The organism is Aeribacillus pallidus (assembly GCF_050478865.1).
Lineage (GTDB): Bacteria > Bacillota > Bacilli > Bacillales > JACDOC01 > JACDOC01.
This window is the reverse complement of the sequence record NZ_JBCNBW010000060.1, coordinates 1-57,671: the sequence shown is the minus strand read 5'-3', so window position 1 is coordinate 57,671 and position 57,671 is coordinate 1. Positions and strand designations below refer to the sequence as shown.

The following is a 57,671-nucleotide window of genomic DNA, read 5'->3' as shown; positions in this document are numbered from 1 at the left end:
ATCATGAGTGGTTAATAGAATGGTAGTTTTGTATTTTTCATTCATCTCTTTTAAAAACTGGCGTATCTTTAATTTGACCAAAACGTCTAAACCGATCGTTGGTTCGTCTAAAAAGAGGAGTGGCGGATTATGAATGAGCGCGGCAGCTAATTCACAACGCATCCGTTGACCAAGGGATAATTTTCGCACAGGTTTGTCCAATAGCGGACCAATATCTAACGTCTCAATGACGTGGTCCATATGTTCACGATAATCTTTGTCTGAGACTTGATACACTTTTTTTAACAACCGAAACGACTCTTGAACAGCAATGTCCCACCAAAGTTGAGACCGTTGGCCAAAAACGACCCCAATCGTTCGCACAAATTTTTCCCGCTCTTTATGCGGATTCATTCCATTTACGAGCACTTTTCCCGATGTCGGTGTTAAAATTCCTGTCAACATTTTAATGGTTGTCGATTTCCCAGCTCCGTTTTCACCGATATAACCGACCATTTCTCCTTGCTTAACCGAAAATGATATATCATTGACCGCTCGAATCGTCTTATAATTTCGCGTAAACAAATCGCGAAAGGCACCTTTTAACCCAGAGCGGCTAGAATAACTTTTAAATTCTTTTCGCAAATTTTCAACTTCGATGACGTTCATGTTTTCCCCTCCAAGTTTGGAAATCACAACGAATAGTTTATAAAAAAATGAGGACCATGACAAACGGGTTGCATGGTCATTTTTTTAATATGAATGATCTGCTGGTCAAGATTCGGGCACGGAAAGTAAAATTGCCTTAACAGAAAGTAATTTTACTTGAACGGAAAATAATTTCATCATAATAGAAAGTTATTTTTTTAACGGAAAGTAATTTCATTTAAACGGAAAGTATTATCTCCTGAACGGAAAGTAATCTACTACAGTAATATGTAAATTTCCATTACATAGCATATATTTCAGAACCAATTGGTATGAACATATGTAAAACCCGTCCCTTTTCATATAGGACGGGCCTTTATCTTTACATCATATCCTGTTTCTTCTTTAAACTCACGTATGACACACTGTTCGAATGTTTCGTGCTCCGGTTTTCCTTGTAACACCATAAACAATTGACCATTTTCATTGATACATACCCCTGCTGTCCCACGCCACATGTAAAACACTATCCTAAAGAGATTCATGGATTAAGAGTTTTGAGAAATCAAGGTAATAACTCCTTCGTACATTTCCTCAAGGGCGTTTTGTTCACTCATATATTTGTTTAAACGTACTCCCATGTCTTTTCGTGTGCCATCAGGAAGCAAAACAAATCCTTGAATATACGGTAAATGTTCATTTTTATATCCGTTTTCCAAAGTCGTTTGCTCTTCTAAAAAAATCGAATAGTGATACGGTGCAATTCCAATAAAAAAGATCGGTTTCGTAAGCTGCTGAAATTGGGATGCATAAGTCGGTTCCGACGCTTCTTCAAACCATTCTTCGGTCACGATCCAACCATCAACGTTCGTGTCGTTTGTTACCATCGTCTCTAGCGAATAAGTCTTCCATTCAATCAAATCATTTTCAATGGGCGGAATGGTACCGATGACACCAATCGTTAATGGACGTCCCTCATATTTCACATCCAATGCGGATGAGCAAGCAGTTAATAAAAAAACAATAAGAATGAATCCTATTTTTTTCAAAACCTCTCCCCCTATTCTTCCTCTAATGCAATTCTTTCTTATTTCTTCCATTTTATCATTAATCATCCAAGACAAGCATCAAAAAAAACGAACCCTTTAGCTTAAAGGATTCGTTTTCACATCGTGTTATTATTCGTGAGTATGGTGAAGTGCGCAACGGTTAGGACCGATTTCTAACTCTTGTTGTTCATCCAATGTGGCTTCGCGCTCTCCTCGGTTAATGGCCACGATGTCTTCAAAGTTTGGAGGTGTTTCGTTATTCGTTTGAGCCGCTACTAGTTCAACGAATTCTTCCTTTTCTTTATTTTGCATCATGTCATTTCTCTCACGAATACGACCGAGCGTATCTCCGATAAATCCTTTTTCATTAAGTTCATCATCAAGACTTGCATAATGCCCTGGTAAAACCATGACATCATCGGCAATTGCTGCTACTTTTTCATACACCGTATCGTATAAATCGTTCGCCCATTCTCTTGCTTTTCCTCCTAAGTCTGGTCGGCCTAACCCCCCGACAAAAATCGTATCACCTGAGAACAGCAACTGATCGTTCACAAAGAAAGATACACTGCCAGGGGTATGACCAGGTGTTTTCACTGCAAGCACTTGAAGCTTTACATTCTCAAACGTAATCTCCTCGTGCTGCTCCAGCGGTTCAAAGTCAAACACCGCTCCTTCACTTTTCATTAAATAGTACGGTGCCCCGGTTTGTTCGGCGAGCTTTTTCCCTCCAGAAATATGGTCAGCATGCAGATGGGAATCGACAATGTGCGTAATTTTTACCCCTTCTTCGTCCGCTACTTGTTGATAAACATCAATAAAACGAGAAGGGTCAACGACTAATGCTTCGTTTCCAGAAATGACCATATAGGATATACAGCCTTTTCCCACACGGATAAATTGATACACTTTACTGTTCTCATCTTCATGTACGTTCACTTTGTACAATTCTTCACTCCATTTTTTCATTCCGCCTTGTAAAAAAGCGACATTTGTCATACCAGCTTCCGCTAACATTTCCGCAACCATTTTAGATGATCCTTCTTTTGCACAAACAACTAACACTTGCTCGTCTTTTGGCAAACGGTCTAAAATACCTTCCACCCCATCTAATAGGTCAAAATACGGAACATTAATGGAAGTAACTTGTTCTCCTTCAATTTTCCAATCGTTGTAATCACTCTCGTTTCGAACGTCTAAAATGAACATTTTTTCTTTATTCATAAGTCGTTTCGCTACTTCTGCTGCTGTAATCATTTGAATACTCATATAAAATTCCTCCTTTTATTTTTACCTATGGGGGTATTTCGGTTTAAAAAAATTTAATCTACTGGGCCATCCCAAGCTTGCATACCGCCTACCATGTTCGTTGCATCGAATCCATAGGATGTTAGTAATTGAACCGCCAGTCCGCTACGGTTCCCTGATCGACAAACAACAATGTACGGTATGTTTCGGTCAAGTTCATGCATTCGAAATTCCAATAAACTTAATGGAATGTGCACGGCATTCGGGATTTTTCCTAGCTGAACTTCCTCTGCTTCCCGAACATCGATGATATGCAGTTGTTCGTTATTTAAAAGCTTTTCTTTTACTTCATTGGCTGAAATAGATTTCAATGTGTTTCCCCTCCAATTGATGGTTATAACAATCCTCAATTCATACTATATACCCCTTATGGTATTTTGTCAACGATCTAATCTTCTTTTCCTTTTTTCACGATAAAATTAAAAAAGGCATTGCTTTTCTTAACAATGCCTTGTTCAACTATAGCAGCCGTTAGTTGAGTAACATTATCTTATTTTTTACCATGTCTGCCAATGAAGTATCCTATCAAACAAAATAAATAAGTGATGGCTATACTCAAATTAATGAAAAGAATATCTGAAGGTACTCCTAACAAATACCTCGTTCCATATAAGGGACCAGCAAAAACAAGAGCAGCGGGAATAAAGATGATGGCTAAATTAGCAAAGTAACCTAAAATACATAACAAAGCACCTATCATCCAATACAGAGTTGCAAATTTTATAAAATAACGTCTCTTTTTATTGCCCATAAAAAAACCGTATATGAACCATAAAATTATGAAAAGGATGGAAGCAATTGCTTGTGTTATACTTGGTGAGTTCCCCATAAGATAAGCATTAAAGTTTATCAAACTAAAAGGCACAGAAGCTATTAAAACGAGTAATAAGCTTTTATACATATATTTCCCCTTTTCCAATCGGATCAGAGTCCATCACTACACGCGACTTCACTATCTCATACTCTAAACCGAACCCATTAATAATTTCCTGGCATTTTATTCTTCACCTAGTTTTTCTAATAATGCATCCCCATTTTCGCTTACACGGACATAGGCGTATCGAGCGTTCTGCTGGATTTCAATACCGGTGCCTTCGGGGACAAAATACGATTCAATCCCGTAGATAACCGTGTCTCCGTACATTTTACCATTGATAAGGACATCCCCTTTTTGTAGGGCGTACCCCTCTTTTACCTCCCCGTTAATGGAGTAAAAGCCAGCGAATCGGTGAATGCCTTGAGCATCTTTACGTAATATTACTTTTACTTTTCCGCGAGCTTCCCATGTACCAACATCTGAAATTTCGTATCGAAGGCGAACGTAATCGCCTTGCAATAAGGAGCGCGGATCGATAGGAGCAAGCTCTAACTTTACCACGTCTCCATTTTGTAAATGATCTTCTTTTTCATACACAAGATAACCGATAAACAGTGTTTGAAGGACAACGATGGCTAAGAGAGATAAAGCTTTTTTTCGAAGCCAACTTGGCTGTTCCTTTATACGAGTTGCTCGTGTTTTTTCAAAAAGGGCTGTTCCAACTAGAAACACCATGCCTGTAATTAAGAAGCTCATCGATTTATCTAACAAATCCCAAGCGAATTCATAGTACTTTAATACAAGAAATAGCCACCAATATAGCCAGGTAATGAACATTCCGCCTCGTTCATGTTTGTAAAAAATGAAACCGACAACGAGAAGGACAAAGGCAATGTTAGATAATACATACCATAAATCAAGTGTAAATAAATCCATACTCGTCAATGGCAGGAAAGCACTTAATCCGATCACAAGCGCCGCATTCCGTTCCACTTTTTTTATCAATGGTAGGAAATAAAAAACAGCATTTACCACAACAACGATGATAAGCGCTAACCTCGGTTCGTCAGTCCAATCGAGAATGATCATCAAACTGTATAGCGATATCGCTATGTTCGTTAACACTCGTAACCCAGTTTCTAGTGATTTGACGTAAAAGAAAAGTAAGACCAACGTGAATATGAATAAAATCGTCATTGAAACTTCATATGAAGTAATGGCAACCAAACCGAAACCGATGGCTGACAACGTGTTTCGAACGACCGAATTCCACCTTTTAGCCAAAAAGGCCGGTAACACAAGGCCGAATACTGCTAGGAAAAATAACAGTTCAAAGGAAAAGTCGTTCGTCAACATGGTAATTAGCCCCATAATACTTGAGATACCAATCACTGAAGCCACAAAGGTGACAATCGCTTGAAACGCGAATAAAAATACGTGACCTTTTGTTTCGTCTTGAGCCATCGTTCGAAGATGCTTAATCAAATATACGCTCCCAATTACAATTAAGGCGACAACGAATAAGCCAGCAATGAAAATTCCTTCATGATAATATTTGGCAACATAGCGGAAATATTGATTAATTAGAAAAACGCCTGCAAACAATCCGGTGATGAGAATGTACGAACGTTGTTTTTTGACACGAAAATAGTACAGAAAGCTACCGATTAAAAGGCCGGCATAGATGTAAGGCCACCACGCAAATTGTCGCTCATACAACCCCACTTGGTAAAGAATAAACAACCAACCTTGCATACTACTGTACGCTAAATACGGAAGGTTCCGTGACCGCGACAGAAGATAGATACCCCCATTGATGAAAGCAAAGGTAATTAATGTCCAAAAAGCTTCCCATTGTCCGCGCTCGATTGCATAGGACGAGGGAAAATAATAAAACCAAAACGTCAGCTGTAACAAGAAGAGACTTAGTATGCGAAAAGGTTCGTAATGGGTAATCCAAGCAAGTACTGCACTTGGAATGAGCCAAATGAAAAATAGCCAAAAGCTATCCGCATGCGAATTATAAATTTGTCCGATTAAGGCTAAGGTAATTCCAAAGGCAATGGTTGCTACAACAAACAGCCATTTGCTCAAAAAATCATGTCGCTTTAACATCAACGTTAAAATAGAACTTGCCACATAGAAAAGCAGCATCAAGCCAACGCTTAACAACACCTTCTCTAAACGATCAAACCCTTGCCAGTTAGAAGCGAAAAAATAAATAATCCCCGTGAGAATTAAAGAAATACCAAGCAAATAACCCGTCCGAATCCAACGTAAAGTCATCTTATCTCCTCCAAACTTTCCAATATTTACATGTATTATAACATATTTCAAATTGGGTGCGAGTGTAAAATTTCACTTTTTGGGTAGATTTTTTAGGGGACAGTCCCGCGTTGCTTTAACGTGTTGAGGGACTGTCCCCACATCTATTAACGCATTACTGTACCGCGGGACTGTCCCTCACTCCTTTAAAGCGCAAAAGAAAACACTTAGAATCCAGTTCTAAGTGTCGGTGAAGATGAGGTCGCTGCTTTTGATGGTCATGAGTTCGTTTTTGTGGTAGGTTTGGTCAAGTAGTAGACGCATGGCTTGGACGCGGATGGCTTTTTCGATGATGTTTCTAATGTATCTTCCGTTGGAGAAGTTGATTGGGTTCGAAGTACTTTTCATAAGGGCGAGGTGTTCGCGCAGTTTGCGTTCGGCATCTGGACTGAATACGTATTCTTTTTCCGTTAGCATGCGCCGTCCGATTTCCATTAATTGATCGATATTGTAATCGGGAAAATGAAACACTAACGGAAATCTTGATTGAAGACCTGGATTTAATGACAAAAAGTAATCCATTTCACGAGAGTATCCCGCCAGAATCAAAATAAAATCGTGCTGTTTGTCTTCCATATGTTTAACAAGGGTATCAATCGCTTCTTTTCCGAAATCTTTTTCCCCTCCCCGACCGAGAGAATACGCCTCATCAATAAATAAAATCCCGCCCATCGCTCTTCTGATTAAATCCCTCGTTTTTTGAGCTGTATGGCCGATATATTCCCCAACTAAATCTGCTCGTTCCGCTTCAATAAGATGTCCTTTCGACAAAACGTTCATCTTATGAAGCAATTTTCCAATCAGTCTTGCCACCGTCGTTTTCCCTGTGCCAGGATTTCCTTTAAACATCATATGCAGCGCTTGTTTTCCCGCCTTTAACCCGACTTCTTCCCGCTTTTTATTGACGTAAATCCAAGCATAAATCTCTTTAATCATTTTTTTCATTTCTTCTAATCCAACGAGTTGATTTAATTCGTCTTCAATTTCCCGTAATGGTTGATGTTCTTGTGGATACGAGGTTGGAACGATCGATTTTGTTCCTTTGTTTTCCACCGGCCATCTTTTCTTTGAATTTAATACAATATTAATTTGTCCATTATTTTTCATACGCATCGGATGGTCCAAAGCGTTCACCTCACATTCAAAGACAGTATACGCTCTACTTCTGTTGAAGGTGACAATGGCCCATTTGCATCAATTCGACAACCTTTTACGTTTCGTCGCCATAAAAATCGTTACTATGACACCATTCACAAATTCAATGAGTATTTTTGATGCACATTGTCAAAAATTGCGCTTTCCCAAGAAATCGAACGCTTCTTATTAATTGTATGCGAGACGATTCTCAAATCATGAACAAAGAAGTTTAGAAAAATTCGGAACAACTCACATTAATCCATGCATATCACCAAATTTTCTTCGTATAACCCCCTATCCCTATTGAAGGAACCGTTAAACAACACAAAAAAATCCCTCCACAACCATGGAGGGAACGCACAAATTAGATTGATTATTTTACATCATATCCTTGGTCTTCAATCGCTTCTTTTAATTGCTCTAAATGAACCTTTGTTTCATCAAACTCAACATCGACAGTTCCTTCTTCCAAATGAACCTCCACACGTTTTACGCCATCTAACTCTTGAAGCGCATTTGTTACGGCCATTTTGCAATGTCCACACGTCATTCCTTGAACTTGTAATGTCGTTGTCATAAAAATTCCTCCTTTATCGTTTCTAAAATGATATTTTCACGCGTTTCAATCGAAGCGCGTTGGTCACTACAGAAACAGAGCTAAACGCCATCGCCGCTCCTGCCACCCAAGGTTCCAATAGTCCAAAAGCAGCCACCGGGATACCAATCGAATTGTAAAATAACGCCCAAAACAAGTTTTGACGGATATTTTTCATCGTTTTTCGGCTTAATTCAATCGCTTTCGGAATATGAGCTAAATCGCCTCCGACTAACGTCACGTCAGCTGTTTCGATGGCCACATCTGTACCTGTACCAATCGCCATACCGATATTTGCTTTCGCTAACGCAGGTGCATCGTTAATTCCATCTCCAACCATCGCTACGTATTTTCCTTTTTGTTGTAATTCCGATACGATCTTTGCTTTTTCTTCCGGAAGAACTTCTGCAAATATTTTGTCTACATTGACTTTTTTCCCGATGGCTTCTGCTGTCCGACGATTGTCTCCGGTTACCATATATACTTCCATACCCATTTGCTTTAATTTTTCAATCGCTTTTTTCGAGCTATCTTTGATCGTATCAGCGACAGCGATAATTCCGACGATCTGATGCTCGATAGCCACCAGCATCGCGGTCTTTCCTTGTTGTTCCAAATGAAGTAAGTCATTTTCGTATGATGAAAAATTGACATTTCGTTCTTTCATAAGTTTCCGTGTACCTATAAGCACTTGCTTTCCTTCGATCGTTGCTTCAATACCATGCCCGGTAATGGCTGTAAATTGATCAACCGATCTCATTAAAGTTCCTTGCTTCTTTCCATATTTGACAATCGCGTGTGCTAACGGGTGTTCCGATACACTTTCAGCTGAAACCGCATATGATAGCATCCCTTTTTGAAACTCTAATACATCCGTTACTTCTGGTGTTCCCTTTGTCACCGTGCCTGTCTTGTCAAGTAAAACCGCATTGATTTTATGAGTTCCTTCGAGGAATTCACCGCCTTTAAATAGGATGCCGTGTTCCGCTCCTTTTCCTGTACCTACCATAATGGATGTTGGTGTCGCCAATCCAAGTGCACATGGACACGCGATAACAAGAACAGCAATCGCCACTTCAAGTGCTTTCGCAAAATCTCCCGGCGTCACTTCAAAATACCAAATAATAAACGTTACTAACGCAATGGAGACAACAATCGGGACAAATATTCCTGAAATGACATCAGCGAGTCGCTGAATCGGCGCTTTCGACCCTTGAGCCTCTTCTACGATTTTTATAATATTGGCAAGCGCCGTATCCTTTCCAACTTTTTCAGCACGAATCGTAAGAACCCCATTTTTATTTATGGTCGCCCCAATGACTGAGTCGCCTTCTTTTTTATCAATCGGAATAGATTCCCCTGTAATCATCGATTCATCGACTGAAGATGTTCCTCGAAGAACGGTACCATCTACCGGTATTTTTTCCCCAGGTTTCACAAGAATGATATCCCCTACCATCACTTGCTCGAGTGGTATATGAACTTCTTCTCCATCTCGAATGACCCGAGCCTCTTTCGCTTGTAAATCCATTAGTTTTGAAATCGCTTCGGTTGTCCGACCTTTCGCCATGGCCTCCAAATATTTTCCTAAAAGAACAAGGGTAATTAACACTGCGCTCGTTTCAAAATACAGATGTGGAGTATATGGACGATTCTCAATTGTTTTTATTGCTTCAAATACACTATAAAAGTAAGCAGCTGAAGTGCCAAGAGAGATTAATACATCCATGTTGGCACTTTTGTTTCTGAGCGCTCGAATAGCCCCCATATAAAAAGTGCCACCAATGTAAAACTGCACGGGTGTTGCTAATAGCAGTTGAATCCATGGATTCATAAAGATGTCGGGCACAGGGATCCCTAAGTCAATAGGCATATGAGCAACCATCGTATAAAGTAGAGGCAAAGATAACAAAATGGATAGGATGAGTCGCCGTTGTTGACGATTTACTTCTTCTTTCCGTTTAGCAGTCGGCTCTTCTTCATGATGAACTTTACCGATGTATCCTAGTTTCTTTATTTTTTCGAGAATGTCTTTTTCAGATGTAATTCCTTCATAATATTCTACCACCGCGTTGTTCATGGCTAAATTCACGTTTGCACTTGCAACGCCTTCCATTCGGGTTAACCCCTTTTCGATCCGCGTCGCACAGGCAGCACATGTCATTCCTTCAATATCGAGTTTTACTTTTTCAACGGCTACCCCGTACCCTAATTTTTCAATTTTTGCTTGAATATTTTCTAGATTTTGTTTTGTTGGATCGTATTGGATGGATGCCTTCTCCATGGCTAAATTCACGTTTGCTTCTACACCATCCATTTTATTCAATACTTTTTCAATCCGGTTGGAACAAGCGGCACACGTCATTCCTGTTACTTTGAGTGTCACCTGCTTTTGTTCACTCATTCATTGTTCCTCCCTTTATTTTGAGAACTGTTTGATGACGTCCATTAATTCACGAAGCGATTCTTCTCCGCTTCCTTCTTTTATCGCTTTTGCCACACAATGATTGGCATGCCTTTCTAATAAATGAAAGCCTACTTTTTTCAGCGCCGCTTGAATCGCCGAAATTTGAACTAAAACATCAATACAATAGCGATTTTCTTCCACCATTTTTTGTACTCCACGAACTTGTCCTTCGATCCGTTTTAAACGTTTCATAATATGGTCTATTTCTTCTTTTGACCGTGGGACCATTTTCGGATTAGTTTGGTTATCCTCACAATGATTCACTACAATCACCTCGTTACATACATTATACCCGTATACGGTATGTAATACAAATAAAAAAGGTTACTATAGAAAAAAGGTACCGCTTAGCCGATACCTTTTTCTACTTCATTAATGAATGTTATTATTGTTCTTCATAATTAATTGGAACGTTTCGCGCTGGGGAAAACGTAGAAATCGCGTGCTTATACACTAATTGCTGTTTTCCTTCTGTTTCAAACAAAACCGTAAAGTTGTCGAAACCTTTTACATGTCCGCGAAGCTGGAACCCATTTAATAAAAATACCGTGACAGGAATCCCTTCTTTTCGAAGATGGTTCAAAAACTGATCTTGAATATTAATGGATTGTTTCATGCTTAGTCCTCCTCTTCTATCTCTACTTTTATTTATTCGATTTGATTTGAAGCTTTCCTGCAATAAAATCGGAAATTTCATTAATTTTTTTCTCGTATAACGCTTCATCTGTGAGATCAAACCAATGAACATCCATTTTGTTGCGGAACCAAGTTAATTGCCTTTTCGCATAGCGACGAGAGTTTTGTTTCAACTGCTCAACCGCTTCTTCCAACGAAAGACGGCCATCCAAATATTCGTACAATTCTTTATATCCAATGGCTTGAATCGACTGAACATCACGGATTTTAGCATCATATAACCGCTTGACCTCATCTAAAAGACCTTGTTCCATCATAAGATCGACTCGCCGATTAATTCGTTCATACAGTTTTTCTCGCTCCATGGTTAAACCAATAATAACGACATCATACAGGAGCTCTTGTTGCTGATTTCGAATATATTCAGTCATCGTTTTCCCTGTAGTGTGAAAAATTTCTAGCGCCCGGATGACACGGCGGACGTTGTTTGGATGAATACTAGTAGCGCTTTCTGGATCAATACGTTTTAATTCTTCATATAACGACAGATTTCCTTCTTTTTTTATCCGTTCCTCCAATTGATTCCGAAAGTTTTCATCCCCGGGTGAATCAGCAAATTGATAATCATAAATAACGGCTTGAATATAAAGACCAGTTCCCCCAACAATCATTGGCAGATGATGACGATTATGTATTTCATTAATTTTAGCTCTTACAAGCGTTTGAAATTCAGCCACTGAAAATGACTCTGTTGGTTCTTTGATATCAATTAAATGATGGGGGATGCCTTCCATTTCCTCCTTTGTTATTTTGGCCGTCCCGATATCCATACCTTTATAAATTTGCATCGAATCCCCACTAATAATTTCACCGTTAAACCGTTTCGCTAACTCAATGCTTAATTTTGTTTTTCCAACAGCCGTTGGCCCAATTAGTACGACAAGCTTTTGTTTCTCCTTCATTTCCTTCACTGCTTTCTAAGTTGTTTTTTCTCTATCGTACCATAATTTCACTTATCTTTAACATCTAGCTATTTTTCCATGTAAATGATGAATTTATACATAAAAGCGAATTAAAATTCTTGATTCTGAAAATCCTTCTTAGCATTTAACCGAAACCGCAAGAACGACCAAATGAACACAGCGGTACTTAAGACGCCAAGCAGGAAACTTGCCACTAAGCTTTCCTGATTAAAATAAAAATAAAATGTAATTTGGCTACCCCCAATAAGTGTCAAAAGCGTAACGAAAAAATAAAATTTTACTCTCTTAGTATATTTCGTTAATGGAACCAACCACCATGGCCGTTTGTTCACTACGAATCTCCTCTCATTTTTTTCCATATACTTGTTTATCTTAAACTAAACAATTTTTATATAAAAAGTCAATAGGTATTGTTTAAATGACATAACCAGGATATATTACTAGAACATCTAGGCCATCATTTATTAAATCATGATAAAAGATGCATTGAACCTTGCTTGAACCATTATGTAACATATAAAGAAGTAAAATGTTGTAGGAGGTATTTACTTGAAAAACAAATTACCGAAACTCAACCAAGCCTTTTTTATCGGAGCACTTATAAGTGTAGTTGGATTTACGACCGCTTGTAATACCGTAGATGATGTTTATTCCAATGATCAAAAGCCACTTGAAAAAACTATCGTTCATGAGGACGAGAAAAAAAGTTCCAACCAATCTAATAAAAAAACAGTATCGTATGATGCATCAAATATTCAGTTACAAGTAGACGTTCATGACGGATACATATTTGATGCCGAAGAACCAAGACGATTTATTTTGGAATACCAAAAAAATGCAGATTATTATGCTCGGATTGAAGTGTTAGATGCCAATGAAAACATTGAAAAAGTAAAAGAACAAGTGTTGGAGTATTTGTCTCACACAGGGGAAGTCCGAGATATTTCTATGAATGAAGCTATCCCGCTATATCAAAATACTAAATTTTCCTTACATGCTTCCAATCAAGAAACCGCCCAAAATGTCATTGTTAAAGAAATAGATGGTGTATTATTAAAAATTACTATTCATTATTTAAATCAAGAAGAATCTGAAGTCATTACTCAGCACATGGTTGAAATGTTACAGACGTTGAAAGTTACTCAATAATCCTCTCCTACCTACACTTCGCCTAGAGGTGGGAGGCTTCTAGGTGAACATGTTAAACGTTTGATATCTGTGTCATCAATCACGAAAGTGTTTACATTTTTATTTTACTAACATAGTTGATTCGATCCTTACAGTCTCAACCAACTTCTTTTATAAAAGCTATGTTAAATAATATTGTTGATTTTTAAAAAAATAGAAGGGACCTTGTCTCGTTGAGGTTCCCTATCTTATTCAACTAAAATCCCCTTTAGTTAAACAAAGGACTTTTCCAGAAGCTGTTGTAAAGCATTATCCATAGAGAAAATAGAACTTTGCTTCAAAGTATCAGCAAATAGTTCTTTTAATTTCTTAGCAGAAGCATCCAGATTTTCGATACTAATTTTTTCTGGATATGTTGAAAGGTATGCATTTATAAAGGTTGGATTTAATGTTTCATAAGCTTTAAACTGATGAAGTTTTTTGTCCTCGTTCAACACTTGTACAATTAAGGTATATTCTCTCATATTCTCAAGCATCTTTAATGCATAGATTAAGTTGTTTCGTCTCAACTCTTTTTCCAATGCCAAAGCACAATAAACAAACTCAAATACAACATCAATATTCACATTATATTTTACAGGTTTGTTTATAAAGCGTTCATTTTCAGTATTCATTTTCTCAGTTACTAGACCAGTTTTATCGACAACAACTTTCCATAAAGGCGATTTAACCGATAATAACTCTCTTGGAACAATGGAAATATTAAATTCCAATATATTCTCCAAGATAGCAATAACAAGAAATATGTCTTTACTAAATTGTTTTTCCTTGATGTAGATTGGATTGAAGCTACCGAGGATTTGATGAACAAGATTTTTTGTTTTTTCTGCATCCTCTACTCTAGAAGTAGCAATCATTAAATCAATATCAGAATGTTCATCTTTATACCCAACCACTCCAGAGCCTAACTGAATAATACCTTCAACCAAATGAGAAGACTCTAATTCCTCAATAGTTTTAACAAAATAAGCGTTTCTTTCTTCGGATCTATACATACTCCACCTCTCCTTCTTTTCTTCCACACAAGGTTTAACTTATTTCGGAAAATTCTGATAACCTAAGTTTATCATATGTGACATCTGTTGAGAACAAACAGCTTTCAACTAGCATTTTACTAACCGTCGCATCATTATTGCGGTGTTTTGGATGTTATCAAGGAATTGAAACCAACACAAATAATGGTCGAGGTATTTTGTAGCAACGCCATTAAATCGATTTATCCAGCCTTTTAGACGACTGTAATAACTATTAACATTTTGAATATGATAAACACCTTTAACACGCTCTTTGCCGTCAGATTTAAACCTATAATGCTCAAGACCTTTTTCATTTGCTTACGTCATAAAAGATCTCCAAGCATCCGTACAAAGCACATTTGATGCTGATAATTTAGAACCAATAGCTTTATCCAATCTTGTTTTCACAATACGACCTTGACCTACTACTTTTGAGTAAGTTGTTTTTTGTCGGTCTCTTGCCACAAGGACACAGACTTGTTCATTACTGATACCACGTTTTTTAGATGCACCACCACGTTTTCTGGCTTTTCGACCTTCGATTTTGCGTTTGCTTTTTTCTGAGTACAAAAAATATGTTTCATCCATTTCTACAATACATTGAAACTTATCAAAATCCATTTTTTTAATAGCAGGTAAGACCTTATGTCTCCAATAGAAAAGTGTTACATAGTGAACACCAAGTAGCTCTGAGGATTTTCGTAAAGAATATCCTTCAATCATACACTGAATGAATTCTATCCACTTATCAGGCAAGTGAGTACGATAAAGCGGTGTATTCGTCACATCTGTAAACGTTTTTCCACAATCCTTACAGCGATAACGTTGGCGTTTTAGTGTTTTAGTTCCCACTTTAACTTCATATTTTCCGAAGCGAACGGCGTTTTTTGAATGGCAATGAGTGCAAGTATAGCCATTTTTATGCTTACGTTCAGATACCTCTTTGAACACAGGCTCACTTGCAGAGTAGGAAGCCAAAGAATTAACAAAAAACTCTTTCAAGCGATATTGGTCCGCTGTACTTAGCTTTCTAATTTCTTCAATAATTTCCTTTAACGCCATCCAAAGCAACTCCCATTTTTTTAGATATTTACCAACATTCGCACTTAGCGAATATCAACAGAGTCGTTTAACATAGCGTTTATAAAAAAAGCCACCCATAAGGGCAGCTTACGACGCACTTTTTTCTAATGGTTGATAATCAGATACTCTAGATTTTCTTACTTGTACCATAAACCAACCAATAACCGCTAAGGTCAAGGTGAGTCCGAAAATCATGGATGGTTGAAATGCTAGATGGAATCCTTCTGGTGCGTAAAAAATATACGTGCATACAACACTTGTCATAAACATTGCTGGAACACTACAGATCCAATGAAACTTCCCATTTTGTAATAAGTACATCGCCGCTGTCCATAGCATGACGGTGGCGACTACTTGGTTCGTCCAGCCGACATAGCGCCATAAAAATGTATAGTCCATTTGCGTAAGGGCAAACGTACTAACAATGACTGGTATGGTTAATAATACGGTTTTCTTATAAGAATCGACTTTGACACCAAATTGCTTTACGATGTCTACAATCATCATTCGCGATGACCGTAAGGCAGTATCACCTGTTGTAATCGGTAAGATAATAACCCCTAAAATCGCTAAAATTCCACCTAATGTTCCTAATAGTGATTTACTAATTTCATCAACGACTGCAGCTGGTCCTCCTTCCGCTAATGCGATTCCCAATCCATCGGTTCCTCCAAAAAATGTCATCCCAGCCGCTGCCCAAATGAGGGCAATGATTCCTTCTAATATCATAGCCCCGTAAAAGATTTTGCGGCCATCGCTTTCTTTTTTCATCGTCCGGGCAATAATTGGACTTTGGGTGCAATGAAAACCGGAAACAGCCCCACATGAAATAGTGATCATTAGTAACGGCCAAATCGGTAATTGGTTTGGATGTAAATTTTCTAACGTCACATTCGGAATCGGATGGTCCATAAAGAATAGTCCAACGCCAATTACGACGGCCATAAATAATAAGACAGCCCCAAATAACGGATAAATTTTTCCGATTAATTTATTGACGGGCAACAATGCCGCTAGAATAAAATAAGCAAATATGATGACGATAGCTACTTGATAGCTTAAAGGAGTTACTTTTGCAATTAATTGTGCTGGTCCAGCTGTAAAAGCTGCTGCCACTAAAATCATTAGTATGATTGATAAAACATTTATAATAGCTTTAATACTTTTTCCTAAATAACGTCCAACTAATGAAGGATATTGTTCTCCTCCGTGTCTTAACGACAGCATTCCTGAAAAATAATCGTGTACCGCACCTGCAAAAATGGAACCGATGACAATCCAAATAAATGCTACTGGACCATAAAGCGCCCCCATAATCGCTCCAAAAATCGGACCAAGTCCAGCAATATTTAACAATTGAATAAGCGTTCCCTTCCACCAACTCATCGGTGTATAATCAAGCCCATCTGTTTTAGAATACGCCGGTGTAACATTTTCATCATTTACTCCGAAAATGCGCTCAACCACCTTTGCATAGACAAAATAACCAAGTACTAATAGAAAAACTGCCGAAACAAATGTTGCCATCTTCTAGACCCCCTGGAAGTTTTCTAAATTTTTAGATATATTGTAATAGTTTCCCAAAATAATTTCAATACTAAATTTTAATATTTTTCTAATATTTTTTATTGCTATTCTAATAAAGCAATCAGGGAGCAAAATTCAGTGCTTTATTAAATGGCTCCGTTAAACCTAATCTTGAATTTCATTAAAAGAAAAAGGACCAGTTTTGGCCCTTCTTTGTTGTCTCGTTAAACTAACGCATTCCTTTAGTTTAACAGTTGATTTATAACAAATAAAAACGATTGGATATACCTCCAAGCGTTTTTTACCATTGCTACTATTATTGAACTAATCCGTTTGTAATCTTCTTTTCATTTTTAATAACGAATTGTATTACCCTTCAACGATTGCAAGGTATTTCAATATTTTTCCTTCGAATTCAACGATTAAAATATCTCCTCTTTCTTTGGTTGAGAAAATCTTTGCACCAACAGGAAGTTTATTTGACATTCCATCTTTAAAATCTGTATTAGCATCAATTCTTGATTTTATTTCACCGATTTGAACATCTTTTGTTAAAGATAATTCTTGTACCCAGTCAATATTCGTTTTGTAAATCACTCCATCATACTGAAAAATATCTGCATCTGGGTCCAATTTTAAGATTTCTTCGGCATCAATACGGTCAATTGTTACTTCGTTTTTTTTTCCTTCATAAGAGCAACCTGTACTCGTAAATAAAACTAATGCAAATAAACCGTAGAATAACCATTGAACTTTCACATTGAAACCCCCTTTATTCAACTAGACGAGAGTTTTTCATAAAAAGTTCCACTAAAATCTTCTTAATAAACTTACACATTTTTAATATCTATATTCGAATATTAACATAAATTCACAATTTACCTTTCCAAAAAAAAGTTCGCTCAATATAAGCGAACTAATTTAGGTAAATTATTTTTTAGGTGAAACACTATGTCAGTTATCCCTCATCGTTGAATGGGTGTAAGTTTGGCTGTTTTATAAGTCTCCCAAAAGAATTTGAAGAAAAATTCCACAGACCAAATTAAAAAAGGTTTTCCCCATCGGATTTAAATAAAAAATTGGGCATAAGCCCAATTTTTCGTTAATTATGTATATAAATAAGGGATCTTTTTACACTCCTTTAAATCGATTTAATAATTGCTGCATTTCCTCTGCCATTTGATTTAACGCTTCTGCAGAGGAGGTCATTTCTTCCATAGAAGCCATTTGTTCTTCTGTTGACGCGGATATATTTAACGATTGTTCTGAAGATTCCTTCACAATGGCCGCCATTTGATCAATGGACATTGCAATACGCTGTGCTCCGAGCGTCATTTGCTGAACGGCTTGTGATACTTCGGCAATTTGTCCAGATACTTCATCCACCGACTGGCGAATTTGCTCAAAGGAATCTCCAGCTAAGTTTACATCTTCAAGTCCTTTGGAAACTTCATCCACAACTGTTTGCATCGATACCATCGCTTCGTTAGTTTCCTTTTGAATATGATGGATTAATTGAGAAATTTGCTGTGCAGAATCTGCGGATTGTTCTGCTAATTTCCGTACTTCATCGGCTACAACAGCAAAACCTTTACCGTGCTCTCCCGCCCTTGCTGCTTCAATAGCGGCATTTAAGGCTAACAAATTCGTTTGTGAAGCAATTGTAGAAATCACTTCGGTAATTTGACCAATTTCTTTCGATCGTTCCCCTAATCCTTTTACAACGTGTCCAAGCGATTCAACATGTTGATGGATAAACCGCATTTGCTCTTCCATTTTGCTAATAACTTCTGAACCTGCATTCGCTTTGGCAAACGTTCCTCCAGCGGCATCAGCAACTTGTTGAGTTTTTGTGGAAACGAGGGATAATCCTTTAGATATTTCATTCATGGACGTCGAAGTTTCTTGAACTGATTTTACTTGTTGTTCGGAACCTGCCGCAATATCTTCCATGGACGAAGAAATTTGCTCCGTCGCTTTTGTCGTCTGTTCGGCGATGTTCGTTAACTGGTCAGAAAAGGAAACGATTTGTTTTGAATGTTGTTTCACCTTTTGAATTAACATTCCCCATGTTTCTAACATTTCGTTAATATTTACCGCAAAAGACTTAAGTTCACCTACTTCATTGGCATTGACTCTTGTAGATAAATCCCCATCTTTAATCGCCTGTAAATGCTTATTCAACACGGCAATGGGCACCACAAACCGCCGGTAATTTAATGTAGCGGATAAAATACCAAGGAGCATTCCGCAAATAACTAAGCTCCCTGTCGTCACCCAGAAATCAGTACCTGTTAGGCCAATAAACATAGACACACCGAACCCAAGTAAAAACGTCCCAGGAACTACAACTAACAATGTGCGAATGATATAGCTCCGTAACGTCATCTCTCTCCCTACCTTCTACTAAAATATGTATCTTACCTTATTATAGCATTGAATGAATATATGGAAATAAGGAAGTGGGACTAATTTCACTTTTTTCTAATTATTTGATTCACTTACAAAAATTAGACCAGCCTCTATCAATGGAGGTTGGTCTTTTCTCCTACTTATTCTGTTCTTCTTTAAAATAAATGTATGATTTCACAAAAACATAAACGGTACCTAATAGGGTAACAGAGATAAATATGACAAATCTCCAACTGCCTTCTAAAAAGATCGTCAATATGCTCATCAACCCAATGATGACAAAAACTTTTCCACCAATACGATGAGTTTTATTCCACACGGTTTCATTCGCTAACGTCCATGGGGTTCGGATACCAACAAAATAATTATGTTTGAATTTTGGCATATAGTTTCCTAGAATGATAAATAAAATGCCAATTCCAACTGGGACAATCAACGAAATATCTGTTGGATAGCCTAAATTATAGGCAAGGGTGCCAACATGAATAAAAAAGAATAATAACACCAAGGCATTCATCATCACGAGGTAACTACCTTTAAATTTTTCATAGTTCGCTTTTTTCGGATCCACTTTAGGTAATAATGTCAACAACAAAAGTAAAAAAGTTAACACGATAGGTCCAAAGAATGCGCCAATCCATTTATTACTATAACCGTCCACTTCCCCTGCTGCATTCCAATGAACCGCTACTTGATCCGGTAAAAATGGGATGGCCACCAAACTAATGACATAAGCCAAAATGACCAAACCGATAAGCAAACGACTGGATTTCATGTTTCCTTCCCTTCCTTTTCTAAAATATCGTAAAACCAACTCAACAAATCTTGAAATACGGTCGTGTTTAATGAGTAATAAATATGTTGTCCTTTACGCTCGTCTTGAACTAAATCAGCTTGTTTTAAAATTTTTAAATGATGCGATACACTCGGTTTTTGCATATCGAAATGGGAAGAAATTTCTCCTGCAGTTAAATCTCCTTTTTTCAGTAAGGATAAAATTTTTCGCCGTGTCGGATCGGCTATCGCTTTAAATGCTTCATTGAAGGACAAGGATGCATCCCCCTTTCATTATTAGATATTTAGACATTTTTCTAATTGTTAATGAAAAAATTTTTTGATCATCAGTTAGATTTTTAGATAAATTTCTAAATATATTGTATGCCAATTATTATCAAAATGTCAAAAAAATAATTGATATAATGATCATCCCCCTACTCATGTATCCCCAAATATTGGGTAAATTATGAACATCTAGACATTTTTAGGGGGAATTAAACAATGAATGAAACAAATACACAACAAAATGAATTACCAATGGATCCAAAACCATATTGGTTAGATTCCGTCCAATTGCCCGCGTTTGAAAAATTAACGAAGGATATCGTTACGGATGTCGCGATTGTCGGTGGTGGAATTTCCGGTGTGACGACAGCGTATTTGCTCACAAAAGCTGGAGTTCGGGTGACGTTAATGGAGGCCGATCGACTGTTCAATGGAACCACTGGTCACACAACCGCTAAAGTCACTGCCCAGCACGGACTTATCTATCACGAGTTAATTCAACACTTTGGGGAAGAAAAAGCAAAACTATATTATGAAGCCAACATCGATGCCATGCAGTGGATAAAAAATACTATTTTCGAACAGAACATCAATTGTGACTGGCAAGAAGAGGATGCCTATGTGTATGCATTTTCTGAAAAAAATGTCCCAAAAATTTCGGATGAATATGACGCCTACTTAAAATTACAAATTCCTGGTCAGTCTGTTGATACCATTCCTATACCTGTTGCGGCTAAAGCAGCCGTTATCATGAAAAATCAGGCAAATTTTCATCCCCTTCGATTTTTAAACCATTTCGTTCAATTCATTACCGAAAATGGTGGAGTTATATACGAGGATACACCCGCTATCGATTTAAAAATAAGCACACAACCAACGATTATCACCCGAGACGGTCATAAAATTTCATGTCAAAAAGTCGTTATTTGCTCACACTTTCCTTATTACGACCGCTCTTTTTATTTTTCCCGAATGTATGCGGAAAGGTCGTACATCATTGCTGCCAAAACCAAAACCCCATTTCCTGGCGGGATGTACATTAGTGCGGATGATCCAGTACGTTCACTTCGTTCTGCCACAATCAACGGAGAAAAATACGTGCTCATTGCTGGAGACAATCATAAAGTGGGTCAAGGGGAACCAATGATCAATCATTATGAAGCCTTGCAAGCATTTGGGGACCATGTTTTCGGTATAGAGAAGATTCCATTCCGTTGGTCAGCACAAGACTTAACCACGTTAGATAAAGTACCGTATGTCGGCCCGTTGAAACAAAGTACTCCTAATGTATTGATCGCAACTGGGTACCGAAAATGGGGAATGACGAACGGAACAGCAGCAGCTTTACTTCTATCAGATTTAGTACTCGAAAAAAGGAATCGTTACGAAAACCTGTATACTCCATCAAGATTTCATGCTGACCCAAGCGTCAAACAGTTTCTATCGATTAATGTCGACGTTGCCAAACATATGCTGGAAGGAAAATTAGAATACGCCCTTCGAAAACCAGAGGACTTAGTCCCAGATGAAGGTGCTGTCGTTTCAGTCAATGGAAAAAGAGCCGGTGCCTATAAAGACCAAAAAGGAAAGCTTCACCTTGTTGACACAACATGTACGCATATGGGCTGTGAAGTTGAATGGAATTGTGGCGAACGAACATGGGATTGCCCTTGTCACGGATCACGCTTTTCCATTGACGGAGAAGTTGTCGAAGGTCCAGCGACCAAACCGTTGAAAAAACTACAGTAATCAAATGACACTATATAAAATCAACGAATCCCCTACTGAATTCAGGTAGGGGATTTTCTTTTTTCTACAAAAATAACACCCTTCCGTATATTCACACCTCACAATTTTTTAGTTCCGTGATGTCTAAAATTTCTTTTTTAGTGTCGTTATATCCTTGATATTCAGTTCACTTGGTCGAGTAATATCGAAGAACACCAAACGTCTCCTAAAAATAGGCATTAAACTAGTACACAGTGGACAATCGCGGAACATAGGATAAGATTGAGTGTTTAATGATTACAGTGTTTTTAAAAAAGAAAGGAAGATAAAATATGAATCAATATCCAACTCATTATCAGATGCCTTCTTATCCATCTCAGCAAATGGGAACATTTCCGCAATATCCGTATTCGGAGATCATGGCCCATCAACAAATCAAACAACCGATGTATCCTCAGCTAAAAGACCGAACATTGAATATGGTGTCTCCTTTAGTTCAATATGGTTTAAGAGAAGCACAGATGACCTCGTATGCACATGCTTTACAAGAAGTAGCCGCTATAGCTTATCTAATGGGGAGAGGATTCGATCCACAAACAGCTTACGCCACTGTAGAATCATGGGAGTTGAATGAAGTCTTTTATTAAAGATACAGACCTAAAACCAAGTGTTAGCCCCCAACCAAATATACCGTATATAAGAAATAAGGATACATGGTGATATGTACATCAGACTACACAAAAAACAAGTTTCCCCTACAGAACTTTTCCTGTAGGGAATTTATTTTCTTAATCGTCTAGCTAATAGAGAGTGTTGCTGTAAAGTCGGTAATGATTCATTGTAATGGTTTTCGTGATGTGACCATAACAATTAAAACAATTGTTGAAACGATTGCAATTATAGAAAAACAACCTCATTCTTCCTTCCCCTATTTTTTGAACATAGAGGATTTGAATAATCAAAGGAAGAACTATATAAAGCAGTTATTTACGAAGGGGAATAGGTATGATCAGATTACCAAAAGTATTCATAAAAAACATCATCAATGTTCATAAAGAAAAAGGCGAAAAATGGTTAAGAGATTTTCAATCGCTCATTCATGAATGTGAGCAGCGTTGGCAATTGAGAATTTTGGACCCTTTTGAGTTATCGTATAATTTTGTTGCTCCTGCCATACGAAAAGACGGGACGCAAATGGTCATTAAGCTTGCCGTACCTGGAGAGGAGTTTCTTACTGAAGTCAAAGCGCTTCAATTATTTAAAGGTAATGGAATGGTTCAAATGTTGGATGTTGATAAAGAAAAAGGGATCTTGATTCTTGAACGGATACGTCCTGGTACGAATCTAGCTTCATTAGAAAATGATGAGGAAGCAACGACTTTTGCTTCCCAAGTGATGAAAAAGTTATGGATCCCTGCGCCAAAATATTCGAACCTTCCAACCATGGTACATAGAGAAAAGCAACTAATCCAGATTCTAAAGAAGCACCCTCAAGGAATCGGTCCTATAACGGGTGAATGGCTTCAAGAAGCGGTTGAGACATTTCATTCTTTGAATGAATTGGGCAATCAACCTTTTTTACTTCATGGGGATTTGCATCATTACAACATTTTGCAGGATCGCCACAAATCTTGGATAGCGATTGATCCGAAAGGGTTAATCGGAGACAGAGAATACGATGTAATTCAATTTATACTTAATAAACTACCTAGTGACCATTTGACAACAGTTATAGAGAGACGGATTGACATTTTGGTCCAAGAACTGAATTTAGACAAAAAAAGAATTTTATTATGGGGATTTGCCCATACGGTTCTTGCAACGTGTTGGTCCATTGAAGATCATGGGGATTATAACGAGACTTTTTTTCAGGCAATCCATGTTTTTAAACATTTAAATCAGTAAAATACGTTTTTTAAATTCTTGTTAAAAACAAGGCTCTGTAAAACCATAATGTTAATATTTTATCAAAAGAAAAAGGAACAGTTGATGTCCCCGTTTGCTTAATAAGATGGTGAATAAATCCTATCTGTATCAGTATCTATAACAAAATCAACCTTTATCTCGTTGTCATAAGGAATTTGTTCAAAATTTTGAAGCCTGCAAAACACATCAGGAAGGTCATTTTTCTCAAAAGTTAATTCTTTTGCTTGAAGATACTTTTGTTTTAATTGTTGTTTAGAACATTTTTTACCCGTAAGCAGAACTTGATGGAAAAAACCGTCCATTTCAATAATCAAAATAACCACGACTGGTTGCTAATCAGTTATATAGCTTAGATTTTTATATTTTTCCTTAGTTTAACATATATGCTTATTAAAACTAACCTGCTCTGTTACTTTAAAAAGAAAAAGGCTGTCGATCAACAGCCTCACTTTCTTAAACTCAAGTCCCCTTAAGTTAACAAAGAAAAGAAGCCAATACTGGCTCCAATTTGAAGATATGCTCGTAGATGGTATTTTACCAACATTTCTACCTATCTTTATCCATATATTTTTTTATCTTTCTTTCTTCCCACTCTGCTCCGAATATACCAAATGTGAATGTTGATACGCCGTGTACGATCAATCCAATTCCCCAGCCTGTAAGTGGGTATAGGAACCACCAATTACCTGTATCAGAAATTAGGTTCATAACCAATAACATGGCATTTACTAAAATATAAACAATTAAATGAATATAAAATGCTTTTAGATTTTCCACTCTTTTTTTCGCTCTTAAATATTTTTCATCTTTTTCGATTTTCAACGCCTCCCTATAATCGTCGTAATCACTTTTAATTTATTACTCTCTATATTCCAGGAACAGTTCCTTCATACAATTTATGCATTCTATTAAGGAAATGTAGCAGTTTGCACTCTTTAGTTATATAGTTATGCGTAATTGAACAATCCTGCTCCGTTACTTGAATAAGAAAATGGATGTCGCAACAGCCTTCCTTTCTTAAACTCAAGCCCCCTTTTGCTTAATAAGGATTTTTGAAATATTACTCCTCCTCAACATCATGGTTTTTATAAAAATCATTAACAATGGGATAAATATCTGGTTCTGTATGATAGTAATCTCCATTTACTTGATTCAATCCAAATCTACTGTACTTCCTCCTACCCGTTGACTACTTGGGGCTGTTTGCTCCTCATGAATTAATTTTCCACTTTCTAGTTGTTTACTACAAGCCATTAGTAAAACAATAAGTAATAGCATCATTAATTTAGTAGCAAATATATTCCCCTCCCTTAAAAAAACAAGTCTTCTTCCACTATCTTCACGATAATAATTTCGCCATATAATATTCATCAACGAACTCACCGTTTATCAGTAACGAATCCTTTTTCGTCCCTTCGATTTGAAACCCCATTTTTTTATAAAGGGCGATGGCGGTTTCATTAGTTGCAACGACGGTAAGTTCTAATCGATGGAGACGTTGTTCTTTGGCCCATCTTTCTAGCGTAGTGAACAATTGAGTCCCGATTCCTTTCCCGCGATATTCTTGTAAAATACCAATGACTAAATAAGCAGTATGCTGATTTCTTCTGGCCCTTCCACCAATTGCAAATAAATAGCCGACTAGTTTTCCTTTTACTTCAGCAACCAACATCGTCGAATTGTTTTGTTCTTTCATTTGTTCAATCCGGTTTCTTTGCTGCTCAGCTGTTATTTTTCGTTCATCCGCTTCAAACAACATAAACTCACTTTCCCGTTCGACTTGTAAAATGAGGTTGGTTAATGGCTCGGCATCTTCTACGTTTGCTTCTCGAATGAATAATTGATCTTTCATTAACGGTTCACCTACTCCATCCATTATTTTCTATCTACTACTTTACAATCAATGAATATTTCCATCTAGTAAAACTTTCCAAGACTGAAAATTAAAATTTTACCTAAAAAAAGGCCTCCTTATGATAAGGAGACCCACAAAGCAATCAGGATAACGAATCCCATGAGGATTTTTAATAACATTGGTATTTGATCTTTTCCTTTTTCATTGATTCGGCATTCTTCCGCTTCGACAGCTTTTCGGTAATGGTTGTTACAACAGCCCATCTTTATGCCGCCTTTTCGAAATCATCATCCACAGAGGCAAGCTCATTTCGTTTATTACGTGCTGCTTTATAAAACGCACCGATGATCCCAATCGTAAAGATGGCTGCAATGACATATGATACATTTAGCGGAAGATTAAAACCGATTTTTGCATTTAAAATATACGTTGTTGTCGCCATCGTCATGAAAATGGCTGGAATCATGGCAATGAAATAGTTTTTCTTCGATAAAATGAGATACATCGCACCGATCCAAAGAGCGATTACCGCTGTGGATTGGTTGGCCCAAGAGAAATAGCGCCATAAAATCGTAAAATCCATTTTCGTTAACGCATAAGACATGACAAATAACGGTAAAGCAATCCATAGACGGTTGGTAATTTTCTTCTGAGCCACTTTAAAATAATCGGCAATAATCATCCGGCAGCTGCGAAAAGCGGTATCTCCTGATGTAATTGGTAATATGATGACACCAATCACTGCCAGCGTACCTCCGATGGCTCCAAGCATACGTACTGCTACTTCATTAACGACGGCCGCCGGACCACCTGCTTGAATAATTTCATTTAATTCATTTCCGCTGAACAAGCTCATTGCTGCGGCTGCCCAAATCATCGCAATGATTCCTTCGGCGATCATCATGCCGTAGAAAATTTTACGACCATTTTGCTCGTTTTGCGTTGTACGAGAGATAATTGGTGATTGGGTTGCATGGAAACCAGAGAGTGCCCCGCACGAAATGGTTAAAAATAATAGCGGGAAAATCGGTACGTTATCTGGATGCATGTTGGTCAAGCTTATTTCTGGAATCGGTGCTCCAGTGACAATTAATCCACCGCCAATACCAATCGCACTAATAAGTAAAAGGACTCCAAATAACGGATACACACGACCAATGACTTTATCGATCGGTAATAATGTCGCGACAATGTAGTAGACGAAAATAGCTCCTAGAATGATAGATAAGGCTACTTTTTGTTCTGCTAAATTATGAATGAGTGCTGCTGGTGCTTGAACAAACACCGTTCCAACTAGTAAAAGTAACAATACAGTAAACGCATTCACCACATGTTTCATTGCTTTTCCTAAAAATTTTCCTGCTAATTCAGGAACATGGGCTCCACGGTTTCGAATAGAAATCATCCCTGTTAAATAGTCATGCACGGCTCCGGCAAAAATTGCCCCAAAAACAATCCATAAAAACGCCACTGGACCGTATAAGGCACCTAAAATCGGTCCAAAAATAGGCCCAACTCCGGCGATATTTAACAATTGAATCATCGAATTTCGTTTAGTTCCCATCGGCAAGTAATCCACACCATCTTGCATCGTGTAAGCTGGTGTTTTCCGTTCTGCTTTTACACCAAATACTTTTTCGACATATTTCCCATAAGTAAAATAGCCGATGATTAAAAGCACAATGGAGACAATAAACGTAATCATCCACTTTTCCCCCTTTGTTTTTGTATCCGCTTTCATTCTAGTGATAGTTTATAAGAATTGAATGAAAATTCGGGGGGATTTTGCGCATGATGTTCATATATGTGAATAAGATGCTCATATCCATGCATCAAATGTCACAAATTGTTCACAATTCTAAAACCTCCCGCAATGCTTTTACATAATTACGGCTCACCGGAATATTTTCATGACAACCCGTTAATGTCACGTGGTATGCTCCATTGAACCACGGAATCAATTGTTCTACTTTCTCTATATTGACGAGATAACTTTTGTGTGTTCGAAAAAAAGGGCTTCCTTTTAATTTTTGTTCAAGCTCTTTTAATGAAACTTTTGTTTGGAATGTTTTATCCGTTGTCACAATTAAAGTATCTCGTTCTTCCCGGCAGCAATACAAAATATCTCTCGGTAACACATAGACAATCCCGTCTTCTACTTCGATCGCTAGTTTTCGAGATGATAGATCGGGATGATTCTCTCGTTTTTCTGAAAGATTTCGTATTAGGCGTATAACGGATTCCTGCACTTGTTCTTCATTAAACGGTTTTAATAAATAATCGATGGCCTCATATCGAAAGGCTTCCACTGCATAATTCGGATACGCTGTCGCAAATACAATATATGGAGGGTTTTTCATTTGTTGAAGCATTTTTGCCACATCTAACCCGGACAACTCGGCCATTTCGATATCTAAAAAAACGACATCTGGCTGAAGCTGAAACACTTTTTCAAAAACCGCCTCACCACAATCCGCTTCTCCGATTACCTCGATTTGAGAATGATGGTTTAACAGATGAATTAACTCTGCACGGCTTAATGGCTCATCATCGACAACTAATACGCGAATCTTCAATGGTGTCTACTCTCCTTTTACCACACTGTTTGGAATTCGTATTATCACTGTCGTCCCTTTTTCAAGCTCAGATACAATGGACATTTGGACATTTTCCCCTAGCAATAATTTCAATCGTTCATTGACATTATAAAGTCCAATTCCTGCCCCTTTCGCTGATGATACGGGTTGTTTTAGTAATGTGGCCACAGTTCTGTCATCCATCCCTTTTCCGTTATCTGAGACCGAAATGTGAACGTGACTTCCAACCGATTGAACCTTTACTTTTATTCGGCTCCCTTTTTTCATTGGTTTTAACCCGTGATTTACCGCATTTTCCACAAGTGGTTGCAGCGTCAATGTCGGTAAAGCTAATTGTTCAAAACCTTCCTCAATCTCATATTCAACTTGCAGCTTGTCTTGGAAACGAGCTTGAACGATTGTTAAATAGGCTTTTACATGCTTTAGCTCTTCATCTAATGTAGATAACAATTCCGTCGAGCTGCCTAAATTTTTGCGAAAATATTGGGCCAATGAAAGGAGCAGTTGACGTGCTTGATTCGGATCGATTCGAATACAAGACACAATCGTATTTAAGGCATTAAATAAAAAATGCGGCTGAACTTGGGCGTGCAACGCTTTAATTTCTGCATCTTTCATTAATTGGTAGTACTTTTCGGCCTCCGCAATTTCCAACTGTAAACTTAATAACGATGACAATCCTTTCACAAATTCAAAAGCAACCGATGATAAATCTGCTTCCGATTGAAAATAAAACTTTAACGTTCCGACGGTTTCGTCTTTCCTTTTTAACGGAGCAATTATAGCTTTTTGTAACGGACAATGTTCGTGGTGACAAACGACGCGTTCACGTACGACAAGCATCTCCCCTGTGTCTATGACGATCCGGGTTGTATCGGTTTGAATCGGCTGGTCAGTAAAATGATGATCAGCCCCTGCACCGACATGAGCCAAAATTCGCTCACGATCGGTCACGGCCACAGCTACGGATGGCACTTCTCTGATAAATAGTTCACAAATAGCTTTCGCTGATGCAGGATTTAATCCATTTCGCAAGTGACTGACGGTTGCTTCCGCTAAACGCATCGCTTTTTCGGCATGCAACGCCCCCACTTTTTCTTCTTCTTGTAACACACTTCGAATGACAAGGATGAAAATAGCGCATCCAATCCCGTTGGCGATTATCATTGGAATACCGATTTTCTCAACCAAGGCCCATGCCTGTTCGAACGGTTTAGCGGTTAATAAGATAACGAGCATTTGTAATCCTTCGGCACTCATACCAATATAGAGAGCGGAAGAAGATGATAACGCAAATGGTTTTTGCCTTCTCTTGGTTACAATTCCGGCCAACAAACCTGCAATCATCGTTGATACTCCACATGCAACTGCGGTAAATCCACCGAGAAACAAGCGGTGTCCCCCAGCAATGATTCCAGCACCTAATCCTACACGCCAACCACCTAAAAGACCCGCAATAACAACACCAATGACGCGAGAATTAGCAATCGCTTCTTCTTCTTGTAAAAATCCAGCTCCTTTAGAAAACTCCGCCGTTTCTGCGTGAATCGTTAATCCCGTGTAGGTCCCAATAATTCCGAACAGACCAAAAATAATCATAAATAGAAATCGTTGTATACTATTTAACTCCTGTTGGAAAATCAGCTTTCGAAAATACGGAAGTCTCGTAAGCAAAAAGGCGATCATTACGATTATCGCTAGTCGTTCAAACAACGAAAGCAGTAACTGCCACACATGTATTCCCTCAACTTTCAGAAATTGTACAAAAAAGATCCCGCAACACATAGTCGTGCCACGGGTTTATTTCTCTTTTTCCAGCTAACGATTCGCTACTTCTATTATATTACTTGTTTGATAGGAGATAAAGAATGAAGTCTTTTTGGAGCTCACGTCATATTTTGGCTAATCTTTATCGGACTTTTTCATGGTGGCAAGTAAAAGAACCGATTAGTCTCATACTTTCATAGTAATCTTTCAATTTTGAAAAATTTGTTTATAATAGTAGTAATTAACAATAAGGAGGTTGAACATGGACATCGAAAAAATTTATGGAAATCTTCCTACTTTAGAAACGGAACGTCTACTTTTACGCAAAATTACGTTAGACGATGTGGAGGCTATGTTTTCGTATGCCTCAAACGATGAAGTGACGAAGTATGTGACTTGGGATACGCATCGCTCCCTTGCGGATACGAAACAATACATCGATTTCGTTTTAAGCCAATACGAAAATAAACAGATTGCACCATGGGGAATTGAATCGAAAGAAACAAAAGAATTCATCGGAACGATAGATTTTGTTTGGTGGCAACCCGCCCATCAAAAAGCGGAAATCGGCTACGTCATTTCCGATAAATACTGGGGAAAAGGAATTGCCACTGAAGCTTCGAAAAAACTCATACAATTTGGCTTTGAAGAAATGGATCTTGTTCGCATTCAAGCAATATGTTTCGTTGAAAATACAGCATCTGCTCGGGTAATGGAAAAAGTAGGAATGACATTTGAAGGCATTTTACGTAAAGCGATGTTTGTGAAAGGGAAGCATCGGGATTTAAAGATGTATTCTATCATTAAAAGCGATATACGTTAATTATTAATAATAATTCGTTCCTTAAACAATTCAAATAACAAGGTAATTAGTCAATACAATTAGCACAAAATAACGATATAAATCGTAACTAAAGAGCTATGGTCTGAACCCTATTTTGTCTGCAGCCTGAAACGCTCAGATTTTCATTCTGAGCGTTTTTAATATCCATTTTACTGTTTCTTGTTTCACTAACGCATCTATTAGCATTAACTGTAATATTTATTTAAGACCGCTTAAATGTTCATGAATTAACTTCCATTCTCCTTTTTCGTTCTTTATGAACACATTAGTGGCTCTTCCACTCCCCGAAACAAATTCTCCGTTATGATAACCTTCATAATGATATGTATAAGTACAAGTTGCAGAATTTTCGTCAACGGTTAACCAATGTACATTGTTTGCAGTATAAACTTCTTCTTTAATGGTGTCCCAAGCATTTTCAAAATATTTTTGGATTTCTTGCATCGTTGTACATGTTTTATCTGTAAACCAAAAAATAGCATTTTCATGTAATACTTTTTTCACATTATTGAAATCATGAGTATTCGTTGCTTCTATGTATTGTTGTAATACTTTTTTATAATCCATTTATTTAAGTCTCCTTAACAACTATTGTTTAAATTTTCATGTTATTCAAATTTCTTCCTGATTAGTAACTAAAGCGTTATTCAATCAAAGTTTTAGACTTTTTATCGGAAATACCTAATCTTTGAACAGAGGTAAGATAATTTCCTCACCAAAATAACAATCATTCTAGCATATAAATTAGCAATCGTTTTGACAAGTTAATTTTTATAAGCACAGTCAAAAAATTTAATCAGACGGTGCTACTAATTCAACCTTAATCCTGTCTGGGTCTTCAAAATAGACAGCGTAATGATTTTCACCTCCAGCATAAGGGTGTTTATCAAGGTATAGAATATTTATTCCTTTTTCTTGTAATTTTTCGGTAATTTCATCAACTTGTTTCTTAGATTTTGCATGAAAAGCTAAATGATTAAGACCTACTCTGCATCGATGATATGGAATATCCAGAAAACGTTCTTCTACTTGAACAAAGACGATATAAGTATTTCTGTATTTCCAACTGATTCCAGATTCCCATTTCTGATATTGCTCATACCCAAGTTCTGTTAACAACCAATTCCAAAATTTTATTGTTTCCGATAGGTTGGACACATAAATTTCAATATGATGTAGCATGTCATGTCCTCTCAATTACAATTTTATGTAATAAATGTTAATATCTTTATTTTAGAACATCAGTTGTGGAATATAAATATAAAAAAATAATTAACAGAACCCATCATCAAGGATTTGAAACCATTTGTACCTTAAAAGTGATTTATGCACCACCTTTTTTCTTCTCCAACCCCCTCTCTCCCTCTCTTCCCAGACGGTGAATCCCTACGATTAAAATGACCTTTTCAAATATAACTCGTCTATTCGGATATTTAATAATCTATGTTATGCTTATAATGGTAAAAATCTAAACAGAAAAGGTGCATAGCAATGAAGTCATTCATCGTCGTTGGAGGCGGAATTTTAGGTGCATCTACCGCTTATCATTTAGTGAAAGAAGGAGCGTCGGTCACCTTAATTGACCGAAACGACAAAGGACAAGCAACGGAGGCCGCAGCAGGCATTGTTTGTCCGTGGCTTTCGCAACGTCGAAATAAAAAATGGTATCGCTTAGTAAAAGGCGGAGCCAAATTTTATCCATCCTTCATTGAGGAGCTTCAATCGTACGGTGCAACCGATACAGGCTATGAACGAGTCGGGGTTCTCTGTCTTCATACTGATGAAGAAAAGCTGCAAAAAATTGAAGAAAGAGCCTACACACGTCGGAAAGATGCCCCAGAAATAGGCGAAATTACGAGATTGTCAGCAGACGAAACAAAAGCGCTATTTCCTGCCTTAGCGGATGAGTATCAATCGATTCACGTTACCGGGGCTGCCCGCGTCAATGGAGGCGCCCTTCGCGATTCGCTTGTAAAAGTCGCTCAACAATTTGGGGCTACTTATATTCAAGGAAGTGCCGGCCTCCTATATGATGGGACTCATGTCACTGGTGTAGAAGTGAACGGAAAACAGATGGAAGCTGATGCGGTCATTGTAACAGCAGGTGCTTGGTCAAAAGAAATTCTACTGCCGCTAGGGATCGAGTTTTTAGTCACACCGCAACGAGCTCAAATTGTTCATCTCGACCGGCCTGAAAAAGATTCGGACCATTGGCCTGTCGTGATGCCACCGAATAACCAATATTTATTGACCTTTCGAGGTGGCCGTGTAGTAGTTGGAGCTACCCATGAAGATGGCGTCGGCTTTGACTATCGCGTAACGGCTGGTGGTTTACATGAGGTCATCCATAAAGCGTTAACGGTAGCTCCAGGATTAGAAAATTGTACGCACGTCGAAACAAAAGTTGGGTTCCGTCCATATACTCCTGGTTTTCTACCAGTATTTGGGCCACTTCCAGGATTTACGGGCATCTATGTCGGGAATGGTCTAGGTGCGACTGGACTTACAGCAGGTCCTTACTTAGGATCTGAGTTAGCGAAACTTGTTCTCGGACAACCGACGGAATTAGATCCAAACGAATATCATGTGGGTGAAGCGATTGCTGCAAAAGATGAGACGGAAGAAAGCTGAGGAATTTTCCTTAACTGGTTCACTTACGAGAGAAAACACGAATCTATTATCAGACCAATTCGTATAGGAATTGGTCTTTTTATTTTTATTAATATTACAGCATTTGTTAAATGGTGGTTATTTTTGTGTGGGATGTGATTTACTTCAGATCAATCACCCTGTTGTCAATATAGGATAATTTTAGAAAATTTCAGAATATAATGATAATATGTTTGTAAAGGTCGCTTAACTAAAAACAATTAAGTTTCACTCTACCACTAAAGGGCCATTTTCTGGAATAAGTAAGAGAATTATTTTCTTAGCTTCTGTAATAATTTACACTTATTAAAAAAGGGCGCACACCAGACTTTGACATTCGCCATATCAGGGCGTCCCCAACAAGAGTGTTGGGGCATGTAAAAGCGTGGGGCATAGTTTTGCATAGCTATCAACTCCTTAAAGCCTCTGAGGAGCCCTAAGAAGCCCTCACAGTTTTTCTATTTCCGCCAAAAAGTTGAACAGTCAGCCTTATCCTTGATTTTAAATTCAATTATCTTCTCTAGCAAATCGTAATTTACCGGCTCATTCCACGGAATTCGAAACAAGCCTTTGGTAGCGCTGTAGCCAGCTTGGGCGATTTCATCGCCAAAATGTACCATTGTCTCTTCTTCGGGTGAAACGCTCAAATGATGCTTCGCTGTGGAGAAGCCGATGATAAATGTGCCGTGATCGGTAAACATTGGCGTATTCCACTTGATTTGCGGTTCCAAATTTGGGAATTTATTAGCAACCCACGCCAATATTTCCTCTGTTCGGTCGCGGTGGTCGGGGTTATCGATACCTGCTAAATATTTTGCAAAAACTTCCATGTCTTCCTCCTTCGATATTATGCTATCTCCGCCAAAAATTCGAATTCTCAGCCTTATCCTTGATATTAAATTCAATTATCTTCTCTAGCAATTCGTAATTAACTGGTTCAGTCCATTGAATTCGGAACAAGCGTGAAGAAGCGCTGTAGCCAGCTTGGGCGATTTCATCGGCAAAATGCACCATTGTCTCTTCTTCGGGTAAAATGCTCAAATGATTCTTTGCTGCGGCAAACATAATGATGTATGTGCCGTGATCGGTAAACGTGGGTTTGTTCCACTTGATTTGCGGTTCCAGGTTTGGAAATTTCTTAGTTACCCAAGTCAAAACTTCTTCCGTTCTGGACCGATGTTGCGGGTTATCAATATGCGCTAAATATTCTGCAAAAACTTCCATATTGTTCCCTCCTAAAATAAAAAATTATGTCGTTCAGAGAAATTCCTCAATTCCATTCGTCGTTAAAACTCCTCACAGAACCGTTCAGACACGTTCTTAAACAACACCTATTTCCAACTATATATTTAGTCAAAATGGCTTAAAACGCAAATTAGAGGCTTTAAAAAGTATCTGACTTGTATCGCCAGCGATAGCTGGTCAGTCTAAAAGTATATTACTACATGTCATCTATAGCTACATAGCATAAATCCTATTTTAAATTTTCAACTTTGCAACGCACTCATCTTTATTTTGTTCCCAAGCAACCCAACTTTCCTTTATTTTCTTCCCTTTAAGACCATCTAACCTTATTTATGGTCATTTATTATTTGAGATGGTTCAGTATAGAATTTAGGATTATAATTTTTTATTCCTAACATATAAATCACCTATTGTTTAAGTTCGTATTAATTAATGATTTTATCATTCAGCACCTGTCCCAACTGCTACTCCAAGTCCTTCTCCACTATATTAAAAATTCAACTGTCCACCTTCATCTTCAGTCATTGTTAAATCAAAAGTTTTATCATATGTACTTCCTGTATAGGGGATTACCATAACCTTCTATTTTATTTGTTTAGATAGTTCATAAATCTCATTTGATACCTTATCAAAGTCAATATCGTTAATTCTATATGCGCCGCTATAAAGTCGGTATTGTCGTAAGGGATTTCTTTTAATTGAACTGTAACTTGACGGTTTTGGTGGACCTCTACTATTCCATATCTAGCATATGGTTGATGATGACACCCTAAGGCACCTGGATTAAGGTAAAGCCGCTTGTTCGTTTGAAAATGATGAACAGGATGATGGTGTCCGAAACAAACGACGTCATATGGTGTGCCGTCGTACATGGTGTCTAGTTTTTCACCAGATGGATCTGGGTCAATACGTTTGATTTGACCATCTGACTTTAAGTGATAATGCACAAAAAGAAAATTTTTCCCGAAAACATCGACTTCTAACATTTGTGGCAGTTCCATAAGTTTTGGGATAAAGCTTTTATCCAATTGGGATGCTACCCATTCATGATGCGACCTGGCGTGCTCATGTCCTGGTAATGGACCTTTTCCTTGAATGATTGATAAAACGGCCTCATCATGATTCCCTTTTACAAAAGCAATATCCCCTCGAGAAAACAACATATCTAATACTTCATTTGTATTTGGACCAATGGCTATTAAGTCTCCTAAGCAATAAAGATGATCCACGCCTTCCCTCTCGATGTCTGCCAAAGCGGCTTGTAAGGCTGGAGCATTCCCATGGATATCCGTAATAATGGCAAGCTTCATCGACATATGGATCTCCTACTCCTTTTCAGAAGCATTGTTCACCTATTTACTTTAGCAAAATTTTCACAAATTGGCATCTATGTTCCTCGGACGATTCGTCAAATGAAAGGACATCTTCTTTTTTCCTTTGATCAGCTGTTTATTTTTCCATTGTGAAAAGAAATAACATCCGATTATGACGATTACAGCCCCCACCAATTGAACATTGGTCATTTGTTCCCCCAAAAATATGTAGGCTAAAAACGAAGTAAATACAGGGTTAAAGTTCATAAAAATGCCTGCAGCTGTTGCGCCTAAGTGTTTGACACCAACGCTCCAGAGCACCATACAAACAACGGTTGAAACCACTCCAGTGTATAAAATCGCACTTACAAATTCCCCGTTTACATTTGTTACTGAAAAGGTTGGGGCATTCAATGGAATCAGTATGATGAGCCCAAAAATTCCCGCGTACAAAGTAGCCAAGAGCGGTGAGACCTTCGTTGTTGCCCACTTGCTGCAAACCGAATAAAGTCCCCATACCCCCACAGCAGCCAACATGATTACATCTCCTTTGTTGAATTGAAAAGATACGAGCATATCGACATTCCCTTTCGTCAACACAAGGAGAACCCCAAAAAAGGAAAACATCATCGCGCTGATTTGAAGAAACATGATCTTTTCTTTTAAAAAAAACGATGAAAAAACAGCTATTGATATCGCATTTAACGTGGTAATCAATCCTACGTTCGTCGCGGTTGTATGTTTTACCGCTAAAAATTGAAATAGGTTAAATAAAACAACCCCTGTTAGTCCCATGAAAAATAACGGTAACCACGCTTCTTTCGGTGGTATCATTTTCTTTTCCTTCCACCAAACGATTGGGATTAAACAAATGACGGCAATGATCCATCGTAAACTCGTTAAGGTCATGGGCGAAGCGTGTTCGACTATTAATTTAGAAACAACGAAATTCCCTGCCCATAAAAAGCTCGTAACCAGCAATAACAGATAATAAACGTAGGTCATGCTCTTCTCCCCTGTTCCCCTCTTCTGATTTATTAATAATATTAACACTGTTCATACTCTTACAAAATATTATTTTGTATCATATAATTACTTTAAAATAATCAAAAGTTAATCTTATCATTTATTAAATTTTCTTCATTATCTAACGTAAAATGAACCATTTTTTGAAATAATCGAAAGAGGAGGGACTATGGGTGAACTCTCACGTTCGAAAAGGATTAGATGAAGTGGATCTACAAATCTTACATGTGTTACAAACAAACGCCCAAATCAGTAATGCCGAGCTGGCACGTCAAGTGAATTTATCTCCTCCAGCGACGCATACACGTGTGAAACGGTTAGAAAACGAAGGGTATATCGATCGCCAAGTCGTTATTTTGAATCAAGAAAAGCTAGGGTTTAACCTACTATGCTTTATTTTTATTAGTACGAACATTCATCAAGCAGAAAAACTCGAAGTATTGGAAAACGCCTTTGCGGCTATGCCAGAAGTGCTTGAGTGTCACTGTTTGACCGGAGAGTATGATTATGTATTAAAAGTCGCCATCAAAGACCGAAACGATTTAGAAGCCTTTATTCGTAAGCTGAATAGCCTGGGGATTACAAGAATTCAAACGAGTCTTTCGTTACGTGAAGTGAAGTATTCCACGGCTTTACCGATTATGGAAGAGGAAGAATAAAATGGTGGAGATTCGACTAACGGGTTCACTTTGGGAAGGGAAAAATGTTAAAAAACACATTTAACCCAACAATAACAATATAAATCGCAAAGAAAAACGCTCGAATTTTTTTCCGAGCGTTACTCTTTCTTCTTATTGGGTTAACGTACTCGATGATGGATTCCTTAAGTTACATTATATTTTCTAGCTTTGGTTATAGATTACATGAAATTAATTTCCGTTCTTAACAAAGAGTAAACGTATGTATCATATGGAACACTATTTTGATACATATAATTTCTCAGAACCCTAAATACTTTGAGCATCTTCTTTCACAATTTCTCTCAATAGCAGTCTTTCAGTTTCTATTATTGGAAACATTCTCTTACTCCCTTTTTGGTAATAAAGTTCAAATGATCCCTAACTTTATTTAATAAACTCACCCTAATAATTGAATATCCATTACAAAAATATTAACATAAAATTCCATATAATTGTGTTATTCTCCTACAAGTAAACCTATTACTGACGGCCACCTTATTTCACGAATGTTTCTTTTGATAAAGGTCATAAAGAGTTTTTGGAATGGCGTCAATGACATCCGATGCGAGGACATCCAGCGGGGAATGGTTAGATTGAACGAGCTCATCCGCTGCTTTCCCGTGCACATATATCGCATTGCAAATCGCTTCATGCACATGTTGATGCTGCATTAAGAACGCTACTATCATCCCGGTTAACACATCCCCACTTCCCCCTTTAGCGAGCGCTGGATTACCGGTTGTGTTCACGAATTGCTCTCCCTCTGGTGTTGTAATAATCGTATAAGGACCTTTTAACACGAGATATACTCCGTATTCAGTTGCAAACCGTTTCGCTATTCCGAACCGATTGTTTTCTACTTCATTTACTGATATGTCCAACATTCTCGCCATTTCGCCAGGATGAGGCGTGAGTACGGTAACGGCCGTTCGATGTTGAACAAGAGACTCATAGTCCTTCCAAAAATATAAGGCATCGGCATCGAGGACGACTGGAATCTCTTGTTCTAGCACAGTTTTTACAATCTGTTTGGTTCCTGCTGTTCTTCCCATGCCTGGACCAATGGCTACAGCATCCAAATCGAAGTTCGATAAATCGATCTCTCCACGGAAGTGACCGTTTTCCGATGGACATGGGTAGTACATGACTTCTGGTACATGCGTAGCCGCCACAGAAGAGATATCATCAGGAATCGCCATCGTCAATAATCCAGCACCGCTCCGTAAAGCGGCTTTTGCAGTCATCGTAATGGCCCCGCTCATGTTCCGAGAACCACCAATAACCATTCCTTTCCCAAACGTCCCCTTATGGGAAAAACGTGGCCTTCTTGGTAATGTTTTCACCACATCGTTTTCTGTCCAACATTTCCTGTACGCTGCCCTTTTATCGATCGCGATGGGAGGAATTCCGATATCAACCGTGATCACTTCTCCATAAAAATCGGCTGTTGGATATAGGTAGGCACTAAGTTTTGGTGACTGAATTGTGATCGTTACGTCCGCTTGAATGGCAGTGTCTACAGCTCCCCCGTCTGCCGGGATTCCACTTGGGATATCGATTGCATATACGGATGGCGTCTCCAGTTTGTTTATCATCTCTATGATTTCTTTATAAGGCGAACGCAATGGACCTTTCACGCCAATTCCGAGCATTGCGTCAATGATGACATCATAGCAACACAATTGTTGATGAAAACGTTCCTCATTTCCAACATAATGATTTACTTCGTACCCCGACCGTTCATAAATGGTTAGCGCTTGTTTTGCGGCACCTTTTAGTTTTTCTTTTGGTGGAATTAACCATAAATCGGTTATGTATCCGAAGCTTTTTAACACGCGGGCCACGACAAATCCGTCGCCCCCATTGTTTCCGATTCCAGCAATAACAGCGATTCGGTGATGATGGGAGAGTTTATGTAACAACACCTTGGCCACTGCTTGTCCGGCGTTTTCCATTAACGATTCTTCGCTTATTCCGATGTGCTCGATCGTATATCGATCAATGGCATACATTTCCTCAGCTGTTACGATACGCATACTATTCACCTCGAAAACTTTTTCTATCCATATTATAGAAAATTTTGGTCCTGTTTTCTTTACTCACCAAAAAAGCTGACCCCATTCGAGCGTCCATCTCATCATCTTTCATAAGATGGAACACTCTTCGGTCAGCTTGATGTCATCTCCCATTCCCTATATTGATAAAGTTCAAAAGTTACGGCAAATGCGTGACACCCATTAAGAAGCGGTCCACTTCTCTTGCGGCTTCCCGGCCTTCATGAATCGCCCAAACGATTAGGCTTTGACCTCGGCGGGCGTCCCCTGCTGCAAACACGCCTTCTACGTTCGTCGTATATGTTCCGTACGGAGCATTGACTTTTTTGTTGACAGTCTCTACACCAAATTGCTTTAGGACAGGCTGCTCAGGACCTTCAAAGCCAATCGCAATAAAAACTAAATCGCATGGCCAAACTTTTTCCGTACCAGGAATTTCGTTGAACACAACATTTCCGTTTGCATCCACCGTCTTTTCCATTTGAATCGTATGCAACTCTTTGACATTGCCATGTTCGTCCCCGACGATTTTTTTCGTTTGAATACAATATTGACGCGGGTCGGTACCGAATTTTGCTTTCGCTTCTTCGTACGCATAATCGAGCGTAAACACAAGTGGGAATAGCGGCCACGGATTGTCTTCGGTCCGCTTTTGTGGCAATGCAGGATGTTTTCCGAATTGAACGACGCTTTTACATTGTTGGCGAAGAGCGGTCGCGACACAGTCCGCCCCAGTATCCCCGCCGCCAATGACAATGACATGCTTACCTTTCGTATCAATCCACTTTTCTTCATCAACAGTAGAACCAAGCATTTTTTTCGTGGAAACCGTTAAATAATCCATAGCAAAATGAACACCTGACAACTCTCTTCCTTCTATGACTAAGTCACGTTGTTTTTGAGCGCCCGTACATAAGACGACCGCATCGTATTGGGACTGAAGCTCCTCTGCGGTAATATCTTTTCCAACTTCCGTATTAGTAATAAAAGTGATGCCTTCCGCTTCTAACAGTCGAACCCGTCGCTCGACGATTTCTTTTTCAAGTTTCATATTAGGAATCCCATACATCAATAACCCACCGATTCGGTCAGCGCGCTCATAAACCGTAACGGAATGCCCCGCCTGATTTAACTGGTCTGCACACGCCAACCCAGCAGGACCAGAGCCGACAATAGCCACCTTTTTTCCAGTGCGCTTTTCAGGAATTCTTGGTTGAATCCAACCTTCCGCAAATCCTTTATCGATAATCGCCCGCTCAATGCTTTTAATGGCGACTGCTGGATCAGAAATCGCGACCGTACACGAACCTTCACAAGGCGCCGGACAAACCCGGCCCGTAAACTCTGGGAAGTTATTCGTTTTTAATAAGCGATCTAATGCTTCTTTCCATCTTCCACGATACACAAGATCATTCCATTCAGGGATTAAATTATGAATCGGACACCCAGATGTAAGTCCATTGATCTCCATTCCCATGTGACAAAAAGGGGTCCCGCAGTCCATACAGCGGGCACCTTGTCGAGCGAGTGTTTCCTCAGAAAATGGGGACGTATATTCGTTCCAATCGTCAAGGCGGGAAAGTGGATGACGTTTTACTTCTTCTTCTCGCATATATTCCATAAACCCGGTCGTTTTTCCCATTTATTCCCCTCCTTTTTCGTGAACAGCCACGCGATGAAGGAACCTGCTTATTTACACGATCGCTTCTTTTTTATGTGACTCGTTCACAACCGACTTTTTTTGTTTTGTAACAGCTTCAAAAGCCGCTAACTGAGCTTGTTCTTTCGATAAACCTGAATGTTCGAGTTGGTCGATCGTTTCCGTCATTAGCTTGTAGTTTCGTGGAATGACTTTGATAAATTTTTTCACATATTTGTCCCATTGGTCTAATAAGTGAGCGGCTTTCGTACTTCCCGTATATTGGTAGTGCTTGGCGAGCATATTGTACACAAGTTCCATTTCCTCTTTTTCTTCAAGCGATTCAAACAATACCAGTTCTCGATTTGCCGTTCGATAGAATTGCTCTTCATGATCGGCTAACACATAAGCAATTCCACCAGACATTCCGGCAGCAAAGTTTTTACCGACAGATCCGATGATCACAACCCGACCGCCTGTCATATATTCACAGCCATGATCACCTACTCCTTCAACAACCGCATGAACACCGCTGTTACGGACGCAAAATCTTTCACCAGCACGACCGCGAATGTATGCTTCACCGGATGTCGCTCCGTAAAAGGCAACGTTCCCGATAATCACATTTTCTCCTGTTGCAAAGGATGCTTCCTCTGGTGGAAGAACGATGATTTTTCCACCGGATAGCCCTTTACCTACATAGTCGTTCGCATCCCCCACAAGGGTCATTGTCATCCCTTTTGGCACAAATGCAGCGAAGCTTTGGCCAGCAGACCCGTAAAAATATAAGTTGATGGTATCTTCCGGCAGCCCTTCTTCTCCAAAGCGTTTAGAAATTTCACTACCTGCGATTGTGCCAACCGTTCGATCAATATTTCTGATATTTAAATGTAGGTCCACTTTTTTCTTAGTCTCTAATGCTGGCGTAAGAGCTGGTAAAATCGACTGAACGTCTAATGTGTTTTCGAGTCCATGATGCTTTTGACGAGCAAATGTCCGTGGTCCGTCTACTTGATAGAGTAAGCGTGATAAGTCAAGATGTTTCGCTTTCCAATGTCGTTTAGCACGTTCACTTACCTTTAAGATGTCAACGCGGCCGACCATTTCGTCCAATGTCCGAAAGCCAAGTTGAGCCATTAATTCGCGAACTTCTTGGGCAACGAAATACATGTAATTGACGACATGTTCTGGTTTTCCCATAAATTTCTCACGAAGCGCTGGATTTTGGGTGGCCACCCCCACTGGACATGTGTCTAAATGACAGACGCGCATCATGACACACCCTAAGACAACGAGTGGTGCGGTCGCAAATCCGAACTCTTCAGCTCCGAACAACGCCGCCATGACAACATCTTTCCCGGTCATTAATTTACCATCTGTCTCTAAAACGACTCGATCACGCAACCCGTTGAGCATTAACGTTTGATGTGTTTCGGCAAGCCCTAGCTCCCACGGTAAGCCGGCATGCTTAATGCTCGTTTTCGGTGAAGCACCGGTTCCTCCGTCATAGCCGCTGATGACAATGACATCGGCCCCGCCTTTGGCGACACCTGCCGCAATCGTCCCAACCCCTGCTTTGGAAACGAGCTTGACACTGACACGAGCGTTGCGATTCGCATTTTTTAAGTCGTAAATGAGCTGGGCTAAATCTTCAATGGAATAAATGTCATGGTGTGGTGGAGGTGAAATGAGTTCGACGCCCGGGGTAGAACCGCGCACCTTTCCGATCCAAGGATATACTTTTTTCCCTGGCAGTTGCCCTCCTTCTCCCGGTTTGGCTCCTTGCGCCATTTTGATTTGTAATTCATCGGCATTTACTAAATAATGACTTTTTACACCGAAGCGACCAGAAGCAATTTGTTTAATGGCACTCTTCCGTAAATCTCCGTTTTCATCCGGAACGTAACGGCGAGGGTCTTCCCCACCTTCTCCGCTATTGCTTTTGCCTCCTATACGGTTCATCGCAATCGCCAGCGCTTCATGAGCTTCCTCACTTAACGATCCATAAGACATCGCTCCTGTTTTGAAACGACGAACAATCGATTCCACCGGTTCCACTTCGTCTAACGGAATCGGTTTTCGATTTGGAACAAATTCAAACAGGTTTCGCAAAAACGTCATCCGCTCTTCATTCGCCATTTTTGAATATTGCTTGTATAATTCGTAATCATTTTTTCGGCACGCCCATTGCAATGTATGAATCGTTTTTGGATTAAACGCATGATGTTCTCCGTTTCTTCGCCATTGAAACTCGCTTCCAGAATCTAATGTGTCATCCTGGTACGCCGTCTGGAATGCCGCTTCGTGACGCATTTTCGCTTCTTTCGCGATTTCTTCTAACCCAATTCCACCAATTTGGGAGGCGGTTCCTGTAAAATATTCGTCGATGACTTCTTTTCCGATGCCGACTGCTTCAAAAATTTGGGCTCCCCGATAGCTTTGCACGGTGGAAATCCCCATTTTGGACATCACCTTCACGACCCCATCGGTTACCGCTTTTTTGTATTGGTAAACAGCCTTTTGATAAGAAAGTGAAAGGGTTCCTGTTTCGGTCATGTGTCGAATCGTTTCAAAAGCTAAATACGGATTAATCGCATCTGCCCCAAAACCGATTAATGCCGCAAAATGATGCACTTCTCGCGCTTCTCCGCATTCAACAATGATACTTACTTTTGTCCGCGTTCCTTGTCGAATTAAATATTGATGGAGCGCACTTACTGCAAGTAAAGGCGGAATCGCTACATGATGCGGACTGACCGCTCGATCGGATAGCACTAATAAAACAGCTCCTTGTTCAAACGCTGTATCCGCTTGTTTGAAAAGCTGTTCCAATGCTTCTTTTAAATCGGAAGTAAACAATGTTGGTAATATTGTTGAGCGAAATTCCGGATATGGATTTTCTTTTAAGCCCGCGAGTTCTTCATTGGAAAGAATCGGTGAATCCAAACGAATGCGGCGCGCAGCCGTTTCATCTGGATGAAGAAGATTTCCTTCTTTTCCAAGGAGCGTCATCGTAGAAGTCACGAGGTATTCGCGAATCGCATCAATCGGTGGATTCGTTACTTGGGCAAACAACTGTTTAAAGTAATTAAACAAACTTTGCGGACGATCAGACAAAACCGCAAGAGGTGTATCGTTCCCCATGGCACCGGTCGGATCTTTTCCATCTTTGATCATCGAAAGCATCATTTTTTCTACGTCTTCATACGTATAACCAAACGCTTTTTGTAATTGAACAAGGTTCGTTACCTTTTCTGTTACGGATGGGATATGGAAATCATCCAGCGTGACTAGTTGATTATTCACCCATTGGCGATACGGTTTTTCATTGGCCACCTCATGTTTGATTTCTTCATCGGAAATAATTCTTCCCTCTTCAAGGTCAATGAGAAGCATTTTTCCAGGACTTAACCGCTCTTTGTACAAAATATTTTCAGGTTCCACATCAATGACGCCTACTTCGGACGAAAAAATGATATAATCGTCTTTAGTAACATAATAACGAGCAGGTCTGAGGCCGTTGCGATCTAAAATCGCGCCAATTTGCTTACCATCTGTAAATGAAATCGCTGTTGGACCATCCCATGGCTCCATTAAACAACTGTGATATTCATAAAACGCTTTTTTGTCATCATCCATTTCACTGTCCCAAAACCATGGCTCAGGAATCAACATCATCGCGGCATGGGCTGGCTTTTTCCCTGCCAGTACCAAAAATTCAAATGCATTATCTAAAATGGATGAATCGCTTCCGTTCATGTCCAAAATCGGCTTGATTTTTTCTAAGTCATCACCAAAATATTCAGAAACAAATTGTTTTTCCCTCGCGTTCATCCAGTTAATATTTCCACGAAGTGTATTGATTTCACCATTATGGATTAAATAGCGATTCGGATGAGCTCGTTCCCAGCTTGGGAAGGTATTCGTACTAAAACGGGAGTGAACAAGCGCAAATGCCGATTGAAAGCGTTCATCTTGTAAATCTAGGTAAAACTCGTCTAATTGATCAGGTGTTAACAATCCTTTGTAGACGATGGTACGACTGGATAGACTGGCGAAATAAAATTCGTTCGACAATACCAGCTTTTCGGCAAGCTTTCGAATCACATACAACTTTCTTTCAAAAGATAGGTCGTCCGTTAGTTTGTCGTTGGCGCCAATAAACACTTGACGAATAAACGGTTTACTTTCTTTTGCTAATTTTCCGAGTTTTTCGACATTTACTGGTACAGTTCGCCATCCTAATACGATTTGTCCTTCTTTTTCGATAATTTCGTTGATTTTTTGTTCATAGGTTGTCCGTTCATCCTCGTTTTCTGGGAAAAAAATCATCCCAACCCCATATCGTCCCGCTTCTGGAAGATCGATATGAGTACACACATTATGAAAAAACTCGTGAGGAATTTGAACCATTATTCCTGCGCCATCCCCAGTTTCCGGGTCGCTTCCTTGTCCCCCACGATGTTCTAATTGCCGTAACATATGAATTCCTTTCTTCACGATATCCTGGGACGGCTTTCCTTTTAGATGAGCATATAACCCAATCCCACAAGCATCATGTTCAAACTCAGAACGGTAGAGACCTTGTGCTTTAGGTAATCCATACCGTTTCGTCATTTATCTCCCCCCATTCGTTTCACCGTTGCGCCTGTAATAATCATTTTAATTTTCAAAATTTATATAAACAATATATAATTCAGATTAAATCAATCTCATTTTGAGATGAATCGTAAGGAGTGTCCGTGATGGAACTAAGACAGCTCATTTATTTTGTGGAAGTAGCGAAAAGAGAACACGTTTCTGAAGCAGCCGATACACTCCACGTGGCCCAGTCCGCGATCAGTCGCCAGATTGCTAATTTAGAGGCCGAGTTAGGGGTCCAATTGTTTGAACGAGAAGGACGAAATGTCAAGCTAACACCAATTGGAAAGTATTTTTTACCCCATGCCGAAGCTGTGTTACGAGCAGTCGAAAACGCCAAGCAGCAAATTGAGGAATATTTAGATCCCGAACATGGGACGATTAAAATTGGATTTCCGTCCAGTTTAGCCAGTCATACGCTGCCAATGGTGATTTCCTCCTTTAAAGAAGAACATCCAAATGTCAAATTCCATTTACGTCAAGGATCGTATCATTTTTTAATCGAAGCGGTGAAAAATCGAGAGCTCGATTTAGCGTTTATTGGCCCCGTTCCAACGGATGAGAAAGAACTAAAAGGAGAAATTTTATTTATGGAGTCCTTTGCTGTACTATTGCCCCTTCACCATCACTTAGCCAAACGAGAGCGTTTAGCCTTAAATGAACTGCGCAATGAACCGTTCGTTACCTTTCCGAAAGGGTATGTACTCCATACCATCGTCATTAATGCTTGCCGACAAGCCGGTTTTTCTCCGATCATCTCCTCGGAAGGAGAAGATTTAGACGCAATCAAAGGACTGGTATCAGCTGGAATTGGGGTAACCCTTCTTCCAGAAAACACATTTTATGACACGATGCCTCGCTACACGGTCAAAATTCCGATTGACATGCCCCAAGTGAAACGAAATGTTGGGGTCATTTATTCTACTCGCCATAACCTCGCTCCGTCTGTTAAAGTGTTTTATGATTTTGTTAAACAATTTTTCTCAAGGTTGCAGCAGTATCAATAAAAAAATACACCCAACATAAAGGGACAGGTTGTACTGTCTCTTCTTAAAGGCTCTACCCTAAAATAACTGTGGATAACTTTTACTGTTATTTCATTCATCGGTGTTCCAATGGCAATTGGCATGAATGTCTGTTAAACGATACTGTTGATATTTATACATTCCGCTTGTGGCGGACGCTTTCCGCGGGCAAGCCGCAAGCCGCTTCCCTCGCTCAAATAAGGGTCTTGCCTGGCTTCTTGTTCCCGCTGGAGTCGCCGCCTTTCGCTTCATGTGTTTAACTTGCTAAAAATCAACTATGACATATAACATAGCCTTCTTAAAAGAAAGAAAAGATAAAAATAAATAGTTTTCTTTACCCGACTACCCCTTTTTTATTTCTCTTATTTATAAAAAAATTTTTCCTTTAAATCACAACCATGTAAGCGTTATCTTGAAAAGGAAATAAAAAACACTTATTGACAATGATTTACTTAGATATTAAGATTGATATCAAATTCAATACGAAAGACCGCTTATCAAGAGAGACCGAGGGAACAGGCCCGATGACGTCCGGCAACCTCCTGATCATAGGAACGGTGCCACATCCTGCAGAATGGCTTCCATTCTGAAAGATAAGTCGTGTACATAGATACCGATGCCTCTTTCTGAATGGAAGAGGCATTTTTTGTTATTTTCGTAGTTATATAAATTTTTTGATTGTTAAAACATCTCAAACCGAATAGGAGTGAGCAATTAGATGATTGCGATTAAAGACTTAGTAAAAGTGTATACGACCAAACATAAACAAGTCGTTGGTGTCGATCACGTTTCGTTAACCATCAACAAAGGAGAAATCTTTGGCATCGTTGGCTATAGCGGTGCAGGAAAAAGTACCCTATTGCGCTGCATAAACCTTTTAGAACGGCCGACGTCGGGAAATGTCATCATCGATGGAGTCGATTTAACGTCTTTAAATGAAAAGGAATTGCGTCAAGCCCGATTAAAAATAGGGATGATTTTTCAGCATTTCCATCTTGTTAGCTCGAAAACAGTATTCGAAAATATCGCCTTTGCCTTAAAAGCGGCGAAAAAATCAAAAAGTGAAATTGAAAAAAGAGTAACGGAACTGTTGGAGATGGTTGGTCTTCTGGATAAACGAGATGCCTATCCTTCCCAATTAAGTGGTGGACAAAAACAGCGTGTCGGTATTGCCCGAGCTTTAGCCAATGAACCATCTGTTCTTTTATGCGATGAAGCCACATCAGCCCTTGATCCAAGTACGACCAAGTCGATTTTGTCCTTGTTAAAAAAGATTAATCGAGAACTTGGCATTACAATCGTGTTAATTACCCATGAGATGGAAGTCGTGAAAGATATTTGCGACCGGATTGCTGTGATGCAGGATGGAAAAGTCATTGAATTAGGCACCGTTTATGAAATTTTCACCAATCCGAAAGAAGAATTAACCAAATCGTTTATCGAAAGTGTGATTCAATTTGACCTTCCGGAACACCTGTTACAAAAACAGACTGGAACGATTGTCAAAATACAGTTTAAAGGGGAGATCGCGGAACAGGCCGTTGTTTCGGATATGCTGCAAACATTTAAGGTGAGAGGAAATATTTTGCACGGGAAAATTGAGTACATTCAAGACTTACCATTAGGGATTTTTATTATGGAACTAACCGGCGATCCTCAAGAAGTTCAAAAAGCCATTGAATATATTTCTCATCGAACAAGTGGATTGGAGGTGATTGGAAGTGCTGCTTGATTCATTGCTAAACTTACTACCTGAATTAAACAAAGCGTTTTTAGAAACTCTTTATATGGTAGCCATTTCTCTTTCCATCGCCTGTTTACTAGGTCTACCATTAGGAATTTTGTTATTTGTCACCGACAGGGGGCTGTTTTTAGAAAATAAGACCATCCAATCAACCCTCGGATTTGTCGTCAATATGGTTCGTTCCATTCCGTTTGTTATTTTACTAGTGGGCCTTTTACCATTAACGAAACTCATCGCCGGAACCACGATTGGACCGACGGCTGCTTCTGTTTCCTTGTCCGTCGCAGCGATTCCGTTTTTTGCGAGAATCGTAGAAACGTCGTTGCGGGAAATTGATAAAGGCGTTATTGAAGCAGCGGTTGCGGTTGGGGCGACGCCATGGATGATTATAAAAGATGTACTCCTACCTGAAGCCCGTCCTGGAATTATGCATGGCCTTACCATTACCACGATCAGTTTAGTAGGATATTCTGCTATGGCTGGTATTGTAGGTGGTGGAGGAATTGGAGACTTAGCCATCCGCTTCGGGTATTACCGCTACGATAATACCGTAATGATTACGACAATTGTCATATTAATTTGTCTTGTTCAACTCATTCAGTTTCTTGGCGACCATATCGCTCGTCTAGTAGATAAGCGATAATAACGCTAAAAAATAAATCTATTGCATTACATATCCTAGGGGGTACAGACATGAAAAAATTTTCGATCATTCTCATTTTACTTTTATCGATTGGACTTCTAGCTGCTTGCGGAAGCAACGAAACTTCGTCGAATGCAGCCGAGAAAAAAGAACTTACCATTGGAGCGACATCCGGTCCTTACAGTGACATGGTTCGTAAAGCGATTCAACCGATTTTGGAAAAGAAAGGCTATAAAGTCAAAGTCGTTGAATTTAGCGACTACATTCAGCCGAACTTAGCGCTTGCAAATGGTGACTTAGACGCGAATCTGTTTCAGCATAAAATTTATATGGAAAAGTTTGCTGAAGAACATCATTTAGACCTATCGGAAGTGATTATCGTTCCGACGGCTCCGATGGGAATTTACTCTCATAAATTTAATTCATTAGACGAAATTGAAGAAGGTAGCGAAATTGCGATTCCGAACGACCCAACAAACTTAGCACGAGCTCTATTAATCTTACAAGATGCCGGACTAATTACTCTTGATTCATCCGTAAACCCATTAACGGTTTCAGAAAAAGACGTAAAAGAAAATGTAAAAAACCTACAATTTAAACCAATTGAAGCTGGCCAGCTGCCTCGGGCTGTAGAAAGTGTGGACTTAGCGGCTGTTCCAGGAAACTACGCGTTAGCGGCTAAAATGAATTTACTTGATGCCCTTGAGTTAGAGAACATGCCAGATGACTACCGAAATCGCGTCGTCGTTAATACGAAAGATTTAGACAAACCATTTGTCAAAGACATTAAAGAAGCCGTTGAATCCGAGGAGTTTGAACAAGTCATCGATAAAGATTTCCAAGGCTTCGGAAAACCGCAATGGATGTTAAATCGAAAATAAACTTCCTTTAGCGAAGCGCCGCATGGTTGCGGTGCTTTCCTTATCTTTATAAACAATTAAGGAGTGATTCGATTGGACCTGTTAGAAGTGCGTGGTGCACCGAATGATTATGTATGTGAAAGCGGAGTGATCCAGCACCTTGAACCATTCCTGAAAAGATATGGTTTTACGAAAGCTTTTGTCATCTGTGGACAGAGATCATGGAACGCCGTTGAACCTTATTTCCCGAAAGACCGAACATTATCTTATTCCTTTTTTCGTTATCATGGAGAATGTTCTCTATCAGAAATCGAACGGTTATCCTCCCATTGTATCGATTATGATGTCATCATTGGAATTGGCGGTGGAAAAGTACTCGATTTAGCAAAAGCTGTCGCCAATCAAGTACGATTAGACGTCGTATTAATACCAACACTCGCATCGACGTGTGCCGCTTGGACCCCGTTGAGCGTTATTTATGATGATAACGGAACTTATGTAAGATACGATATCTTTCCTAAATCCGCTACGTTTGTTTTAGTTGATCCCAACATGTTGTTACATTCACCTGTCGCCTACCTCCGAGCAGGTATAGCTGACACGTTAGCGAAATGGTATGAGGCCGATTGTATCATTCGGCAACTCCCATGCCCTCCCCTTTCCATAAAAATTGCGCACCAAACAGCGTATTTATGTAAAACAACATTACTCGAACACGGTCCAAAAGCTATCAACGATTTATTAGAAAAGCGTGACTCGTTCTCCTTTCGACAAGTAATAGAAACGAATATCATGGCCGGGGGGATGGTTGGTGGATTTGGTGATCGATATGGACGAGTAGCGGGAGCTCATTCTGTTCATAACGGGCTAACAAAAGTATCATCTACTCATCATTTACTTCACGGAGAAAAAGTAGCTTACGGCATTTTGATTCAGCTAGTTATCGAGAATAATTGGGATGAAATCCACAGGCTTCTCCCCTTCTATCAAGCGTTACAGCTCCCATTTACATTTCAACAGCTTGGTTTACCGAATGAAAAAGAAGTCTTACACACCATTGCCGAGGCCATTGTTCAACCAGAAGAGTCCATCCATTTAATGAATGTCCCTATCAATAAAGAAACAATGGTGGAAGCTTTTTATCAACTAGAGGAATTTGCTAGTAATTATAAAAACAAGGAGAGACATGCACTTTAGAAAGTGGGGTTTCTCCTTTTTTTATACCAAAATATTAAAAAACGTAATTTTGCGCCAATTAGCCAATATTACCTTTTTGTGGACTTGCCCATATGAAATAAAGATATCCCAAGAATGCACGTTCATGTTTGTGAATGATTAAATTGGATTGCTTGACAATATCTATGATATCCCGATTTTGATGACATCCAATAGCTTTAACGGCAAAATCATCAAGTTTCATTTGAATCCATGCCAGTGCCGGGACGGAAAATAGTCCATGCTCCATAAGTAATACCTGACCATCTTCCTTACACCATTGACTAAAAAGATTTAAAACCTGAATTGGATCTTTATAACTACATAAAGAACCCGATGATACAATGGTATCAAAGGAATTCTCAGGAAAGTTCAGACTTTCTACATCGGATAGCACAAATTCAGCATTAACCCCATGTTCAATGGCTGCTTCTTTCGCTTGTTCAATCATTTTAGGACTGAAATCTACTCCTACGTACTCTATGCTTTTCGGAAAGAAAGCAAAATTCATTCCAGCTCCAACAGCTACTTCAAGAGTTTTTCCTTTGACAGACTGGAACATTTTCTTCCGCCATATATTTTGTTCCTGTTTTTTACGTTTTTTTGCGTATTTAGAAGCCTGTTTGTTGAATTTTTGTATTAATTTTGTTTTTTCCATAATCCAAAACTCCTCCTGAAACTTAACATATCACTATATTTAAGTACGTGAAATTGAACAAACTGGTTCCTTTTTCCACGTTATAGAATCTGCCTTTAATGTTGTAAGTTGTAAATTAACAGCTCCCCTGCTCCCCGTTTTTCTCCAACCACTCCCATTCCCCCTAGTTGATTCATTACATAATTGGACTTCATTAAATTTTCCAATTATATTTAATAAGTACGGTATTTCCAAAGGAGGACTGGCATTGTTTACGTTAAAAAATGTCAAGATAAAAGAGATTCTGTCCATTGACGAACTGATCATCCCTTCCCATACGGTGACATGTATATACGGCCCGAGCGGAAGTGGTAAGTCAACACTGTTAAAGCTTCTTAATCATTTACATAGCCCTGATGAAGGAAATATCTATTTTAATGGGAAATCAATATTCGAAATGGATCCGATTGAACTCCGTAGAAAAGTGGTCATGGTCCCGCAAACGCCAACGATTTATGAGGGAACGGTGAAAGATAATCTTATAATCGGTTGTAAGTTTGCAGAAAAACCCATTCCATCAGATCATGAATTAGAAAACATACTAGCCACGGTTCATTTGCGTAAACCGTTAGATGAAGATGCCGACACCCTTTCTGGCGGGGAAAAACAACGACTAGCGCTAGCACGGGCGTTACTGTTACATCCAGAGGTCCTTTTATTAGACGAGCCGACTTCGGCGTTAGATGAGGAAACCGCAAGTTCCGTCATCTTTGATGTGATTCAACTTTATCAGCAACATAAGAAAACGATTATCATGATCACTCATTCAAAAGATTTGTTGAAAAAAATACATGGAAATATGATTGATATAACAAAATATAGCTTAATCCTTCAAAAAGATCATTAAGAAAATAAGGGGGGATTCCATGGAAGGTATTATCGATTTAACCTTTTGGCAAATGGCCACTGCTTATCTATTTATTGTCGTTTTACTAATTATTTTAAAAATCAAAGGAATACCACGAGAAAAAGAAGTACTCATATCCACCATTCGCATGACGCTCCAATTAATGTTGGTCGGATATTTACTTCAATACATATTTGATCATCCAAACCCATGGATCACGTTATTGATTATCGGAATTATGCTTGTGTTTGCTATTTTTAATGTGTATAAACGGTCCAAAATCACACTTTCCTTTTCGATGAAAAAAGCTGTTGCCCTTTCTATGGGCATCGGGATTCTGTGCAGTATCTGTTACTTTATCTTTATCGTCATACGTTTATCGCCATGGTATGAACCGAGATACTTTATCCCGCTTGCCGGGATGATTATCGGAAATTCGATGACAGGTATTTCCTTAGGAGTCAATACTTTAATACAAGGATTTCAATCCGATCGAGCACGCATTGAAGAAGCGCTCATGCTTGGAGCGACTCCTCGATTAGCAGCCAAACCTATCGTCAACCGGACATTTGATGAAGCGATGCTGCCGACGATTAACTCAATGGTCGGAATGGGAATTGTCTTTCTCCCCGGGATGATGACTGGTCAAATTTTATCCGGCACCTCTCCCCTCGTCGCGGTCGAATACCAAATCGCGATCATGCTCGGACTCGTTGGAAGCGTCTCGTTAACAGTTCTTTTGTATCTTTACTTAGGGTATCAAACATTTTTTAATAAGAGGTGTCAGTTGAAATACAACATGGATGAGTAGATTTCATATTAAAATCTTATATAAAAAACAAAAGTTGGTAAATAATAAAGGACTTCTAATTTGCTTTATTAGAAACCCTATTTTTATCTCTTTCCCAGTTAATAACAAATACTAAAGCAATTAGTTGGCATACCAGTCTAGCTATCCACCCGATAAGCGGGAATATTCAATGTATTCCTTTAATGCAACCCACCTGCTATAAAAGAAGTACCTATAAAATAAATACGATTGTTCATTTCTGATTCTTATTCATTTTTCCTCCCTCAACGTTTTACCAAACAATTTAATACCTTTGTTGAACGATAAAAGTCTTAATATTGATACGTTCTTAATGAATAATAAGTTTCATTAATTGGAAATAAACTAGTTCGATTTTATCAAATATCAACAGAGTAAGTTAACTTAGCCATAAAAAAAGAGCGTGTAATCGGAAAATTTTTCCGCTACATAGCTCTTTTTCTTTTTAGGCGATAAGCTTCTCACCTGCTTTATAATATCTTACGAATTAGAAAATTGTCTTCAAGTAATAACCAATTTTGTGGGTATGGATAACCAAGGACCCAATAGCTAATTCCACGCAGACCGTAATCCTTCACCGTATCAAATTTGGCCTGGGCACTTCGGGCATCTTCAAACCATACTTCATGCGTACGTCCTTGACTATCGACATACCGGTAAAACGGCGATTCAGCTGTCCAATCATATTGGATCGTCGCTCCATAGCGAATCGCCCGCTCTACAGCTTCCTGCGGACTAAACGTTTCAGCCTCTTGTCCTTTTACATGAGGAAGGAGCCAGTCGCGGGCGTACACTTGGAACCCCATAAAAATTTTGTTTCTTGGGATGACCGTAACGGCATAATCAAGAACACGTTTAATTTGGTTAAGTGGTGAAATCGCTTGAGGAGGACCTAATCGATAACCCCATTCATACGTCATTAACACTACAAAGTCCACAATTCTTCCATGGGCAGGATAATCATGCGCTTCATATAAAAGCCCTTTTTGATCGCCACTGGTCTTCGGAGCAACAGACGTTGAAACAAAAAATCCTTCCGGATGAAGTCTGTCTACTGATCGTTGCAGAAATTGATTATACAACTCGCGATCCGCCGGATAGACGTTTTCAAAGTCAATGTTTAAACCTCGATAGCCTTTTTCTTTCATCGTATTGACAATATGGGTTAACAGTTGATTTTGTAGATTCACATTAGAAAGGACTGTTCTCGCCAACCGGGAGCCGGGATCTTTGTACGTAAAATTTGTAATACACATCATTGGAACAACTTTCTCTGCTATGGAAGCTTGGATGATGGCGGTGTCATTAATCGGATCTAGTCCGCCATCTTCCCTAATAAGGTAAGCAAAAGGGGATGCGTATGTTAAATAACGGCCTACTTCCCGGACTTGACGCCCCCCTTCTTCTCCCATTTGATACGTAAAGGCGTTTACATCAATGGCAGGTTTATATAAAGGGATCGTTAAAACCGTTCCAGGATAAATGAGACTTGGATTTGTAATTTGATTTACCCGAATGATTTCTTGAACGGTGGTACCATAACGCTGGGCAATTTCCCATAACGTATCCCCGGGTTGAACCGTATGGGTTCTTGCAGGAATTACCAAAACGGAGCCGGGATAAATCAGGGAAGGGTCACTGATTCGATTGGCCTGAACAATCGCTTCAATCGATGTTCCATATCGCCTGGCGATCATCCATAATGTCTCTCCTGGACGGACTGTATGATATTTAAAAGGTGTTGGTATAACTAGTGCTTGGCCACCGACCAACCGATTCGGATCTGTCAACTGGTTGGCAGTTACAATTTGATCAATGGTAACACCGTAACGCTGTGCAATCAACCATAAAGATTCCCCTCTTTGGACCACATGGATTTGCATCCGCATCTCTCCCTAGCTAGTAAAGTTCGATTTTTTCTCATAAACGTGGGTTTTTTCACATAAAATTTAGATTTTTTCCCATAAAAGTTCAATTTTTTCTCATAAATTTTGGATTTTTTCTCATAAGTAATGTGTCTTGCCCTAATTATTGAGTATTTTCTCGTAAACGTCGGGGGTTTTCTCCTTTATATCTACTATATTCCTTTCCTTTGCTTTTATTAGTAAGGTCTAATGAAATTCAAACAACAAATGATGACTAGCAAAAATTAAAATGAATGTTCGATATAATCGAGGGTACCTGTTTAATGAAGGTTTGAGAACTTTAAGCAAAAAAAAAAACAGAAGGATTCATCTAAATGTCCTTCTGAGGAATCTTAAACGGACAATGTTATGGAAAAATGAATAAACCTTTTTAATTTAATGTATTGGCCTTTACTGGTAATTGGATCACCCACGGTTCTCCTGTCCAATCATTTTTGTGGAAATCACGACGCTTAATGACGACTTTGTTTTTATAAACCTCAACTATTAGTCCCTGGCTAATGTATTGATATCCTGGAGGCAGTTCTCCTAGAAGAAAGCCAATCCCTGTTGTGATATAACTTACAGAAGAAGTCCCAACTGATGTAAAGTCTTTTTGATATAAGGTTCTAGGGTCGTATAACGGGTAATGCGAATGGCCGGAAAAATGAATAACTTGCGGATATTCCTTTAACGTATTGTAAAGAAAATCTCTATTCAATTCAGTAGTCGATTTACTACCAATTACTGTATTTTTAATTGGTTGATGTTGAAAAACAAATATTGGTTTTTTCGGGTCATCCTTCGCGGCTTGTTCTAACTGCTCACCAAGCCAATTAATTTGTTTTGTGGAATAATAGCCTTTTGTTAATCCGTTCTCCGGACCAAGAATGATGAAATGGTAACCTTTGATGACCTTATGATCATAAATGGAATCCATACCTGTTTCAGCTAGGAACCTTTTTTGAGCGTCTGCTTCTGATAATCCATTCCAGTATTCGTGATTTCCAATGGTGAACAGGGAAATAGCTTGTGGTTGTTTTTTTACATCATAAATTGAAAAGAATCGGTCATATTCTTCCTTTAACCCTTTGTCCGTTAAATCACCAACTACCACAAAAGCATCTTGTTTTGGTGCTTGCTCATTTAGCTGCTCCAGCGCTTCCTGAAACTTTTGCATATCCATTGTCCCGCTTTGCTTAATATGTATATCACTAATCACAGGAAACACAAGTATAGGTTCCTTTCTGCTCTTGCTTAACTTTTCTTCAGATTGTACATTCCACGAGAACATACATAAAACAATACTAATTACGATGAGAGCGACCCAGAGTTGTTTCGGTTTTTTAAAAAATTTACTTTCCATAAAAATAACCTCCCGTTTGCTAGATTCCCCTCATCGTAAAAACTCCTAAATCTATTCGATAGGTTGCGGTGATGATCATATTTTATTAACTGCTTTTCAGTACTTTTTCTTGCTGATCTATAAACTGTTGTTTATTTATTTTACGTAATTTTTGAATATCTAATCGAATGAATATTCTTTTATTAAATAACTTGACAACTTCTATGTCCATTGAATTGAGCCTATCCCTTCGTTCAAGTTAATTTCCTTTATTTTTGAGAGCATCCTACACCGGTGTCATTATAGATTTGCCTATAAGCAAAAACGTAAAAACCTCTTCAGCACGTTGAACTGCACCCCTTAAAG

At 38.9% G+C, this 57,671-nt stretch carries 53 protein-coding genes, 1 pseudogene and 1 riboswitch (1 of these 55 running past the window's edge); of the genes and pseudogenes, 14 read left to right on the top strand and 40 right to left on the bottom strand.

The annotated features are described in order from the left end of the window. The 13 genes from ABES52_RS13320 to miaA form a co-directional block, all read right to left on the bottom strand. On the bottom strand, nt 1-648 hold the 5' portion of the coding sequence (locus ABES52_RS13320; protein ID WP_429651668.1) for an ABC transporter ATP-binding protein. Its footprint begins 390 nt before the window's first position; 648 of the gene's 1,038 nt are visible here — the first part of the coding sequence; it begins with the start codon at nt 646-648; the stop codon falls past the left edge of the window. 338 nt (nt 649-986) lie between these two features. After that, nucleotides 987-1,145 (bottom strand): NUDIX hydrolase, encoded by a 159-nt coding sequence (locus tag ABES52_RS13315; RefSeq protein ID WP_429651667.1) that lies wholly within the window; start codon nt 1,143-1,145, stop codon nt 987-989. A 30-nt stretch (nt 1,146-1,175) separates the two neighbouring features. Then, a complete protein-coding gene (locus ABES52_RS13310; protein ID WP_429651666.1) occupies nt 1,176-1,676 on the bottom strand; it encodes a hypothetical protein in 501 nt (166 codons plus the stop codon). A gap of 129 nt (nt 1,677-1,805) precedes the next feature. Next, the gene (locus tag ABES52_RS13305; protein ID WP_429651665.1) at nt 1,806-2,945 is read right to left on the bottom strand and encodes an MBL fold metallo-hydrolase; all 1,140 of its coding nucleotides are present in this window, start codon (nt 2,943-2,945) and stop codon (nt 1,806-1,808) included. Between the two features lie 53 nt (nt 2,946-2,998). Further along, the gene (locus ABES52_RS13300; protein ID WP_429651664.1) at nt 2,999-3,295 is read right to left on the bottom strand and encodes a rhodanese-like domain-containing protein; all 297 of its coding nucleotides are present in this window, start codon (nt 3,293-3,295) and stop codon (nt 2,999-3,001) included. A gap of 179 nt (nt 3,296-3,474) precedes the next feature. After that, nucleotides 3,475-3,885: a hypothetical protein gene (locus ABES52_RS13295; RefSeq protein WP_429651663.1), complete on the bottom strand. Its 411-nt coding sequence runs from the start codon at nt 3,883-3,885 to the stop codon at nt 3,475-3,477. Nucleotides 3,886-3,981: 96 nt separating this feature from the next. Then, nucleotides 3,982-6,087: a GDYXXLXY domain-containing protein gene (locus ABES52_RS13290; RefSeq protein WP_429651662.1), complete on the bottom strand. Its 2,106-nt coding sequence runs from the start codon at nt 6,085-6,087 to the stop codon at nt 3,982-3,984. A 219-nt stretch (nt 6,088-6,306) separates the two neighbouring features. Then, nucleotides 6,307-7,251 carry a stage V sporulation protein K gene (spoVK, locus tag ABES52_RS13285; protein WP_429651661.1) on the bottom strand — a complete coding sequence of 315 codons (945 nt, stop codon included), beginning with the start codon at nt 7,249-7,251 and terminating at the stop codon, nt 6,307-6,309. Nucleotides 7,252-7,636: 385 nt separating this feature from the next. After that, nucleotides 7,637-7,840: a copper chaperone CopZ gene (gene copZ, locus ABES52_RS13280; protein ID WP_429651660.1), complete on the bottom strand. Its 204-nt coding sequence runs from the start codon at nt 7,838-7,840 to the stop codon at nt 7,637-7,639. A 22-nt stretch (nt 7,841-7,862) separates the two neighbouring features. Beyond that, on the bottom strand, nt 7,863-10,262 hold the full coding sequence (locus ABES52_RS13275) for a heavy metal translocating P-type ATPase (protein WP_429651659.1): 2,400 nt from the start codon (nt 10,260-10,262) through the stop codon (nt 7,863-7,865). A gap of 15 nt (nt 10,263-10,277) precedes the next feature. Further along, complete coding sequence (locus tag ABES52_RS13270) at nt 10,278-10,589, bottom strand: metal-sensing transcriptional repressor (RefSeq protein WP_429651658.1); 312 nt, start codon at nt 10,587-10,589, stop codon at nt 10,278-10,280. A gap of 121 nt (nt 10,590-10,710) precedes the next feature. Beyond that, nucleotides 10,711-10,941: an RNA chaperone Hfq gene (gene hfq / locus ABES52_RS13265; protein ID WP_429651657.1), complete on the bottom strand. Its 231-nt coding sequence runs from the start codon at nt 10,939-10,941 to the stop codon at nt 10,711-10,713. 28 nt (nt 10,942-10,969) lie between these two features. Then, nucleotides 10,970-11,923 carry a tRNA (adenosine(37)-N6)-dimethylallyltransferase MiaA gene (gene miaA / locus ABES52_RS13260; protein WP_429651656.1) on the bottom strand — a complete coding sequence of 318 codons (954 nt, stop codon included), beginning with the start codon at nt 11,921-11,923 and terminating at the stop codon, nt 10,970-10,972. 570 nt (nt 11,924-12,493) lie between these two features. Here miaA and ABES52_RS13255 point away from each other — a divergent pair. Beyond that, nucleotides 12,494-13,093 (top strand): DUF8580 domain-containing lipoprotein, encoded by a 600-nt coding sequence (locus tag ABES52_RS13255; protein WP_429651655.1) that lies wholly within the window; start codon nt 12,494-12,496, stop codon nt 13,091-13,093. Between the two features lie 251 nt (nt 13,094-13,344). Here ABES52_RS13255 and ABES52_RS13250 read toward each other — a convergent pair whose 3' ends face one another. The 7 genes and pseudogenes from ABES52_RS13250 to ABES52_RS13220 all read right to left on the bottom strand — a co-directional run bounded on the left by ABES52_RS13250 (nt 13,345) and on the right by ABES52_RS13220 (nt 20,220). Then, nucleotides 13,345-14,127 carry an aminoglycoside 6-adenylyltransferase gene (locus tag ABES52_RS13250; RefSeq protein WP_429651654.1) on the bottom strand — a complete coding sequence of 261 codons (783 nt, stop codon included), beginning with the start codon at nt 14,125-14,127 and terminating at the stop codon, nt 13,345-13,347. Between the two features lie 34 nt (nt 14,128-14,161). After that, a pseudogene (locus ABES52_RS13245) lies at nt 14,162-15,210 on the bottom strand (IS1595 family transposase). A 108-nt stretch (nt 15,211-15,318) separates the two neighbouring features. Further along, nucleotides 15,319-16,758 carry a carbon starvation CstA family protein gene (locus ABES52_RS13240; RefSeq protein ID WP_429651653.1) on the bottom strand — a complete coding sequence of 480 codons (1,440 nt, stop codon included), beginning with the start codon at nt 16,756-16,758 and terminating at the stop codon, nt 15,319-15,321. Between the two features lie 369 nt (nt 16,759-17,127). After that, nucleotides 17,128-17,517 carry a hypothetical protein gene (locus tag ABES52_RS13235; protein ID WP_429651652.1) on the bottom strand — a complete coding sequence of 130 codons (390 nt, stop codon included), beginning with the start codon at nt 17,515-17,517 and terminating at the stop codon, nt 17,128-17,130. Between the two features lie 372 nt (nt 17,518-17,889). Continuing rightward, nucleotides 17,890-19,146, bottom strand: coding sequence for a methyl-accepting chemotaxis protein (locus ABES52_RS13230; protein ID WP_429651651.1), 1,257 nt, complete (start codon nt 19,144-19,146; stop codon nt 17,890-17,892). Between the two features lie 160 nt (nt 19,147-19,306). Continuing rightward, nucleotides 19,307-19,945 carry an SdpI family protein gene (locus tag ABES52_RS13225; protein WP_429651650.1) on the bottom strand — a complete coding sequence of 213 codons (639 nt, stop codon included), beginning with the start codon at nt 19,943-19,945 and terminating at the stop codon, nt 19,307-19,309. Continuing rightward, nucleotides 19,942-20,220, bottom strand: a complete 279-nt coding sequence (locus ABES52_RS13220; protein WP_429651649.1) for an autorepressor SdpR family transcription factor — start codon at nt 20,218-20,220, stop codon at nt 19,942-19,944. Before ABES52_RS13220 ends, ABES52_RS13225 begins: the two co-directional genes overlap by 4 nt. Nucleotides 20,221-20,448: 228 nt before the next feature. Between ABES52_RS13220 and ABES52_RS13215 the strand changes: the two genes are divergently transcribed. The 3 genes from ABES52_RS13215 (at nt 20,449) to ABES52_RS13205 (ending at nt 23,865) form a co-directional block, all read left to right on the top strand. Then, complete coding sequence (locus ABES52_RS13215; protein WP_429651648.1) at nt 20,449-21,981, top strand: FAD-dependent oxidoreductase; 1,533 nt, start codon at nt 20,449-20,451, stop codon at nt 21,979-21,981. Nucleotides 21,982-22,292: 311 nt separating this feature from the next. Then, complete coding sequence (locus tag ABES52_RS13210; protein ID WP_429651647.1) at nt 22,293-22,607, top strand: hypothetical protein; 315 nt, start codon at nt 22,293-22,295, stop codon at nt 22,605-22,607. A gap of 358 nt (nt 22,608-22,965) precedes the next feature. Then, entirely contained in the window at nt 22,966-23,865 is a 900-nt protein-coding gene (locus tag ABES52_RS13205) for an aminoglycoside phosphotransferase family protein (protein WP_429651646.1), read from the top strand. 98 nt (nt 23,866-23,963) lie between these two features. On the opposite strand, the gene ABES52_RS13200 is transcribed toward ABES52_RS13205, so the two are convergent. The 7 genes from ABES52_RS13200 to ABES52_RS13170 form a co-directional block, all read right to left on the bottom strand. Then, nucleotides 23,964-24,209 carry a hypothetical protein gene (locus tag ABES52_RS13200; protein ID WP_429651645.1) on the bottom strand — a complete coding sequence of 82 codons (246 nt, stop codon included), beginning with the start codon at nt 24,207-24,209 and terminating at the stop codon, nt 23,964-23,966. A gap of 223 nt (nt 24,210-24,432) precedes the next feature. Beyond that, on the bottom strand, nt 24,433-24,702 hold the full coding sequence (locus tag ABES52_RS13195; RefSeq protein WP_429651708.1) for a 2TM domain-containing protein: 270 nt from the start codon (nt 24,700-24,702) through the stop codon (nt 24,433-24,435). Between the two features lie 336 nt (nt 24,703-25,038). After that, on the bottom strand, nt 25,039-25,257 hold the full coding sequence (locus tag ABES52_RS13190) for a hypothetical protein (RefSeq protein ID WP_429651644.1): 219 nt from the start codon (nt 25,255-25,257) through the stop codon (nt 25,039-25,041). After that, a complete protein-coding gene (locus ABES52_RS13185) occupies nt 25,226-25,738 on the bottom strand; it encodes a GNAT family N-acetyltransferase (protein ID WP_429651643.1) in 513 nt (170 codons plus the stop codon). The genes ABES52_RS13190 and ABES52_RS13185 overlap by 32 nt, the downstream gene beginning before the upstream one ends. 268 nt (nt 25,739-26,006) lie before the next feature. Next, on the bottom strand, nt 26,007-27,446 hold the full coding sequence (locus ABES52_RS13180) for a carbon starvation CstA family protein (RefSeq protein WP_429651642.1): 1,440 nt from the start codon (nt 27,444-27,446) through the stop codon (nt 26,007-26,009). 145 nt (nt 27,447-27,591) lie between these two features. Further along, nucleotides 27,592-28,317, bottom strand: a complete 726-nt coding sequence (locus ABES52_RS13175) for a LytR/AlgR family response regulator transcription factor (protein ID WP_429651641.1) — start codon at nt 28,315-28,317, stop codon at nt 27,592-27,594. 6 nt (nt 28,318-28,323) lie between these two features. Then, nucleotides 28,324-30,072 (bottom strand): LytS/YhcK type 5TM receptor domain-containing protein, encoded by a 1,749-nt coding sequence (locus tag ABES52_RS13170; RefSeq protein ID WP_429651640.1) that lies wholly within the window; start codon nt 30,070-30,072, stop codon nt 28,324-28,326. A gap of 295 nt (nt 30,073-30,367) precedes the next feature. Between ABES52_RS13170 and ABES52_RS13165 the strand changes: the two genes are divergently transcribed. Then, nucleotides 30,368-30,928: a GNAT family N-acetyltransferase gene (locus ABES52_RS13165; protein WP_429651639.1), complete on the top strand. Its 561-nt coding sequence runs from the start codon at nt 30,368-30,370 to the stop codon at nt 30,926-30,928. A 219-nt stretch (nt 30,929-31,147) separates the two neighbouring features. Here ABES52_RS13165 and ABES52_RS13160 read toward each other — a convergent pair whose 3' ends face one another. Further along, a complete protein-coding gene (locus ABES52_RS13160; RefSeq protein WP_429651638.1) occupies nt 31,148-31,516 on the bottom strand; it encodes a YybH family protein in 369 nt (122 codons plus the stop codon). A gap of 225 nt (nt 31,517-31,741) precedes the next feature. After that, nucleotides 31,742-32,131 (bottom strand): VOC family protein, encoded by a 390-nt coding sequence (locus ABES52_RS13155; protein ID WP_429651637.1) that lies wholly within the window; start codon nt 32,129-32,131, stop codon nt 31,742-31,744. 309 nt (nt 32,132-32,440) lie between these two features. Here ABES52_RS13155 and ABES52_RS13150 point away from each other — a divergent pair, with 309 nt between their 5' ends. Then, complete coding sequence (locus ABES52_RS13150) at nt 32,441-33,580, top strand: NAD(P)/FAD-dependent oxidoreductase (protein WP_429651636.1); 1,140 nt, start codon at nt 32,441-32,443, stop codon at nt 33,578-33,580. 476 nt (nt 33,581-34,056) lie between these two features. On the opposite strand, the gene ABES52_RS13145 is transcribed toward ABES52_RS13150, so the two are convergent. The 4 genes from ABES52_RS13145 to ABES52_RS13130 all read right to left on the bottom strand — a co-directional run bounded on the left by ABES52_RS13145 (nt 34,057) and on the right by ABES52_RS13130 (nt 37,161). Then, nucleotides 34,057-34,428: an iron chaperone gene (locus tag ABES52_RS13145; protein WP_429651635.1), complete on the bottom strand. Its 372-nt coding sequence runs from the start codon at nt 34,426-34,428 to the stop codon at nt 34,057-34,059. 22 nt (nt 34,429-34,450) lie between these two features. Beyond that, complete coding sequence (locus ABES52_RS13140) at nt 34,451-34,822, bottom strand: iron chaperone (RefSeq protein ID WP_429651634.1); 372 nt, start codon at nt 34,820-34,822, stop codon at nt 34,451-34,453. 608 nt (nt 34,823-35,430) lie between these two features. After that, nucleotides 35,431-36,159: a metallophosphoesterase family protein gene (locus tag ABES52_RS13135; protein ID WP_429651633.1), complete on the bottom strand. Its 729-nt coding sequence runs from the start codon at nt 36,157-36,159 to the stop codon at nt 35,431-35,433. 57 nt (nt 36,160-36,216) lie between these two features. After that, nucleotides 36,217-37,161 (bottom strand): DMT family transporter, encoded by a 945-nt coding sequence (locus tag ABES52_RS13130; protein ID WP_429651632.1) that lies wholly within the window; start codon nt 37,159-37,161, stop codon nt 36,217-36,219. 194 nt (nt 37,162-37,355) lie between these two features. Between ABES52_RS13130 and ABES52_RS13125 the strand changes: the two genes are divergently transcribed. After that, nucleotides 37,356-37,841 carry an Lrp/AsnC family transcriptional regulator gene (locus tag ABES52_RS13125; RefSeq protein WP_429651631.1) on the top strand — a complete coding sequence of 162 codons (486 nt, stop codon included), beginning with the start codon at nt 37,356-37,358 and terminating at the stop codon, nt 37,839-37,841. Between the two features lie 521 nt (nt 37,842-38,362). On the opposite strand, the gene ABES52_RS13120 is transcribed toward ABES52_RS13125, so the two are convergent. The 3 genes from ABES52_RS13120 to gltB all read right to left on the bottom strand — a co-directional run bounded on the left by ABES52_RS13120 (nt 38,363) and on the right by gltB (nt 46,172). Then, complete coding sequence (locus ABES52_RS13120) at nt 38,363-39,898, bottom strand: NAD(P)H-hydrate dehydratase (protein WP_429651630.1); 1,536 nt, start codon at nt 39,896-39,898, stop codon at nt 38,363-38,365. Between the two features lie 178 nt (nt 39,899-40,076). Continuing rightward, complete coding sequence (locus tag ABES52_RS13115) at nt 40,077-41,558, bottom strand: glutamate synthase subunit beta (protein ID WP_429651629.1); 1,482 nt, start codon at nt 41,556-41,558, stop codon at nt 40,077-40,079. A gap of 51 nt (nt 41,559-41,609) precedes the next feature. Continuing rightward, nucleotides 41,610-46,172 carry a glutamate synthase large subunit gene (gene gltB / locus ABES52_RS13110; protein ID WP_429651628.1) on the bottom strand — a complete coding sequence of 1,521 codons (4,563 nt, stop codon included), beginning with the start codon at nt 46,170-46,172 and terminating at the stop codon, nt 41,610-41,612. Nucleotides 46,173-46,300: 128 nt separating this feature from the next. On the opposite strand from gltB, the gene gltC reads away from it, so the two are divergent. Further along, a complete protein-coding gene (gltC, locus tag ABES52_RS13105; protein ID WP_429651627.1) occupies nt 46,301-47,203 on the top strand; it encodes a glutamate biosynthesis transcriptional regulator GltC in 903 nt (300 codons plus the stop codon). Nucleotides 47,204-47,293: 90 nt separating this feature from the next. On the opposite strand, the gene ABES52_RS13100 is transcribed toward gltC, so the two are convergent. Next, nucleotides 47,294-47,473: a hypothetical protein gene (locus ABES52_RS13100; protein ID WP_429651626.1), complete on the bottom strand. Its 180-nt coding sequence runs from the start codon at nt 47,471-47,473 to the stop codon at nt 47,294-47,296. Between the two features lie 239 nt (nt 47,474-47,712). After that, nucleotides 47,713-47,821: riboswitch (SAM riboswitch) on the top strand. A gap of 118 nt (nt 47,822-47,939) precedes the next feature. On the opposite strand from ABES52_RS13100, the gene ABES52_RS13095 reads away from it, so the two are divergent. The 4 genes from ABES52_RS13095 to ABES52_RS13080 all read left to right on the top strand — a co-directional run bounded on the left by ABES52_RS13095 (nt 47,940) and on the right by ABES52_RS13080 (nt 51,665). After that, the gene (locus tag ABES52_RS13095; protein ID WP_429651625.1) at nt 47,940-48,953 is read left to right on the top strand and encodes a methionine ABC transporter ATP-binding protein; all 1,014 of its coding nucleotides are present in this window, start codon (nt 47,940-47,942) and stop codon (nt 48,951-48,953) included. Then, the gene (locus ABES52_RS13090; RefSeq protein ID WP_429651624.1) at nt 48,943-49,608 is read left to right on the top strand and encodes a methionine ABC transporter permease; all 666 of its coding nucleotides are present in this window, start codon (nt 48,943-48,945) and stop codon (nt 49,606-49,608) included. Before ABES52_RS13095 ends, ABES52_RS13090 begins: the two co-directional genes overlap by 11 nt. Before the next feature lie 50 nt (nt 49,609-49,658). Beyond that, nucleotides 49,659-50,489, top strand: a complete 831-nt coding sequence (locus ABES52_RS13085) for a MetQ/NlpA family ABC transporter substrate-binding protein (protein WP_429651623.1) — start codon at nt 49,659-49,661, stop codon at nt 50,487-50,489. 72 nt (nt 50,490-50,561) lie between these two features. Continuing rightward, the gene (locus ABES52_RS13080) at nt 50,562-51,665 is read left to right on the top strand and encodes an iron-containing alcohol dehydrogenase family protein (RefSeq protein ID WP_429651622.1); all 1,104 of its coding nucleotides are present in this window, start codon (nt 50,562-50,564) and stop codon (nt 51,663-51,665) included. Nucleotides 51,666-51,723: 58 nt separating this feature from the next. Here the strand turns inward: ABES52_RS13080 and ABES52_RS13075 are convergent, their stop codons facing one another. Further along, nucleotides 51,724-52,341 carry a class I SAM-dependent methyltransferase gene (locus tag ABES52_RS13075; RefSeq protein WP_429651621.1) on the bottom strand — a complete coding sequence of 206 codons (618 nt, stop codon included), beginning with the start codon at nt 52,339-52,341 and terminating at the stop codon, nt 51,724-51,726. A 247-nt stretch (nt 52,342-52,588) separates the two neighbouring features. Between ABES52_RS13075 and ABES52_RS13070 the strand changes: the two genes are divergently transcribed. Both ABES52_RS13070 and ABES52_RS13065 read left to right on the top strand, forming a co-directional pair. Continuing rightward, nucleotides 52,589-53,227, top strand: coding sequence for an ABC transporter ATP-binding protein (locus tag ABES52_RS13070; protein WP_429651620.1), 639 nt, complete (start codon nt 52,589-52,591; stop codon nt 53,225-53,227). A gap of 19 nt (nt 53,228-53,246) precedes the next feature. Then, the gene (locus ABES52_RS13065; RefSeq protein WP_429651619.1) at nt 53,247-54,038 is read left to right on the top strand and encodes an ABC transporter permease; all 792 of its coding nucleotides are present in this window, start codon (nt 53,247-53,249) and stop codon (nt 54,036-54,038) included. Nucleotides 54,039-54,526: 488 nt separating this feature from the next. Here ABES52_RS13065 and ABES52_RS13060 read toward each other — a convergent pair whose 3' ends face one another. After that, a complete protein-coding gene (locus ABES52_RS13060) occupies nt 54,527-55,939 on the bottom strand; it encodes a glycoside hydrolase family 18 protein (RefSeq protein WP_429651618.1) in 1,413 nt (470 codons plus the stop codon). 412 nt (nt 55,940-56,351) lie between these two features. After that, nucleotides 56,352-57,326 carry a metallophosphoesterase family protein gene (locus ABES52_RS13055; protein ID WP_429651617.1) on the bottom strand — a complete coding sequence of 325 codons (975 nt, stop codon included), beginning with the start codon at nt 57,324-57,326 and terminating at the stop codon, nt 56,352-56,354. Nucleotides 57,327-57,671: the final 345 nt, after the last annotated feature.

Bases quoted from the DNA above. Each gene is read 5' to 3' on its own strand.
- ABES52_RS13315 (WP_429651667.1), bottom strand. From the start codon at position 1,145: ATGTGGCGTGGGACAGCAGGGGTATGTATCAATGAAAATGGTCAATTG.
- ABES52_RS13305 (WP_429651665.1), bottom strand. From the start codon at position 2,945: ATGAGTATTCAAATGATTACAGCAGCAGAAGTAGCGAAACGACTTATG.
- ABES52_RS13295 (WP_429651663.1), bottom strand. From the start codon at position 3,885: ATGTATAAAAGCTTATTACTCGTTTTAATAGCTTCTGTGCCTTTTAGT.
- ABES52_RS13290 (WP_429651662.1), bottom strand. From the start codon at position 6,087: ATGACTTTACGTTGGATTCGGACGGGTTATTTGCTTGGTATTTCTTTA.
- copZ (WP_429651660.1), bottom strand. From the start codon at position 7,840: ATGACAACGACATTACAAGTTCAAGGAATGACGTGTGGACATTGCAAA.
- ABES52_RS13275 (WP_429651659.1), bottom strand. From the start codon at position 10,262: ATGAGTGAACAAAAGCAGGTGACACTCAAAGTAACAGGAATGACGTGT.
- hfq (WP_429651657.1), bottom strand. From the start codon at position 10,941: ATGAAACAATCCATTAATATTCAAGATCAGTTTTTGAACCATCTTCGA.
- miaA (WP_429651656.1), bottom strand. From the start codon at position 11,923: ATGAAGGAGAAACAAAAGCTTGTCGTACTAATTGGGCCAACGGCTGTT.
- ABES52_RS13250 (WP_429651654.1), bottom strand. From the start codon at position 14,127: ATGTATAGATCCGAAGAAAGAAACGCTTATTTTGTTAAAACTATTGAG.
- ABES52_RS13240 (WP_429651653.1), bottom strand. From the start codon at position 16,758: ATGGCAACATTTGTTTCGGCAGTTTTTCTATTAGTACTTGGTTATTTT.
- ABES52_RS13230 (WP_429651651.1), bottom strand. From the start codon at position 19,146: ATGACGTTACGGAGCTATATCATTCGCACATTGTTAGTTGTAGTTCCT.
- ABES52_RS13225 (WP_429651650.1), bottom strand. From the start codon at position 19,945: ATGAAATCCAGTCGTTTGCTTATCGGTTTGGTCATTTTGGCTTATGTC.
- ABES52_RS13215 (WP_429651648.1), top strand. From the start codon at position 20,449: ATGAATGAAACAAATACACAACAAAATGAATTACCAATGGATCCAAAA.
- ABES52_RS13210 (WP_429651647.1), top strand. From the start codon at position 22,293: ATGAATCAATATCCAACTCATTATCAGATGCCTTCTTATCCATCTCAG.
- ABES52_RS13205 (WP_429651646.1), top strand. From the start codon at position 22,966: ATGATCAGATTACCAAAAGTATTCATAAAAAACATCATCAATGTTCAT.
- ABES52_RS13190 (WP_429651644.1), bottom strand. From the start codon at position 25,257: ATGAATATTATATGGCGAAATTATTATCGTGAAGATAGTGGAAGAAGA.
- ABES52_RS13185 (WP_429651643.1), bottom strand. From the start codon at position 25,738: ATGAAAGATCAATTATTCATTCGAGAAGCAAACGTAGAAGATGCCGAG.
- ABES52_RS13180 (WP_429651642.1), bottom strand. From the start codon at position 27,446: ATGATTACGTTTATTGTCTCCATTGTGCTTTTAATCATCGGCTATTTT.
- ABES52_RS13165 (WP_429651639.1), top strand. From the start codon at position 30,368: ATGGACATCGAAAAAATTTATGGAAATCTTCCTACTTTAGAAACGGAA.
- ABES52_RS13160 (WP_429651638.1), bottom strand. From the start codon at position 31,516: ATGGATTATAAAAAAGTATTACAACAATACATAGAAGCAACGAATACT.
- ABES52_RS13155 (WP_429651637.1), bottom strand. From the start codon at position 32,131: ATGCTACATCATATTGAAATTTATGTGTCCAACCTATCGGAAACAATA.
- ABES52_RS13150 (WP_429651636.1), top strand. From the start codon at position 32,441: ATGAAGTCATTCATCGTCGTTGGAGGCGGAATTTTAGGTGCATCTACC.
- ABES52_RS13145 (WP_429651635.1), bottom strand. From the start codon at position 34,428: ATGGAAGTTTTTGCAAAATATTTAGCAGGTATCGATAACCCCGACCAC.
- ABES52_RS13140 (WP_429651634.1), bottom strand. From the start codon at position 34,822: ATGGAAGTTTTTGCAGAATATTTAGCGCATATTGATAACCCGCAACAT.
- ABES52_RS13135 (WP_429651633.1), bottom strand. From the start codon at position 36,159: ATGTCGATGAAGCTTGCCATTATTACGGATATCCATGGGAATGCTCCA.
- ABES52_RS13130 (WP_429651632.1), bottom strand. From the start codon at position 37,161: ATGACCTACGTTTATTATCTGTTATTGCTGGTTACGAGCTTTTTATGG.
- ABES52_RS13120 (WP_429651630.1), bottom strand. From the start codon at position 39,898: ATGCGTATCGTAACAGCTGAGGAAATGTATGCCATTGATCGATATACG.
- ABES52_RS13115 (WP_429651629.1), bottom strand. From the start codon at position 41,558: ATGGGAAAAACGACCGGGTTTATGGAATATATGCGAGAAGAAGAAGTA.
- gltB (WP_429651628.1), bottom strand. From the start codon at position 46,172: ATGACGAAACGGTATGGATTACCTAAAGCACAAGGTCTCTACCGTTCT.
- gltC (WP_429651627.1), top strand. From the start codon at position 46,301: ATGGAACTAAGACAGCTCATTTATTTTGTGGAAGTAGCGAAAAGAGAA.
- ABES52_RS13100 (WP_429651626.1), bottom strand. From the start codon at position 47,473: ATGAAGCGAAAGGCGGCGACTCCAGCGGGAACAAGAAGCCAGGCAAGA.
- ABES52_RS13095 (WP_429651625.1), top strand. From the start codon at position 47,940: ATGATTGCGATTAAAGACTTAGTAAAAGTGTATACGACCAAACATAAA.
- ABES52_RS13085 (WP_429651623.1), top strand. From the start codon at position 49,659: ATGAAAAAATTTTCGATCATTCTCATTTTACTTTTATCGATTGGACTT.
- ABES52_RS13075 (WP_429651621.1), bottom strand. From the start codon at position 52,341: ATGGAAAAAACAAAATTAATACAAAAATTCAACAAACAGGCTTCTAAA.
- ABES52_RS13065 (WP_429651619.1), top strand. From the start codon at position 53,247: ATGGAAGGTATTATCGATTTAACCTTTTGGCAAATGGCCACTGCTTAT.
- ABES52_RS13060 (WP_429651618.1), bottom strand. From the start codon at position 55,939: ATGCAAATCCATGTGGTCCAAAGAGGGGAATCTTTATGGTTGATTGCA.
- ABES52_RS13055 (WP_429651617.1), bottom strand. From the start codon at position 57,326: ATGGAAAGTAAATTTTTTAAAAAACCGAAACAACTCTGGGTCGCTCTC.